This is a genomic window from Spiroplasma endosymbiont of Tiphia femorata (assembly GCF_964020225.1).
Classification (GTDB): domain Bacteria; phylum Bacillota_I; class Bacilli_A; order Mycoplasmatales; family VBWQ01; genus Spiroplasma_E.
On the sequence record NZ_OZ026544.1, the window covers coordinates 57,672 to 115,342 of the forward strand.

Annotated in this window: 76 protein-coding genes (2 of these 76 cut by a window edge); 64 read left to right on the plus strand and 12 right to left on the minus strand. The window is 23.9% G+C overall.

Features of this window, described 5'->3' with window-relative positions; all coding sequences use genetic code 4:
• The 6 genes from AACK83_RS00350 to AACK83_RS00375 form a co-directional block, all read right to left on the minus strand.
• Window positions 1-162, minus strand: partial view of a hypothetical protein gene (locus tag AACK83_RS00350; RefSeq protein ID WP_338958552.1) — the 5' portion only. The gene continues 99 nt to the left of window position 1, outside the view; the window shows 162 of its 261 coding nt (coding positions 1-162); the start codon lies at window positions 160-162; the stop codon falls past the left edge of the window.
• Window positions 107-721 carry a hypothetical protein gene (locus tag AACK83_RS00355; protein WP_338958555.1) on the minus strand — a complete coding sequence of 205 codons (615 nt, stop codon included), beginning with the start codon at window positions 719-721 and terminating at the stop codon, window positions 107-109. Before AACK83_RS00355 ends, AACK83_RS00350 begins: the two co-directional genes overlap by 56 nt.
• 3 nt (window positions 722-724) lie before the next feature.
• On the minus strand, window positions 725-865 hold the full coding sequence (locus AACK83_RS00360; RefSeq protein WP_338958557.1) for a hypothetical protein: 141 nt from the start codon (window positions 863-865) through the stop codon (window positions 725-727).
• Entirely contained in the window at window positions 823-2,079 is a 1,257-nt protein-coding gene (locus tag AACK83_RS00365) for a phage terminase large subunit (protein ID WP_338958560.1), read from the minus strand. Before AACK83_RS00365 ends, AACK83_RS00360 begins: the two co-directional genes overlap by 43 nt.
• Complete coding sequence (locus AACK83_RS00370) at window positions 2,073-2,468, minus strand: terminase small subunit (protein WP_338958563.1); 396 nt, start codon at window positions 2,466-2,468, stop codon at window positions 2,073-2,075. Before AACK83_RS00370 ends, AACK83_RS00365 begins: the two co-directional genes overlap by 7 nt.
• Window positions 2,469-2,627: 159 nt before the next feature.
• A complete protein-coding gene (locus AACK83_RS00375; RefSeq protein WP_338958565.1) occupies window positions 2,628-2,888 on the minus strand; it encodes a hypothetical protein in 261 nt (86 codons plus the stop codon).
• A gap of 219 nt (window positions 2,889-3,107) precedes the next feature.
• Here AACK83_RS00375 and AACK83_RS00380 point away from each other — a divergent pair, with 219 nt between their 5' ends.
• The 11 genes from AACK83_RS00380 to rlmB all read left to right on the plus strand — a co-directional run bounded on the left by AACK83_RS00380 (window position 3,108) and on the right by rlmB (window position 12,856).
• The gene (locus AACK83_RS00380; protein ID WP_338958567.1) at window positions 3,108-4,004 is read left to right on the plus strand and encodes a UPF0236 family transposase-like protein; all 897 of its coding nucleotides are present in this window, start codon (window positions 3,108-3,110) and stop codon (window positions 4,002-4,004) included.
• 621 nt (window positions 4,005-4,625) lie between these two features.
• Entirely contained in the window at window positions 4,626-5,438 is an 813-nt protein-coding gene (locus AACK83_RS00385; RefSeq protein WP_338958569.1) for a hypothetical protein, read from the plus strand.
• On the plus strand, window positions 5,438-5,911 hold the full coding sequence (locus AACK83_RS00390; protein ID WP_252320439.1) for a 23S rRNA (pseudouridine(1915)-N(3))-methyltransferase RlmH: 474 nt from the start codon (window positions 5,438-5,440) through the stop codon (window positions 5,909-5,911). The genes AACK83_RS00385 and AACK83_RS00390 overlap by 1 nt, the downstream gene beginning before the upstream one ends.
• 12 nt (window positions 5,912-5,923) lie before the next feature.
• Window positions 5,924-6,595, plus strand: coding sequence for a uracil-DNA glycosylase (locus tag AACK83_RS00395; RefSeq protein WP_174481457.1), 672 nt, complete (start codon window positions 5,924-5,926; stop codon window positions 6,593-6,595).
• 110 nt (window positions 6,596-6,705) lie between these two features.
• Window positions 6,706-7,653, plus strand: a complete 948-nt coding sequence (locus tag AACK83_RS00400) for a hypothetical protein (protein ID WP_338958573.1) — start codon at window positions 6,706-6,708, stop codon at window positions 7,651-7,653.
• An 18-nt stretch (window positions 7,654-7,671) separates the two neighbouring features.
• Window positions 7,672-8,796: a bifunctional folylpolyglutamate synthase/dihydrofolate synthase gene (locus AACK83_RS00405; RefSeq protein WP_338958575.1), complete on the plus strand. Its 1,125-nt coding sequence runs from the start codon at window positions 7,672-7,674 to the stop codon at window positions 8,794-8,796.
• Between the two features lie 132 nt (window positions 8,797-8,928).
• Window positions 8,929-9,507, plus strand: a complete 579-nt coding sequence (locus AACK83_RS00410; protein WP_338958577.1) for a hypothetical protein — start codon at window positions 8,929-8,931, stop codon at window positions 9,505-9,507.
• 200 nt (window positions 9,508-9,707) lie between these two features.
• A complete protein-coding gene (locus AACK83_RS00415) occupies window positions 9,708-10,061 on the plus strand; it encodes a hypothetical protein (RefSeq protein ID WP_338958580.1) in 354 nt (117 codons plus the stop codon).
• A gap of 58 nt (window positions 10,062-10,119) precedes the next feature.
• Window positions 10,120-10,587: a hypothetical protein gene (locus AACK83_RS00420; protein ID WP_338958582.1), complete on the plus strand. Its 468-nt coding sequence runs from the start codon at window positions 10,120-10,122 to the stop codon at window positions 10,585-10,587.
• Between the two features lie 184 nt (window positions 10,588-10,771).
• Complete coding sequence (gene cysS / locus AACK83_RS00425) at window positions 10,772-12,103, plus strand: cysteine--tRNA ligase (RefSeq protein WP_338958584.1); 1,332 nt, start codon at window positions 10,772-10,774, stop codon at window positions 12,101-12,103.
• Between the two features lie 12 nt (window positions 12,104-12,115).
• Window positions 12,116-12,856, plus strand: coding sequence for a 23S rRNA (guanosine(2251)-2'-O)-methyltransferase RlmB (gene rlmB, locus AACK83_RS00430; protein ID WP_338958587.1), 741 nt, complete (start codon window positions 12,116-12,118; stop codon window positions 12,854-12,856).
• A gap of 237 nt (window positions 12,857-13,093) precedes the next feature.
• Here rlmB and AACK83_RS00435 read toward each other — a convergent pair whose 3' ends face one another.
• Window positions 13,094-13,369, minus strand: coding sequence for a hypothetical protein (locus tag AACK83_RS00435; protein ID WP_338958589.1), 276 nt, complete (start codon window positions 13,367-13,369; stop codon window positions 13,094-13,096).
• Window positions 13,370-13,729: 360 nt separating this feature from the next.
• Between AACK83_RS00435 and AACK83_RS00440 the strand changes: the two genes are divergently transcribed.
• The 24 genes from AACK83_RS00440 to AACK83_RS00555 all read left to right on the plus strand — a co-directional run bounded on the left by AACK83_RS00440 (window position 13,730) and on the right by AACK83_RS00555 (window position 28,490).
• On the plus strand, window positions 13,730-14,053 hold the full coding sequence (locus tag AACK83_RS00440) for an ankyrin repeat domain-containing protein (RefSeq protein ID WP_338958592.1): 324 nt from the start codon (window positions 13,730-13,732) through the stop codon (window positions 14,051-14,053).
• A 2-nt stretch (window positions 14,054-14,055) separates the two neighbouring features.
• Complete coding sequence (locus AACK83_RS00445) at window positions 14,056-14,805, plus strand: ankyrin repeat domain-containing protein (RefSeq protein WP_338959791.1); 750 nt, start codon at window positions 14,056-14,058, stop codon at window positions 14,803-14,805.
• Complete coding sequence (locus AACK83_RS00450; RefSeq protein ID WP_338958594.1) at window positions 14,778-14,999, plus strand: hypothetical protein; 222 nt, start codon at window positions 14,778-14,780, stop codon at window positions 14,997-14,999. The genes AACK83_RS00445 and AACK83_RS00450 overlap by 28 nt, the downstream gene beginning before the upstream one ends.
• Before the next feature lie 519 nt (window positions 15,000-15,518).
• Window positions 15,519-15,650 carry a hypothetical protein gene (locus tag AACK83_RS00455; protein ID WP_338958596.1) on the plus strand — a complete coding sequence of 44 codons (132 nt, stop codon included), beginning with the start codon at window positions 15,519-15,521 and terminating at the stop codon, window positions 15,648-15,650.
• 12 nt (window positions 15,651-15,662) lie between these two features.
• On the plus strand, window positions 15,663-16,181 hold the full coding sequence (locus tag AACK83_RS00460) for a hypothetical protein (protein ID WP_338958598.1): 519 nt from the start codon (window positions 15,663-15,665) through the stop codon (window positions 16,179-16,181).
• A 134-nt stretch (window positions 16,182-16,315) separates the two neighbouring features.
• Window positions 16,316-16,480, plus strand: coding sequence for a hypothetical protein (locus tag AACK83_RS00465; RefSeq protein WP_338957566.1), 165 nt, complete (start codon window positions 16,316-16,318; stop codon window positions 16,478-16,480).
• A 2-nt stretch (window positions 16,481-16,482) separates the two neighbouring features.
• Entirely contained in the window at window positions 16,483-16,920 is a 438-nt protein-coding gene (locus AACK83_RS00470) for a hypothetical protein (RefSeq protein WP_338957565.1), read from the plus strand.
• A complete protein-coding gene (locus tag AACK83_RS00475) occupies window positions 16,910-17,203 on the plus strand; it encodes a hypothetical protein (protein ID WP_338958601.1) in 294 nt (97 codons plus the stop codon). Before AACK83_RS00470 ends, AACK83_RS00475 begins: the two co-directional genes overlap by 11 nt.
• Before the next feature lie 3 nt (window positions 17,204-17,206).
• A complete protein-coding gene (locus tag AACK83_RS00480) occupies window positions 17,207-17,368 on the plus strand; it encodes a hypothetical protein (protein WP_338957563.1) in 162 nt (53 codons plus the stop codon).
• Window positions 17,368-17,592, plus strand: a complete 225-nt coding sequence (locus AACK83_RS00485) for a hypothetical protein (RefSeq protein WP_338957562.1) — start codon at window positions 17,368-17,370, stop codon at window positions 17,590-17,592. The genes AACK83_RS00480 and AACK83_RS00485 overlap by 1 nt, the downstream gene beginning before the upstream one ends.
• The gene (locus AACK83_RS00490; RefSeq protein WP_338957561.1) at window positions 17,592-17,879 is read left to right on the plus strand and encodes a hypothetical protein; all 288 of its coding nucleotides are present in this window, start codon (window positions 17,592-17,594) and stop codon (window positions 17,877-17,879) included. The genes AACK83_RS00485 and AACK83_RS00490 overlap by 1 nt, the downstream gene beginning before the upstream one ends.
• Window positions 17,872-18,384 carry a hypothetical protein gene (locus tag AACK83_RS00495; RefSeq protein ID WP_338957560.1) on the plus strand — a complete coding sequence of 171 codons (513 nt, stop codon included), beginning with the start codon at window positions 17,872-17,874 and terminating at the stop codon, window positions 18,382-18,384. Before AACK83_RS00490 ends, AACK83_RS00495 begins: the two co-directional genes overlap by 8 nt.
• Complete coding sequence (locus AACK83_RS00500) at window positions 18,384-18,527, plus strand: hypothetical protein (protein ID WP_338957559.1); 144 nt, start codon at window positions 18,384-18,386, stop codon at window positions 18,525-18,527. The genes AACK83_RS00495 and AACK83_RS00500 overlap by 1 nt, the downstream gene beginning before the upstream one ends.
• Window positions 18,520-18,795 (plus strand): hypothetical protein, encoded by a 276-nt coding sequence (locus AACK83_RS00505; RefSeq protein ID WP_338958604.1) that lies wholly within the window; start codon window positions 18,520-18,522, stop codon window positions 18,793-18,795. The genes AACK83_RS00500 and AACK83_RS00505 overlap by 8 nt, the downstream gene beginning before the upstream one ends.
• Complete coding sequence (locus AACK83_RS00510; RefSeq protein ID WP_338958606.1) at window positions 18,764-19,534, plus strand: hypothetical protein; 771 nt, start codon at window positions 18,764-18,766, stop codon at window positions 19,532-19,534. Before AACK83_RS00505 ends, AACK83_RS00510 begins: the two co-directional genes overlap by 32 nt.
• 15 nt (window positions 19,535-19,549) lie before the next feature.
• Window positions 19,550-19,708 (plus strand): hypothetical protein, encoded by a 159-nt coding sequence (locus AACK83_RS00515; protein ID WP_338957552.1) that lies wholly within the window; start codon window positions 19,550-19,552, stop codon window positions 19,706-19,708.
• Window positions 19,709-19,742: 34 nt separating this feature from the next.
• Window positions 19,743-19,934, plus strand: coding sequence for a hypothetical protein (locus AACK83_RS00520; RefSeq protein ID WP_338957816.1), 192 nt, complete (start codon window positions 19,743-19,745; stop codon window positions 19,932-19,934).
• A gap of 16 nt (window positions 19,935-19,950) precedes the next feature.
• Entirely contained in the window at window positions 19,951-20,328 is a 378-nt protein-coding gene (locus AACK83_RS00525) for a hypothetical protein (protein ID WP_338957549.1), read from the plus strand.
• Between the two features lie 18 nt (window positions 20,329-20,346).
• Entirely contained in the window at window positions 20,347-21,531 is a 1,185-nt protein-coding gene (locus AACK83_RS00530) for a hypothetical protein (protein WP_338958609.1), read from the plus strand.
• An 11-nt stretch (window positions 21,532-21,542) separates the two neighbouring features.
• Entirely contained in the window at window positions 21,543-23,240 is a 1,698-nt protein-coding gene (locus tag AACK83_RS00535) for a hypothetical protein (protein ID WP_338958611.1), read from the plus strand.
• Window positions 23,241-23,243: 3 nt separating this feature from the next.
• Entirely contained in the window at window positions 23,244-25,136 is a 1,893-nt protein-coding gene (locus AACK83_RS00540) for a hypothetical protein (protein ID WP_338958614.1), read from the plus strand.
• Window positions 25,137-25,140: 4 nt separating this feature from the next.
• Window positions 25,141-25,263, plus strand: a complete 123-nt coding sequence (locus tag AACK83_RS00545; RefSeq protein WP_338957828.1) for a hypothetical protein — start codon at window positions 25,141-25,143, stop codon at window positions 25,261-25,263.
• A gap of 13 nt (window positions 25,264-25,276) precedes the next feature.
• Window positions 25,277-26,515 carry a hypothetical protein gene (locus tag AACK83_RS00550; protein ID WP_338958617.1) on the plus strand — a complete coding sequence of 413 codons (1,239 nt, stop codon included), beginning with the start codon at window positions 25,277-25,279 and terminating at the stop codon, window positions 26,513-26,515.
• Window positions 26,466-28,490 carry a hypothetical protein gene (locus AACK83_RS00555; protein ID WP_338958620.1) on the plus strand — a complete coding sequence of 675 codons (2,025 nt, stop codon included), beginning with the start codon at window positions 26,466-26,468 and terminating at the stop codon, window positions 28,488-28,490. Before AACK83_RS00550 ends, AACK83_RS00555 begins: the two co-directional genes overlap by 50 nt.
• On the opposite strand, the gene AACK83_RS00560 is transcribed toward AACK83_RS00555, so the two are convergent.
• The 3 genes from AACK83_RS00560 to AACK83_RS00570 form a co-directional block, all read right to left on the minus strand.
• Window positions 28,487-28,630 carry a hypothetical protein gene (locus AACK83_RS00560; protein ID WP_338957535.1) on the minus strand — a complete coding sequence of 48 codons (144 nt, stop codon included), beginning with the start codon at window positions 28,628-28,630 and terminating at the stop codon, window positions 28,487-28,489. The genes AACK83_RS00555 and AACK83_RS00560 overlap by 4 nt on opposite strands.
• Window positions 28,584-28,766, minus strand: a complete 183-nt coding sequence (locus tag AACK83_RS00565; protein WP_338957532.1) for a hypothetical protein — start codon at window positions 28,764-28,766, stop codon at window positions 28,584-28,586. Before AACK83_RS00565 ends, AACK83_RS00560 begins: the two co-directional genes overlap by 47 nt.
• A 150-nt stretch (window positions 28,767-28,916) precedes the next feature.
• A complete protein-coding gene (locus AACK83_RS00570) occupies window positions 28,917-30,623 on the minus strand; it encodes a hypothetical protein (RefSeq protein ID WP_338958622.1) in 1,707 nt (568 codons plus the stop codon).
• A gap of 73 nt (window positions 30,624-30,696) precedes the next feature.
• Between AACK83_RS00570 and AACK83_RS00575 the strand changes: the two genes are divergently transcribed.
• From AACK83_RS00575 to AACK83_RS00670, 20 genes are all read left to right on the plus strand, one after another.
• On the plus strand, window positions 30,697-31,857 hold the full coding sequence (locus AACK83_RS00575) for an Mbov_0401 family ICE element transposase-like protein (protein ID WP_338958625.1): 1,161 nt from the start codon (window positions 30,697-30,699) through the stop codon (window positions 31,855-31,857).
• A gap of 401 nt (window positions 31,858-32,258) precedes the next feature.
• On the plus strand, window positions 32,259-32,411 hold the full coding sequence (locus AACK83_RS00580) for a hypothetical protein (protein ID WP_174481447.1): 153 nt from the start codon (window positions 32,259-32,261) through the stop codon (window positions 32,409-32,411).
• Entirely contained in the window at window positions 32,393-32,806 is a 414-nt protein-coding gene (locus AACK83_RS00585; protein ID WP_338958628.1) for a hypothetical protein, read from the plus strand. Before AACK83_RS00580 ends, AACK83_RS00585 begins: the two co-directional genes overlap by 19 nt.
• Before the next feature lie 194 nt (window positions 32,807-33,000).
• Window positions 33,001-34,746, plus strand: coding sequence for a hypothetical protein (locus tag AACK83_RS00590; RefSeq protein WP_338958630.1), 1,746 nt, complete (start codon window positions 33,001-33,003; stop codon window positions 34,744-34,746).
• A 22-nt stretch (window positions 34,747-34,768) separates the two neighbouring features.
• On the plus strand, window positions 34,769-35,257 hold the full coding sequence (locus AACK83_RS00595; protein ID WP_338958633.1) for an AAA family ATPase: 489 nt from the start codon (window positions 34,769-34,771) through the stop codon (window positions 35,255-35,257).
• 44 nt (window positions 35,258-35,301) lie between these two features.
• Window positions 35,302-36,012 carry a hypothetical protein gene (locus AACK83_RS00600; RefSeq protein ID WP_338958636.1) on the plus strand — a complete coding sequence of 237 codons (711 nt, stop codon included), beginning with the start codon at window positions 35,302-35,304 and terminating at the stop codon, window positions 36,010-36,012.
• A 21-nt stretch (window positions 36,013-36,033) separates the two neighbouring features.
• On the plus strand, window positions 36,034-37,365 hold the full coding sequence (locus tag AACK83_RS00605) for a hypothetical protein (protein ID WP_338958638.1): 1,332 nt from the start codon (window positions 36,034-36,036) through the stop codon (window positions 37,363-37,365).
• Window positions 37,366-37,437: 72 nt separating this feature from the next.
• Window positions 37,438-38,535 carry a hypothetical protein gene (locus AACK83_RS00610; RefSeq protein WP_338958640.1) on the plus strand — a complete coding sequence of 366 codons (1,098 nt, stop codon included), beginning with the start codon at window positions 37,438-37,440 and terminating at the stop codon, window positions 38,533-38,535.
• A 213-nt stretch (window positions 38,536-38,748) separates the two neighbouring features.
• Window positions 38,749-38,898 (plus strand): 50S ribosomal protein L33, encoded by a 150-nt coding sequence (gene rpmG / locus AACK83_RS00615; RefSeq protein WP_174481441.1) that lies wholly within the window; start codon window positions 38,749-38,751, stop codon window positions 38,896-38,898.
• 11 nt (window positions 38,899-38,909) lie between these two features.
• Entirely contained in the window at window positions 38,910-39,341 is a 432-nt protein-coding gene (gene secE / locus AACK83_RS00620) for a preprotein translocase subunit SecE (protein ID WP_338958642.1), read from the plus strand.
• A 19-nt stretch (window positions 39,342-39,360) separates the two neighbouring features.
• Complete coding sequence (nusG, locus tag AACK83_RS00625) at window positions 39,361-39,993, plus strand: transcription termination/antitermination protein NusG (RefSeq protein ID WP_338958644.1); 633 nt, start codon at window positions 39,361-39,363, stop codon at window positions 39,991-39,993.
• A 178-nt stretch (window positions 39,994-40,171) separates the two neighbouring features.
• On the plus strand, window positions 40,172-40,618 hold the full coding sequence (gene rplK, locus AACK83_RS00630) for a 50S ribosomal protein L11 (protein WP_338958646.1): 447 nt from the start codon (window positions 40,172-40,174) through the stop codon (window positions 40,616-40,618).
• A gap of 1 nt (window position 40,619) precedes the next feature.
• Window positions 40,620-41,300, plus strand: a complete 681-nt coding sequence (gene rplA / locus AACK83_RS00635) for a 50S ribosomal protein L1 (protein ID WP_338958648.1) — start codon at window positions 40,620-40,622, stop codon at window positions 41,298-41,300.
• Between the two features lie 177 nt (window positions 41,301-41,477).
• Window positions 41,478-41,858, plus strand: a complete 381-nt coding sequence (locus tag AACK83_RS00640) for a hypothetical protein (protein ID WP_174481436.1) — start codon at window positions 41,478-41,480, stop codon at window positions 41,856-41,858.
• Window positions 41,859-41,877: 19 nt separating this feature from the next.
• Complete coding sequence (locus tag AACK83_RS00645) at window positions 41,878-42,243, plus strand: hypothetical protein (RefSeq protein WP_338958650.1); 366 nt, start codon at window positions 41,878-41,880, stop codon at window positions 42,241-42,243.
• Window positions 42,244-42,382: 139 nt separating this feature from the next.
• Window positions 42,383-43,378, plus strand: a complete 996-nt coding sequence (locus AACK83_RS00650; protein WP_338958652.1) for an alkaline phosphatase — start codon at window positions 42,383-42,385, stop codon at window positions 43,376-43,378.
• Window positions 43,378-44,517: a hypothetical protein gene (locus tag AACK83_RS00655; protein WP_338958655.1), complete on the plus strand. Its 1,140-nt coding sequence runs from the start codon at window positions 43,378-43,380 to the stop codon at window positions 44,515-44,517. Before AACK83_RS00650 ends, AACK83_RS00655 begins: the two co-directional genes overlap by 1 nt.
• A gap of 150 nt (window positions 44,518-44,667) precedes the next feature.
• Entirely contained in the window at window positions 44,668-45,687 is a 1,020-nt protein-coding gene (locus AACK83_RS00660; protein WP_338958657.1) for a hypothetical protein, read from the plus strand.
• A 219-nt stretch (window positions 45,688-45,906) separates the two neighbouring features.
• Window positions 45,907-47,106, plus strand: coding sequence for an MATE family efflux transporter (locus AACK83_RS00665; RefSeq protein WP_338958660.1), 1,200 nt, complete (start codon window positions 45,907-45,909; stop codon window positions 47,104-47,106).
• A gap of 20 nt (window positions 47,107-47,126) precedes the next feature.
• Window positions 47,127-47,525 carry a hypothetical protein gene (locus tag AACK83_RS00670; RefSeq protein WP_338958663.1) on the plus strand — a complete coding sequence of 133 codons (399 nt, stop codon included), beginning with the start codon at window positions 47,127-47,129 and terminating at the stop codon, window positions 47,523-47,525.
• Window positions 47,526-47,706: 181 nt separating this feature from the next.
• Here AACK83_RS00670 and AACK83_RS00675 read toward each other — a convergent pair whose 3' ends face one another.
• Entirely contained in the window at window positions 47,707-47,988 is a 282-nt protein-coding gene (locus AACK83_RS00675; RefSeq protein ID WP_174481356.1) for an HU family DNA-binding protein, read from the minus strand.
• A 254-nt stretch (window positions 47,989-48,242) separates the two neighbouring features.
• On the opposite strand from AACK83_RS00675, the gene AACK83_RS00680 reads away from it, so the two are divergent.
• From AACK83_RS00680 to AACK83_RS00710, 7 genes are all read left to right on the plus strand, one after another.
• The gene (locus AACK83_RS00680) at window positions 48,243-49,460 is read left to right on the plus strand and encodes a spiralin repeat-containing protein (RefSeq protein ID WP_338958666.1); all 1,218 of its coding nucleotides are present in this window, start codon (window positions 48,243-48,245) and stop codon (window positions 49,458-49,460) included.
• A 186-nt stretch (window positions 49,461-49,646) separates the two neighbouring features.
• Window positions 49,647-50,066, plus strand: a complete 420-nt coding sequence (gene rpsL, locus AACK83_RS00685) for a 30S ribosomal protein S12 (RefSeq protein ID WP_252320120.1) — start codon at window positions 49,647-49,649, stop codon at window positions 50,064-50,066.
• A gap of 14 nt (window positions 50,067-50,080) precedes the next feature.
• Entirely contained in the window at window positions 50,081-50,548 is a 468-nt protein-coding gene (rpsG, locus tag AACK83_RS00690) for a 30S ribosomal protein S7 (RefSeq protein WP_174481359.1), read from the plus strand.
• Window positions 50,549-50,563: 15 nt separating this feature from the next.
• The gene (fusA, locus tag AACK83_RS00695) at window positions 50,564-52,666 is read left to right on the plus strand and encodes an elongation factor G (protein WP_338958672.1); all 2,103 of its coding nucleotides are present in this window, start codon (window positions 50,564-50,566) and stop codon (window positions 52,664-52,666) included.
• Between the two features lie 103 nt (window positions 52,667-52,769).
• Window positions 52,770-54,026 (plus strand): elongation factor Tu, encoded by a 1,257-nt coding sequence (tuf, locus tag AACK83_RS00700; RefSeq protein WP_286641788.1) that lies wholly within the window; start codon window positions 52,770-52,772, stop codon window positions 54,024-54,026.
• Window positions 54,027-54,128: 102 nt separating this feature from the next.
• Window positions 54,129-54,776 (plus strand): nitroreductase family protein, encoded by a 648-nt coding sequence (locus AACK83_RS00705; protein WP_252320126.1) that lies wholly within the window; start codon window positions 54,129-54,131, stop codon window positions 54,774-54,776.
• Complete coding sequence (locus AACK83_RS00710; protein ID WP_338958681.1) at window positions 54,709-55,596, plus strand: hypothetical protein; 888 nt, start codon at window positions 54,709-54,711, stop codon at window positions 55,594-55,596. Before AACK83_RS00705 ends, AACK83_RS00710 begins: the two co-directional genes overlap by 68 nt.
• Before the next feature lie 55 nt (window positions 55,597-55,651).
• On the opposite strand, the gene AACK83_RS00715 is transcribed toward AACK83_RS00710, so the two are convergent.
• On the minus strand, window positions 55,652-56,293 hold the full coding sequence (locus AACK83_RS00715) for a PGDYG domain-containing protein (RefSeq protein ID WP_338958683.1): 642 nt from the start codon (window positions 56,291-56,293) through the stop codon (window positions 55,652-55,654).
• Between the two features lie 402 nt (window positions 56,294-56,695).
• Here AACK83_RS00715 and AACK83_RS00720 point away from each other — a divergent pair, with 402 nt between their 5' ends.
• Window positions 56,696-57,346 (plus strand): NAD(P)-dependent oxidoreductase, encoded by a 651-nt coding sequence (locus tag AACK83_RS00720; RefSeq protein ID WP_252320453.1) that lies wholly within the window; start codon window positions 56,696-56,698, stop codon window positions 57,344-57,346.
• A gap of 27 nt (window positions 57,347-57,373) precedes the next feature.
• Window positions 57,374-57,671, plus strand: partial view of an aldo/keto reductase gene (locus tag AACK83_RS00725; RefSeq protein ID WP_338958687.1) — the start only. Its footprint extends 578 nt past the window's final position; the window shows 298 of its 876 coding nt (coding positions 1-298); its start codon is at window positions 57,374-57,376; the stop codon falls past the right edge of the window.

Below are 57,671 nucleotides of genomic sequence, written 5' to 3' on the forward strand. Positions count from 1 at the left end.
TTTTAAATCAAAAGCAGTTTTAGATTGATTTATCTCTTGTTCAGTAATATCTAAAAATACACGAGTAACATTATATTCAAGTTCATGTTCAATTGATTCAAATGTTTTATTTAATAATTCTTGTAATTTTTTTAATTGGAGTCATATCTGGATAATAATCACCAATAACTCCACCAAAAAAATTCTTTTTAGGTAAATTTTGCATAAATTTAACTGGAATAATACCTAAATTATGATTTTCTATTAATGGTAATTGTAAATCTTTACTTATCTTTTCTTGTAAACCATCTAAAGTAACATAATCACTTGTAAAATATCTAATTATTTGATTTTGAGTATATGTTGTTTTAACATAAATACTTTGGTCATCATACTGTACTCTTGACCATGTTGATGCACTATATTCAGTTTCTAATACTCTTGCAACTCTTGATTGAGCATATGGCTGAGCAAAATTTAATGATATTCTACCAGTTTTACTTTTATCAATTTGAACAATACTATAACCATAACCAGATTTAATATGACAATCTTGATAAAACAAACTATCAAAATTATTTCATTCTTTTATTTTTTCAATTGCTCTTTTATATTCTTCATGTTCACTTGTTAAAGTATAACCATTACCCCATAATAATTTACTTGCATGATTTGCTATTATTTCTTGAAGATTAATCATACATCACTTAGGAATTAATATTTCAGTATTATAATTATTCATATGTTACTTCCTTTCAAAATAAGGATTTATATTTGCACTTAAATTTCTAATATATGGCTCAATTGCATAATCAAATGCATCACGTAAATGGTCATTACCAGCTAATGGTATTTGTTTAATACTTTTAGGGTCTCATACAGCCAATCTAAATTCATATCTAATAATGCTTGTGCATTCATACTAATATTTAAGCGTTCTGATGCCATTAAAGCCACATTTTTACCTATTCTAAACTCAAGTCTTAATTTCACACAATCTTTAAAATATAGCCATGAATTAACTTGATATTTAATTGCTGTATCATTTAACATTTCAATAAATGTATAATTACTAAAATCACAATATACAGTTAAACCATATTCATATAACAAATTATTTTCTTTTGCTAATTTAATATAAAACTCAACTACTAATCTTGCTAATTGTTTATTATCATAACGAATTAATTTATTTTCTATTTTTAAACAATCAATAACATTAACAAATTTAAAATTATAATCAAAACCTATTAATAAACATGCTAAAGCATCATCTTTAAATCCATAATCTAATCCAGCACTAAATCTATAACTTGGTTGTAATAATCTACTAATCTTATGAATTAAATGTGAATATATTCCACCAGATTCATAACCTACTAAACCATGACTTCTTACTCTTGCAGATATTGGGTCTAGAAGTTCTATTTCTAATAATTGTTGTTTATCACTATCTTTTAAATAAGTATTTAATTTTCAATTTTGATAATGATAAATAGTATTATCAATAATAGTAAATTGTTCATATTCATTAATAATTTGCTTTTCATTTTGAGGACAAGCATTTATAGTTTTTTTAATAAATTCATTTAAAATACTTCAAGGATTACAACTTTCAATTTCTAATAATTGATTTGCGCCTCTTATTGCATCTTTTAAATCTTGATAATCATTTTCAGTAATTTCATATCTTTCATCACTTCATATAATTACATAATCATATAAATAATTACTTGCTAATCCAGTTAATTTAACATTACTATTATCTTGTGAATGTAAATATTTACAAGTTATTTTACTACCATTAAATTCAATAGTTTTTTTAGTTTCACTAATAATAAAATTAATACTAGGATATGTTGCTCTAATAATTTGTTTTAATTCTTGTCAACTATCATTTAATTGTTTTGACATATTACGAATTAAATAAGCATGAATATTAATATTATCTAACATTAATAAAATACCAAGAAATTCAATATCACTAAATGTTTTACCAGATTTACGACTACCTAATTGTTTAATTTTAGTAATATTTAAAGGTTGTTTTAAATACATTCTTTTAGCAATATCTAATAAATAACCAAAATTACTTAACATTTATTCTTACCTTTATTTTCTAAACTAATTGCTATAGGGGCTGTATTATCACTACTTTTTATATCAATTTTTGTTGATAAATGATATTCTTTCACAAATGCTCTTTCTAAATATCATGCAGTATTATTTGCATTTGCTTTTAAATATCTTTGTGTATTAATATGACGTATTTGTAAATATGCTCAATTAATTTGTTGTAAAAAAGTATTTCTCTTTTTTTGTTTTCAACTATAAAGAGTATTTTCTGTAATATCCAAATAAATTAACATACCGATTTTAGTTGGTACTTCTTCAGTTTGTTTACAATGATTAAAATATTCTTCTAATTTTTCTCTTAATGCTTTTGCATCATTAAAAATTGTTCTTATTTTTATTTTTTCTTCTTGCACATAAAAATCTCCTTTCATATGCTTTAAAAACACAAAAATTTATGATATAATTAATATAATCTTTAAGTTAAACTACCAAAAATAACTTATTAACTTTATTAATTACTTCATATATTCTTTTATTTAATTTTTATAATATAATTATAACAAAAAATAGCATTATACTGCTATTTTTTTATTTCTTTTTTTAAATTTAAAAATTTTACTACATTTATTTTTTCAAAATTTAAATTCTGGATTTTGTTTTTTATATATAATCATGCAACCAATAAAAGCGCCAATTATATTTAAAGAAATTGTTAATCTTAAAATACCAAAAATATTATTTTTTTGACATTGTTTTATACCATCAAAAGCAAGTAATCCCAAAACAATAGTAATCGGTAAACAAATACCAAATATAATTACTCAAATGTCCATTTTTATTTTCCTTTTCTATTTATATTTTTCTTTATTGTACATTATTTTATTAAAAAAGAAAAGATAACTAATAAAAGTTATCTTTTAAACGTAAATAGAATTTGCAGTTTATTTTATCGTTCTTTAATATTATACTCTAAAACCAAACATTTTTCAACAATATTTTAATAAATTTGATACAATTTTGGAGTTAAAAAATAAATAGAAAGGTGTTAAAAAATGTTTAGTTTTAAAGGATTTCTAAAATCTGAAATCACTAATATTTTAGCAAAATATTTTCAAAAAATACAGGGTTTTGATGAATATTTTTTTCTAAATAGAGATAAAAATCAATATAAAGTTGCTTGAACATGTAATAGAACAGTAAATACGCCAATTGGAATGGATACTTTTAGACAAAGAGTTTATTGAGATAAAATTAATAAAAAACATTATTATCCAATTTATGAAGAATTTGGTATTAAAAAAAGAGCAAGAATTACTAATGATTTATATTTTGATATATTAGATAATTTAATTGAAAATTTAATAAGTAAAAAAGGTTATTTTAATATTCAATCAGAATTTAAATATACTTCTTTTTCTAAAAATCTTATTTCAAGAATTTTTAAAAATGCAAAAATTGAAAAATGAATACCAGAAGAAAAATTTAAAGTATTAGATAATGAAAAATTAAATATATGTGCAGATGATGCTTATATAACTTGTTGAGATGAAAATGGTTTAAAACAACAATATTGTTGTAGACTTTTAACTTATAATTTAGGAAGAAAAGAAATTTATTCATATAGAAATAAATTAGATAAGAAAATAACTTCATTTATGTTATTTAAAACTAATAATGCACCAAAACAAGAAGAATTACATAATTTTACAATGCAAACTATTAATAATCATTATGATATTAAATTAAATATATTTGCTATTAATTGAGAATATAATAATTATAATTTAGTAGTTGCTGGGGATGGTGCATTATGAATTAGAGCAATGGCTAGTTGATTGGGTTGTTATTATATTTTAGATAAATATCATGCTTATAGTTATTTATGAAAATCTTTTGTTAATGTTCGTGGTAAACATCAAAAAAAGCACTTGATTGAACAAAGTATTTAGATGTAACAACTACTTTTTCAAATGGTAATTATAATGGATTAATTACTATTTTAGAAAATAATCATAATAAAGTTACTAAAAAAACTTATAATTATTTTAAAAATAATGAACAAGGAATTATTAATCAAAATGCTGATTGAAATATTGGATGTTCTGCAGAAAGTGATGTATATCATTTTTTAAAATCTTTAACTAATGGAGCAAAAATATATAATTATCAAACATTAAATAATATGTTAATAGCAAAAGCAAATTATTTAAATGCTAGAAGTTATCTTAATAGTGGTTAAAAATTTGCAATTTCATATTTTTAAAAACTAATTTTAAGATTAGAATTTTTGTGTTATTTAAATGTAATTTTGTAATTATATTTTTTAATCTTTTTAAAATTTATGGTATAATTTAATTAACAAATCATAGAATTTGCAGTTATATTGTTAATGTTACTAATAATTCTAAGGGTTAATCTCATACGTCCAATATTAATGTTTATTTTAATATTTTAATTTTAAAAAATGTATTTTTACCTATATGAATTTCCTTTTGCTTTTTATAAAAAAATAAGTTACAATTCTTAGTGAATATTTAATTATTATTTAGTTTAAGGAGAATAACAATCAAATGCGTAAATTAATCACTTTATTTTCAACACTTAGTTTACTTTCTTCTTCTGTGAGTACTATTGTGGCTTGTGGTACTGGAGATGGTTTAAAAATTCAAGCAAATTTTGAAAACGAGCCATCAAACAAAGAAGGTGATCCGTTAGTTGATTATGTTTATAATAAATACTATCAATATGATACTAAACTTTTATACAAACCACTTACTGCATTTATGCAACTAGCAGCAGACAAAATTAGAATTGATCGTAATGCATTAGAAGTTACAGATGCTGCTAGGGATTTTTATAATAGTGACCAATATAAATCAGGTAATTATGAGAGTATTAATTATAATGTTAATAATGATCCAGATAAAGTAATGAATGAACCATTTAGTTGTAAAGATGCAAATGGAAGTCTTTTAGTTTTTGGTTTAACTGATAATGATATATCTAAACAGCAATATTATGGTTATTGATATGTTACATATGAAACAGCAACAGAAGCAGAAAACCCTTCAAAAGTTGCTAAAACTAGCATTGTTTCACCAAAAATTACTGACTTTAAAGATGATAAAAATAAAACTATTATTAAAAAAGGTTGAATTCATTTATTCTTTATAATGAAAGATTCAAAAATGAACAAGACTTTTAAAATTGATTTTAATATTCAAATTGATGTAATTTTTAGTTTATGAGTTGATAAAAATAAAAAAGAAATAGTTGTTATTAATCCAAATACTATTGATAAAGCTTTGGGTGATGTTGATTTTCGTAACCCAGATAAAGTTGTTCATGAAAGAATAAATAACATGGCTTTTTCAGAATTATAATGATAAATATTAAAATTGTTTGTATTGGCCAGTTGTCACAAACATATTGAAAATCAGCCGCCAAAGATTATTTAGAACGAATTAAAAAGCGAACTAATATTGAAACAAAAAATATTATCGAATCTAAATTAAATTCAATTCCTAATAATATTAAAATTGAAACCAATAAAATCACCGAATACATATCAAAGAATAATGATTATCAATGATTTTTATTAGATTTATCAGGACAATTAATAAGTAGTGAACAATTATCACAGATGATTAATAAAAATCAAATTTATCAACAAGGTAAAATTGGTTTTATTATTGGCGGTAGTAATGGTGTAGCACAAATATTAAAAGACAATATTAATTTAATTAAAATTTCCTTTGGTAAAATAACATTACCTCATCAATTATGTTATGTTGTTTTATTAGAACAAATATATCGTTCATTACAAATACTTAATAATCAAAGTTATCATAAGTAGTAGGTGAAAAAAATGTATAATAAAACTTTATTTGTTGATTCCTCATGATTAGAATTTTTTCAACAAGAATATAAAGAAGCATATTTTACTAAATTATTAGAAGATATTAAAAAGGAATATCAAACTTATCTTTGCTATCCTCAATGAGAAGAAATATTTCAAGCTTTTAAAATAACTCCTTTATCAAAGGTTAAAGTAATAATATTAGGTCAAGATCCTTATCATCAGCCAAATCAAGCTCATGGCTTAGCATTTAGTGTTCAAACAAATACTCCATTACCACCAAGTTTAAAAAACATTTTTCAAGAACTAAAAAATGATTTAAATATTGAAAAAGATAATGATGGTAATTTAACAACTTGAGCTAAACAGGGAGTTTTGCTTTTAAATACAACTTTAACTGTCAGACAAAGTCAACCTAATAGTCATTTACAATATCAATGAGTAACTTTTACTGATCATGTTTTATCATTTTTAAATTTAAACTGTACTAATCTTGTTTTTATTTTATGAGGTAAAAATGCAAGAAATAAAAAAATGCTAATTGATACAGAAAAACATTTTATTATTGAGAGTGCACATCCTTCACCTTTAAGTGCTTATAATGGTTTTTTTAATTCAAGACCATTTAGCAAAACTAATAATTGATTGATTTCAAAAAATAAAACTCCCATTAAGTGATAAAAATAAAAAAATACTAATTTTATTATATGTATTTAAGCAAACAATGTTATGATATATTTGTTAAAATTAATATAGTTTTAAAGAATATTTCGGGAATGGTGGTTATTTAAATGCCCAATAATTTAATATTTAATCACATATTTTCTCAACGATATGATTTAAATACCTTAAATTTATTTAGTAGATCTACAGCTATTTATTTAATTATTACTTTAAGTAGCATAATGTTAGCATATATTTTAATGAATAGTTTTTGAAAATGATTTCGTAAAGATAAATATAAAGGTGTTCGTTTTACTACTAAAAATATTGCTTATATAACAATGTTATCTTCAGTATCAGTTGTGGCAACTATTATTGTTTCTATTACGATACCCATTACAGTATTACCACCAATTAGAATTGCTTTTGAGGGTTTAATGATTAAAATAACCGGTTATATGTTTGGTCCAATTATAGGTATTATTTGTGCTGCAGTAACAGATATTTTAGTAATGTTATTTGTTCCTTCATATATTAGCGTTTATTATATGTTTTGTATTATTTTTACTGGTTTTTTGGCAGGAATTGCTGGAATATTTAAAGTAAAACTAAAAGATTATCCATGAGTTATTTTTGCTTTAATTAATTTTTTTATTATTTTCTTTGCTGGTGGCGGCATGTATATTGTTATTTCAGGTAAGCAATCATCATATTCTATGTCAGGAATTATTGTTAATAAATATGTTCTGGCTAGTATTATGGGTGGTGGTGGCATTATTGGCCTATTAAGTATTTATAGTGTTTTATTTTATTATTTATTGAAAAAAGAAATTTATAGAATTAAAGAAATTTTACCAATTATTTTATTAGCGGTAGTAGCTGAGTATGTAACAACAGTGCTTATAGCCTCCTATGCTGATATGACTTTATTTGATCCTAATGCCAAGGATTATGGAGTAACAGCAATTATGAGAATTGTGCAAGCACCTCTTAAAATTATAATTAATTCAATTATAATTTATGTGACTTGAAGAACCGTTAATCCTTTAATTAATATTGATAATAATAATTATTAAATAAAGGATTTTAAAAATATGAATGAAGAATTTTTTAAAAAAATATCTAAATATTCAAATAAAGATTGTTTAAAAAAATTAAAAATTATTAGTCCAAAATATTTAAACAATAATATTAAGTATATTCATGTAACTGGAACAAATGGTAAAGGTTCAGTATCACGTTTAATTTTTGCTATATTATCACAAACCTTAAAACAAAAAATTGGTTTGTTTACTTCTCCCCATATTGAGTTTGTTAATGAACGAATTATTGTTAATGATAGAATAATTAGTAATCAAGATTTAGTTCGCATTAGAGACTTGATTTTTGATGATATTGAATATTATCAATTAGGTTTTTTTGGTATTTTAACTTTAATTGCATTAATTTATTTTCAAGAACAAAATGTGCAATGAGCAATAATTGAAGTTGGGATTGGTGGAAAAATTGATCCTACAAATATCATTGATGCAACATATGCTATTATCACTTCAATTGGTAAAGATCATCAAGATAGACTTGGTAAAACTACATCTGAAATATTACATCAAAAATTAGGAATAGTAAAACCAACGACAAAAAATATTTTTATTTCAGGTAATTTAAATAATAAATTAAAAAAGCAAATTGATATGGAAGGTTATAAACCTATATATTCTCCAAGATTAATCAACCAACCATACTATCAAGAAAATAAAAAATTAGTTTTAACAGTAATTTCAAAAACATTTTTAGAAATTAATATTAAACAAGCTTTAAAAATCATTAATGATACTAATATTAGATTACGATTTGAGAAATATCAAATTAATGATAAAACTATTTATTTTGATGCTGCTCATAATATTGATGGTATTAAAGCATTAATTAAAACGCTAAAAATTAATAAAATTATTCCTCAACAAATTATATTTTCTTGTTTAAAAAATAAATATCCACAAAAATTAATTAGTTGTTTAAAAAAAGTCTCAGATAATATTATTATTTGTAGTAATAGTAATTTAAATAGTATTACTGGTGAATTTTTTGATTATCAAAAAATGATTGAATGTAGCCCTCATAAAATAATTTTAATTACGGGTTCTTGTTATTTTTTGGCAGATGTTTATAATTATTTAAGAACAAAGAAAATAATTATGATAAAAAAGGGTGGTAATTAAATGAATGTGTTGTTATTGAATATAATTAGTGGACTGTTAATTTTAATTACTTTTTTATTGATCACAGTTTTTGATTATAAAGATAATAAAAAAAAGATAAAGCAAATAAAATTTATTTGCTTAAGTGGAATAATGTTAGCATTAGCTGTTTCTTTAAATACAACAGGTGCTTTAATGTTAAAAAGTTTACCATTTTCTAAATATTTTGAAATTAAATTGGGTAATTTTATATTAGTTTTAATAGGTTTCTTTTGTGGTGGAATATTAGGGTTTCTTAGTGGTATTGCCAGTGATTTTTTAGGTTTATTATTTAGTACTAGTGGTGCATCACCATGTTTATTTTTTACTTTTACTAGTATTTTATGATGTATATTACCTTACTATTTAGTATTAAATTTTAGTAAAATTTTTTATAGTAAAAAGACATTTTATTGATATTTGCCAATTGCTTATGCTATTACTTCATTAATTATTACTGGTACTGATCCTATTGCATTAAAAATCTTATTTCCTGGATTACCACCTTTATGATTAATGTATTTTCCATTAAGAGTTATAAAATATCCTATTGATTTAACGGTTAATGTTTTTTTAATTATTACTTGTTATTCTGCATTAAAGAAAACTTTAAATTTAGAAAATCAATTTAAAAAATATTATTTCGCTACAGATCCGCAATCTTTACAATATAATAGAGTACTTGAAAAATAAATCAAAAAATAATTATTTAATTAAAATTTCTGATATTTTTTGTAACATTTTTAAATTTATCTCTTTATTGAGAATATATTAAATTAATAGTAATTTTTTAATATTACTATTTTAATTTTAATAGCATGTTTATTTTTATTGATATAGAAATCATGTAAAATGATTGTATTAAAATATTAAAGATTAGGTGGTAAAGATATATGAAGAAATTACTAAGTAGTCTAGCAGTAGTAACTTTAATTGGAGTAACAAGTATAAGTGTTGTCACTTGTGGCGGAGAAAGACCTTCACCAGTAGAAAAAACTGATTTAAATACAGTTATTATTAAAAAGGAATTAGGTATTATTTACATTGGTCAATTGGACAAACCAAATAAATCTGAAATTTTAAAAGCTATTAAAGATAAAAATAAAGAAGCAATTGATCTAACTGAAGATGATTTTGATATTAAAAGTTTTATTGACACTACAAAAATTATTATTAATGGTAAAGGTACTTATAAAAACGAAGTTTCTTTAACTTGTACTATTACTAATTTTAAAAAAAATTTCTAATTGAGAAGATAATAATGGTGCAGTTCATGCTCTAGTAAATATTAATGGTGTGCTTTATGTGGGAACATCAATTTTTGGTAAAGGAAATTTATATAAAAGTAATAGTGATGGCAAATTTGAATTAATGAATAATTGAAAACAAGACAATGGTGCAGTTTGGGGTTTAACAAATATTAATGGTGTGCTTTATGTGGGAACATCAATTGCTAATAAAAAGGGAAATTTATATAAAATAAATACTAATGATATTAATGCTAAGATTGAGCCAGTTTCTACTTGAAATAATACTAATGGTGAAGTTTCAAGTTTAACAAATGTTGATAGTACACTTTATGTAGGAATAACAAATAATAATGGTGAAGGAAAAATATATAAAAGTAAAGCTGATAAAAGTTTTGGATTGATGCTTGGTTGAGAGAGTACTAATGGTGCAGTTTGAAGTTTAACAAATATTAATGATACTATTTATATAGGAACAATAACTTCTGCTAATAAAGGAAATTTATATATAACTGAAAAAAAATAAAAACATAAAAATGATATCTATCAAAAATTATGAAATTTCAAATAATTAATACTTTTTTAATTATTAATTATTTTCTTTGTTAAAGAGAGTTTTAAATTTAAAAAATTATTTTGTTACAGATTGATATTCTTTACAGTATAATAGAGTATATGAAAACTAAACTTTATTAAGAAGGGTTAATTAAATGATTAAAATTTATGATAGTTTTTCACAAAGATTGCAGCTGCTTGCCCCTAATAAAAAGCAAGTTAATATGTATTTATGTGGTCCTACTGTTTATAACTATATTCATGTTGGCAATATTCGTGGTGTGCTTGTTTTTGATGTTTTACATCGTTTGTTAATTCATCAAAATTATAAAATAAATTATGTTCATAATATTACTGATATTGATGATAAAATTATTAAGAAAGCTGCGGATTTAAAAATAACAGAACAACAAGTTACTGAAAAATATACGTTAGCATATTATGAAGACTTAGAAAAATTAAATATTATTTTTCCTACAAAATTACCAAAAGTAAGTGAATATATTTCAAAGATTATTGAATTTATTAATAAATTAATTATTAAAGATTATGCATATGTTACGGCTGGTGATGTTTATTTTAAAGTTAATAAGTTAAAAGATTATGGAAGTTTGGCACATAAAAATATTGAAGATTTAATTCCAAATTTTAGAATTAAAAATTTAGTTACTAAAGAAAATAATCTAGATTTTGCTTTGTGAAAATCAACAACAATAGGTATTAGTTGAAATAGTCCGTGAGGAAAAGGAAGACCTGGTTGACATACTGAGTGTGCTTGTTTTGTTGAGGATTTATTTAATGGTCAAACTATTGATTTACATGGTGGTGGTGTTGATTTAAAATTTCCTCATCATGAAAATGAACGAGCTCAATTTGTTGCAGCTAATAATAAAAAAATGTCAAATATTTGATGACATAATGGTCATGTTAATATTGCTAATGAAAAAATGTCAAAATCTTTAAATAATTTTATTTTGGTTAAAGAATTTTGTCAGCAACATCACCCGAATGTATTGCGATATTTAATATTAAATCGTGATCATCAACAACCAATTGATTTCAATAAGGAAACAATTGAAAATGGATTAGTGTCAACAAAAAAATATGAAAATGTTTTAAAACAATGAACATATCAAATATTTATTAACAATATAATATGTAATAATAATCATCATTCAATTTATTATCAACAAATTATTAAAAATTTATCAAATAATATTGATACAACTAATACTATTACTTTAATTGAAAATATGATTAAAAAATTAAATGAAGCACTTATTAAAAAAAATTTTAATGAAGAATTTCAAGAAATTTTTTATACTTTTACCTTTGCTTTAAAAATATTAGGATTTGATTTTAAAGTTGGTAATTATTCTGAAAAGATTAAAAATAAAATTAAAATATGAGAACAACTAAAAAAGGAAAAACAATACCAAGAAGCTGATAAAATTCGTCAAGAATTAAAAGATTTGAATATTATTTAAAGGAGCAAAATTATGGCATTACAATATATTTATGGTTATCACCCTATTATTGCTGCATTATCAACATCATCATTAATAAAAATTAAAAAAGTTTTTTTAGTTCAAGATAAGTACCAAGAATTGAAAAAAGATTTAAAAAGTGTAAATATTCCTTATGAAATTATTAGTTTACAAGCAATGAATAATCTATTAGGTACTACTAAACATCAAAATATTGCTGCTAATGTTAAAGACTATCAATATTTTTCTTTTGATGAATTAATTAATATTGGTTCAACATCTAGATTTTTAAGAATTTTAATTTTAGATCGTATTTCTGATCCACATAATTTTGGTTCAATGTTAAGAATTGCAGCGGGTAATGACTTTGATGGTGTAATTGTTTTAAATCGTAATCAATCTGAAATAAACGGTGCAGTTGCAAAGGCTGCAGCCGGTGCTCTAAGTATTATTCCAATTTGTCAAGTTAATAACTTAACTTCCGCAATTAATAATTTACAAGAAAAATATAAATTTTGAATTTTGGCTGCTGCTAAAACAGCAAAAGCAATTGATTATTTTACTATTGATTGTAGTAGCAACTTAGCATTAATTATTGGTAATGAAGGTGAAGGGATAAGTCCAAAGTTATTAAAACATACAGATTATATTGTTCAAATACCAATAAGTCCAAAAATAGAATCATTTAATGCTAGCGTTGCTTGTGGTATTATTGCAAACTATATTTACGTTGAAACGTTAAAATTATCGTAAATTTTAAGAACCTATATTTTTTGATAATATTTAAATTTATGAAAAAATAAAATATTTTTTTTAAAAAGATACTTTTATATTTTAGGTGTAAATGTTTTTTCTTTATTTATTAGATTTGGTTTTGAAAATTTTCATTTTTTTCTTTTAAATTTTTGCATATATTTATTTGATCAATTAAATGGTTTTCTAATTCTTTACAATTGTTTTTAATATTTGTATAGTCAGAATTTATCTTATTTATTTTATTATTAATACATTTGTTTTTATCTTTAATTCAAAAAGTAAAAAAATTAATAAAAAATTTTTATATTTATTTATTTTACTTTTTTCTAATTGTTCTATTTTTATTGTTATTTTCTTTTCTAACATTTCTTCCAAAGTTCAAATTTTTGATCTTAGTTCTAAAATATTTGAAGAAAGTAATATTATTTTAGGAGTGTTATTATTTTCATTAGTTAATTTCTCTAATTCTTTATCTTTTTCTTCACTTATTTTTTTTAATTTTGATAACATTTTTTGTTCATTATAGAAGAAAAAAAATCGCTATTTTCAATATCTGTACTGTTATTACTTGGATAATGATTTTTTCTACGTTTAAATAAGTTTTTTAAAATATTTAAATACATCTGTCTCACGTTTTCCTCTCAAAAATAAAAAAACTCATTTACTTTTTATGAAAGTAATGAGTTAAAAACCTATTATTAAGTTTTATAAATATTATATATTATTATAAAATTTATTTGTTAAAGTAACTATTAACATAAAGTTGAAAATAACATAAGTAGTTTATTGTTCTTTAAATTAATCAAATATGTAATGTCAAAAAATTACAAAAGTAATTATTTTTATTTTTGAAAGGAAAATGTGAATAGTATGCAACTAGTAAATGAACTGTTAATTGAAACAGTTGAAGTTGGTGATTTGGAAGCACTTAAAGTTTTATTGGAAAATGGTGCTGATGTTAATTATGAAGATCAATATGGTAATACCTCCTTAATGTTGGCTGCTGAAAGTGGTTTTTTGGAAATAGTTAAAGTTTTACTGGAAAATGGTGCTGATGTTAATTATGAAAATAGATATGGTAATACGCCTTTAATGTTAGCTATTATAGGTGCTGATTTGGAGGTAGTTAAGGTTTTATTGGCAAGTGGTGCTGTGATGTTAATTATGAAAATCAAAATGGCATTAGACCTTTAATATTAGCTACTAGAAGGGGTAATTTTCAGATAGTTAAGATTTTATTGGAAAATGGTGCTGATGTTAATTATAAAGATTGAGATGGTAATACGTCTTTAATGTTAACTGTTCAATATGGTCATTTGGATATAGTTAAGATTTTATTGGAAAATGGTGCTGATGTTAATTATAAAGATTGAGATGGTAATACCTCTTTAATTTTAGCTGCTGAAAATGGAAGAATTGAAATTTTTAATATTTTATTATTATACAAAGCTCATGTTTATGATAAAAATCAAGGTGGTTTTACTGCTTTAACTTGCTCTATTAAAAATAAAGATTTAATAATAAAAACATTTAAAGAATTTCTAAAATTTAAAAATGAAATAATGATTTCTAAAGGAAATTGTTATGAAAAAATAATCTATATTATAAAGGGAGATGATGATAATTGATTAGAAAAAGAAGAATCAGTAATAGATTCATTAAAATATTTGCAAAATGAAATTAAAAAATTAAATGAAAAAAATAATTCAAATATTGAAAATTTTTGACAAAAAGAAGTTATTAATAGTTTAGTATTTGATGAACTAAATTATTCATTACTACATATAGCGGTAATAAATGATTGACAAAAATTAGTAACTTATTTAATTAACAAATGACCAATTGATATTGATTATAAAGATAACTCAGGAAATTCAGCATGAAATCACGCTTGTTTACTATTACAAAAAAAATTGCTTTGACAATTAAAAATTATGATCAGTTAACTATTGAAAATAAAATTATTTTAAAAGATTTTTTTAGTTTATCATCAAATTGAAATCGAAATCAAGAACAGGAAATTGACAAAGTGGCTAATGAAACTAGAAGAGAAATATTTAAGTATTACATACCACAAACAGAAGTAGAAATTGTTAAAGATAAGATAAATTGGGAGCGTACCGAAGATGTCGATAAATAAAAATTTTTAAAAATAACTCCTTTCTTTTTTAAACTATTAAATTAAAAAATAAATGACAAAAGACGAGAATAAAATTCTTGTCTTTTTTTGTAATTGTAAAATTTTAAAATTTTTAATAACCGTCTTTAGCACTATTATCAACACGTGTTAGGGAACTAAAAAAGTGAACTACAACACAGTTGTTAAAAATAGTAGCTAGCATGTGGACTTGCATGGATAAATAAAAAGTGGAGTGATACCTAATAAAATATACTAACCAGAAATGGTAATTCTTGGGGTGGGAGCGAATTGGAAACTAGTATATATAGACCCGGAGTGGGGACCAACTATTATTCTTTATTTAACCAACCTTGCCACTACCAAGTGAGCAAGTGTTGGTTTTATTTTTTATTTTTTTTTGAAAAATTTTTGGGCGAGAAAATAAATTTCAAACTTGTAAAAAAAATTGAGCGGGACCGGTTCAATTAAAATATTAATTTGCTAAACGCAAATTAAATAAATATTGAATCGAATGCCTCAATGTTTTTTAAAATTTCACAATTTATTTTTGAGCCCAGAATTGCTGGACTGAATAAAACAAATAGTAGTATTATTAATAATCTAAGAATAAAAATATATGTTCTTTATGCTAGAAGCAACAGAACATATTAGGAAAGGATTATTATGCAAATAGAATTTAAAAAAGAACAAATTGTTAAAGATAAACCACAATCTATTCTTATTGATTATGTTGAATATAAATTATCTCTTCCAAAATGAATGATTAAAAATAATTCTTTTATTGTTGATAACAGTTACACATATTGAGTTTTTAATTTAGAAAATATTAAAAAAGAATTAAGTGGTAATGAATTAATAAAGTTATTAGAACCATATATTAAAGACCAAAAAATAACTGTTAATAAACCAACTGCTCCAAAAGAATATTATCTTAATGATATAAAACTTGAACAATTAACATTTTATGAACAGCATAATAGTTGATTTATGGGTGAAATAACAGATAACAAAACTAAAATTACTAATCCTTGTTTTAAATATAACATTACGTGAGAAGAAAACAGAAAAGGTTTTAAAATAAATAATCCATATAAACATGATGATTTACCAATTAATTATATAGTTACTTCTTATAAGGAAATTTCAACTCATAATGAAAAAGTATTTTTGTTGAACATGTAAACAAAATAAATTAGATTATTTATTCTTTAATACTAATGATATAAAAACAAGAAAATATTTTTTAAGAGATAAAAATAGTAAAGCAATTTGTTATGACTGTATTTTAAATATTAGGTTAAGTAGGAGGTATAAATATGAATAAAGAAAAAATACTTGAATATCTTAAAGATGAATGAGAATGAAATAAAGAAATGAGAGACGATGAAAAAGTAACTAAACTTTGAAAAAGTTGTTTTAATGGAAGATTAAATCTTATATCTCAATTAAATCAAAAAATTAAAAATGGTGAATTTGATTAATAATGCAATATGACTTAATTATTGGGATTGACCCCGCTGGTATTGGTAATAATGGAATTGTTATATATTCAAATGAAACAAATAGGATTATTTATACAGAAACATTCAACACAACACATGTTTTTGAAAGTAAAAATCGTTATAAAAGAATATTATCAATAATCAAAGAACAATTTTTTGAAAACAAAATATTAGTTATTGTAGAAAATTTCTTTTTAAGTTCAAAACAATTATTAACTAATCCATTAGCAACTCCTAAAATTATTGGTTCATTAATGGTATTAGTACAAGATGTTTTCAACTGAGATTATCTAGAAAACCAACCAAAAAATAAAAATAAAATAACAAATTATAAAGGAAATATAAAATTAACAAAACATGAACAAGATGCATATAAACACATTCAATACTATTTAAGGAATTATAAAAATGAAAGATAAAGCCAATTATGTCAAATTAACAGTAAAACTAAGTAACACTATTGAAGCAAAATATTACGAAAAAAGTAATAAAGAATTATATTATAGTGTTCGTGGTCAATGAAATGGTTTAAACTATGTTACTTTAATTTTTAATAATCCAAAATTTTATAACCGATGTATTTTATTAAACAAAAACGATGAAATTATTGTAACTGGTCAAATTTTTAATACTTTAAACATTCCTAAAAATCGTGTATTTTGTTCAATTAATGTTAAATGATTTAAAAAATGAAAAGAGTAAAAAATGATATGATGAGAAATTTTATTAATAGCACCAATATTAATAACAAGTATAACACTAATAATATTTTTAATATTTATTATTAAAGAATTAAAAAATGAATATAAAGTATTAAAAATATTAAGTGAAATTGCTAATCAAATTGAAAATAAGGAGAATAAATAATGAAATGTTTTCTTTGCATGCATGGAGAAATATATTCTCCAAAAACCTTGTATAAAATAAAAAAATTGAAAAAAATAATTTACCAAGATAGAGATATTGATAGTGAAGATTTTAAGAAAAGATATGAATATCTTTTAAAAAAATTAGGTGATGGTGATAATCAAATTATTTGAATAAATTTATTAATAAAGCAAGAAAGAAATAATAGAAAGGAGAATAAATAATGAATAAAGAAGTATGTTGTGAAGATTGTTGTGTATGTGATAAAAAACATGATTTATTTACTTGTGAAAAAAACTGCTGAGAAAATGTATGTGAACATTGTTATCAAGGTGATAAAGAACATAGAAATAAAGTTGATGAAATTAATAAATCAAGACATAAAAATTGTATTAATAAAGAAAGATTTATGCAATATCTTAAAAACACATATCGCTTAAACGGATATTATGAAGAAGTTTATAAACCAATTAAAACCAGAATTAAAGACCGGTGATTTGATAATGACTAATTATTTACTTTCAATTGACCCAAGTATTAAAAATACTGGATTTACTTTATGAAAAAAAGTTTATTTACATGATAAATATGATTTTTGAAATTGAAAACCAATATTTGTTAAAAGTTATAATTTAAAAGAATATGATGGACAAAGAAAATTTTATTGAGATATAAAAGTTAATGATAATGAATTGGATTTAATTATTGAACGTGGTACTTTTAATTCAAAAAATGGTATTGGTTATGAAACTCAAGAACATTTACGTGGTTTTATTGCAGGACAATTTAATAAATTATTAACAAAAGATATGTTAATAAGTCCAAGTGAATGAAAGAAATGATATGAACGTTATGACCCACCTATTTTTTGATTAAGACCTTGAGATAAAGAACTAAGTATATATGTTGCTGAAGAAATTATTAAAGAAAATAATTGAAATATAAAAATATCAAATCATGATGAAGCAGATAGTTTATTAATTGGTTGATATTATTTAAATAAGGAGAATAAATAATGAATAAAGAAAAATTACTTAAATATATGAAAGATATAATTAAATGAACTAAAAAAATTAATTATACAAACTCTGATTTGGACAAAAATATTTTAAATTTATTAATTGAAAAAATAGAAAAAGGTGAATTTGATAATGACTAAATTAACAGATTTATTTGGTCAAGATAAAATAGAAATATTTTCACCAAATCCCAAAGATTTAACAGATAGTAATGATATAAAAGCAATTATTTTATGAAAATATCCTAATGTTATTGCTGAATATTTAGTTGTTTCTCAACTACATGCAAATACTGCTATTTTAGTTGGTGATAACGTTCACTATACAGGTTGAGTTGAAGTGTTTATTAAACCAAAAAATGAAGGAGTAAATGAAAATGCCAAATGACACGAATGTACAATCAAATAACTATACTTTATTAAAAATAATAAGAATTGGAATAAGTCCATTATCAGCAATGATTGGTACAAGTGCTTATTATGGTCAAATTATTGGTAATCCAGTATTAGGAAGTATTAATGCTTTATTATTTAGTAAAAAGTTAGGAATTGATATATGAAACTTAAATCAAATGCCAAGTACTAAAAAGAAAATATTAAATTCAAGTAAAAAAATATTATTAGGTTTAGGAACTATTGGTTTAATTAATTATGCAAAATTTACAAAAATCAATCCTAATCCTGAACCACCACCTTGATTAACAACTACTACCACAGAAACACCACCATGACCATTATTATTAACTAATGATAATAAACAACAAATGGATTGAGATACATATATTAGTTTAAGTACTTATGGTATATCAAATCTAATTGGTGGGTTAAGTGAATTAATACCTAATAGATTTGAAGTAATAAGAAAAATATGTAATATGGCAACTAGTGGATGTCTAATTTCAAGTGGTGTAGCTATGGGTATAAATAATGATTTTAATAATGCTTATGCAGTACCAACAATAGTTGCTGGTGCAAGTGAAATTATACATAATTTATTACCTATGGAAACTACAAATCATAATCAAGAAATGCAAGAAACATCATTTACAAATGAAACAAGAAGATTAATTAATAGTGATGCTATTAGTAATAATAGTGGAAGTAGTGATGTTTTATATGAAAGATCAACTACATATGATAGTTTATAAAGGAGATGATAACTAATGAATAAAGAAAAATTGATTGAATATTATAACAATGAAATTCAGACATATAAAGAAAGAATGGAACAATTAAATAAAGAAATATCTTTATTGGTAACTATTATAAGTAATTCAAAATCAATGATTGAAAGAATTAATAATGGTCAATTTGACGAATAATTAAAAATAAATAATTGAAAGGAAATAATTGAAAATGAAAGAATTTTTACATGAATTAATTATTATTGGAACAAGTGTAGGAACATTAATTTGTAGAGAATTAATTGTTTGATTTAAAAGATTTATTACAACTCCAAAACATATTAGAAGAAATAATAAAGTGATGAAACATCAAAAAAAATTAGCAAAACTTAATGAAAAAATTAATGGAAAAGAAAATAAATAATAAAGGTGTGATTTAAATGTTAGAAAATGAAACTAATGTTGAACAAAATACTGAACCTTTAACTGAAAATAATAATTTACAACAAGAGCAAGAAATTAAGATTGTTGAATTAGAAAATAAGTTAAATAAACTTAATCAAGAAATTAAAGAAAAAGAAATAATTAATATATTTAAAAAATATCAAGTTAAAAAAGAATTTTATGAATTTTTAAAATTTAAAACAAGTAATATAGAAAATTCAAAAATTGAAGAAACTATTAAAAAAATGATTAAAGAACAACCACTATTTAAAGAACCAATTAATACAGGTGGTAAACAAGAAACAATATTAACAAATCAAGAAACTTCAATAAAAAGTAGTTTATTAGATTATAAAAAGAAAAATAATTTATAAAAGAAAGGAAAATTTAAAATGCCAAATCCAGTGCCATTTAAACAAAATTTAGATAATACTACAAAATTAGTAGAAACACCTGAATTTATAGAATTTTATAAACAATCAAATAGTCCATGAGCAAGTTTTTTTCCAATTGAAATGGTTAATTCTACAAAAATTGAATTTATAGTTAAAAAACCAAAAGACCCAACATTCAAAATACTTCATTGAAATGATAAAAGTAAAGGATTAGAAGTTGGTTATGTTGATACTGATAAAATTATTAAAGAAATTACAAAAGAAGCTAGTACAGGAGAAATGATTGGTGAAGTTGATTTATTTGCAGATAATGGGCAAAATTTACTAGAAAGTATGCAATATGAAGTTGCTAATGATTTAGCAGATTATTTAGCAAATAATGATACAAATACAATTGCTAAATCTGCCAAAAAAGTAATCATTACTGATACAACACCAGTAGGATATTTAAAATCAATGTTATCAGCATGAAATACTTTATTTCAATTAAGAAATAGTAATAATTGTAAATTTTTTATAACAAATAGTCTTTATGATACTTTAGTTTATTTAGCAGATAATAAAGGTTTAATTACTGATAATCAACTAGCACAACAATTAAGATTAAATGGAACAAATTTATATATTAAAGGTGTATTATGTCAAATTGTTATGGATGATTATATGACATTTAAAAATACTGAAAATAAAAATCAAATTATGAATTTTGTTTTAGCAACACCAAAAGCAATGAAAAGATATATGTTACAACAAACTAGTATATATGTTGAAGATATTAAAGATGGTAAAGTTCCAAAAAGATATTTAGTTGGTGGACAAGTAACAGGAGAATCTATTCCTTATATGTCAAACTCAGAAACAGAATCAAGATGAATGTTATGTGGTATTGTTAATAAAAAATATTTAAGTGAAGAAATTACAACATTAACAACTAATATTACTGCTGATACTACTAAAAAGAATAAATTATTAGATACAACAATTAAAAATACAACTGAACTAAATAATTTAAATCCAAATTTAACAACTCCAATTATTAATTATTTTAGTGATGCCCAAGGTCAAGTTGATGTAAGTAATCAAAACCAAAAAGCAGGAGATTTATATGTAGTAATCACTACTAATGACACTGATAAAAATTATCAAGGTTCAACAAATCCTATAAAAATAACTCTTAAATAAGGATAATTATTATGCCAATTGGTACAACTAGTACAGCAATACTTTTAAACATAAATAAACCAAAACATACTAGAACAAGTCAACAACAAGAACATAAAAGTTGATGATGAGAAATTTTAGAAATGATTGGTGTACAAGTAATAGCAGTAGCACTTGCTCCTTTTACTGGTGGATTAAGTGAAAGTTTAGCACTTGGTTTAGGTGCAAGTGATTTACTTGCTAGTATTAGTGCTGTTGGTGTAGAGTTTTTAACTGATTTTACTATTAATCAAGTTTATGATTATTTAAAAGGAAATGTTACACCATTAAATACTTTTTTTAATATATTACCTGCATTTGCTGGACTTAATAGAATTAGTCGTGGTTATCGTACAACTAAATTTATTAGTTTAGCAGAAAAAACTAAAACATTAGAACAAATTGGTATTAAAAAAGCAAAAAATTTACAAGAAATCATTAGTCAAGTAAGTGAAAAACAATTTTTAACAGATAAAATTATTGGAAATAAACGTTATTTATTTAATTATAACCATGCTCCAAATCGCGAAACAATAATACAAAATTTAGGTTTTGTTGCTGAAAGACAATATAAAAATAATTTTGCAAAATTAGAAGTACAAGAATTAAAAAATTATTTATTATTACAAAATGAATTAATAAAGTTAAGTCCACAGTTAACTCCTAAATTTAAAATTAAAGATATTGATAAAGCAAACAATTTTTTACAAAAATATAATACTGATTTAAAAGAAGTATTAAAAATGAACCAACATGACTGATTAAATTTAGTTCATACAATACATGCAGAAAATAGATATGGAAAATCTTTAATTTTAGATTTACAAAAAATTCGTGCTAATGCAATTAAATTTAATTTTAAAAATAGTTCAATTCATAAATTAGTATTAAAAGCAAATCAAACTTTTAAATATTTTGATATTAAATTTTATTTTAAAAAAGGTTTAAATAAATTTTGAAAAGATACTTCATATTTTGAAAAAATAAGAATAAATATTTATAAATTACAAGAGAAATTCGAAAAATTAGAAAAACAAGCATTTGAAAAAATTAATAAATTAAAAGAAAAAACAATTGATGTATTTACAAGTGCTGAAAAGAAAGCAATTAAACATGCACAATTAATTCCATTAAATTCACCAGTATTTATGGCTTGTAAAATTCAACCTTTATCATTAGATAAATGTGGAATTACTATTTATCATCGTAATCCTAAATATAAACCAATTGTAGTTATTGATAGTATTATCAAAGCAGAAACTTTTGTTATTCAAATACATCCATTTCATTGATATAGATGATATAGCGGTTGATATATTGGATATGGAGTTAGTCAAAATAAATGATTAAAAAGTATTGCTTTTGCTCCACCAGTTGTACAACAAATGATTAAAGATAGTTTTAAAATTTATAGGCAAATATTAAGGACAATTAGAACTTATCATAAAGTAGTTAATGTTATTAATAATCCTATTGATAATGTCAATAAATCATTTAAAAGGGTTGGTTTAAAATTCTCAGTTAATACTGTATTTGGTACTGGATTGTTAAGACATTTAGAAAAATTTGCATATAATCAAGTTGTAAAAAAAGGAAAGAAAAAATTACAAAAAGAAATTATACATATATCACATAGAAAAACTAAATCAAAAACCAAACGTTATAAAAAAGCATTTTTTAAGGAATGATAAAATATGATTAATAAACTTTGAACTGGTGTCAGTTTAGAAAATTATAATAACTGATATCCATTAACTGGAACAATTACAGAAACACCACGACAATATATAAATACATGACCAAATGTTGATGATTGATTTAAAACATTTGCTATTCGTGCTCAAAATGATATTAATGCTTATCTTGATTTTATTTTATCTAAATTTCCTTTTGATAGTTTTAAAGATGAATTAATTAAAGAAACTTTAAGAGATATGGTTTATGTTATGGTTGAACATTGAGTATTTAATCGTACACCAATTGAATTTAATGTTGATGCTACTATTCAATTTAATAATGGTAATCAATTTAGTGCAAGTAGTACTCCTACGATTAATATTTGAGATTTAGCACCTAGTAGAATGAAAATATGAGCAAGATTAACAGAATTAAAACAAATATTTTCAAATTATAATAATGATGAAATAGATGTTGAAAAAATTGACTTAAAAGCATTTTATACTAGAAACCAAGTTAATGAATTAATTCAAGAACAAAAAGAATTTACATTATCAAAGCAAATAAAATTATATGATGATACCATTAATGGTAATAAAAATGAAACATATAGGGGACCAGTTACAAATTTAATAAATAAAGGTTATGTTGCAACAGAATATGACTCAAAAACTGAAACTATGATTTTAGATTGACCTAATGAAATTGGAACATTACCACCTGATGTTTTACAAAACAATCCACAAATTGGTGATTATACACATGCACCAACTTGTGATTTTTCTGCTAAACAACAAAAACGAATTACTACAAATGAAAATGAAATTACCAAATTAAATAGTGAATTAATTAAAACAAACGAAAATATTAATGATGTTAAAAATAATTGATTTAATATTGAAACTAGTCCCTTATGAAAAAAAGTTGAAAATAATAATATAGAAATATTTAAATGATATTTTATTAAAATCAGTTATCAATATTCAACAGAAAATAACTTTATGAAATTTTATAAAGTAATTAAAATTTATTTAAATAATGTTTTTAATGAATTTGAATTGCTAAATGTTGATTCCATGACGTATAGTGAACAAATCCAAAATAAAAGAATTTTAAATACCGGAACGATTTACTATAACAATAAAAAGAAAGAATTTAGTGGTGGCGGTAATTCTTATCCTGAACGTGGAAAAATTAATTTAATTGGTGATATAGAAGAAATATATCAATATCAAGGAATAGATACACCAACTGAATTTATAGCAGAAGAAAATACTGAACATGATTATTATACAAAACTAGAAACAAATCAATTATTAGATAAAAAACAAGATAAGTTAATTGCTGGTGAAAATATTAAAATTGATGAAAATAATAAAATTAGTGCTACTTGCGGGAAAACTGATTTAACTGATTATTATAAAAAAGAAGAAGTAGATAAAAAATTAGACAATAAAATGGATAAAGACCAATTCAAATATGCTTTTTCTATAAATACTATTGGTACTGAAATTCCTAATTTAGAAACTACTGATAAAACTGTTGCTGGTGCTATTAATGAAATTATCAAAAAACAACCACAACCAATTCCAATTCCTCCAAGTAGTTCAATTTGAAAAGAAGTAGGAATAAGAGAAAAAAATAAATGAGATAATTGACAAATTACTTATGATTTTATAGTTAATAAAAGATATAAAGTTTATTATTCTTGAAATATATATAATAATGTTTTTGCAATTAAAGAATTTATTATAACTAATACAAAAATAGCAGGTGTACCAATAGAAGTTTTTAACAATAATACTAATGTCTTAGTTTTATCAGTACAACACTCAAAATTTATTACTATTTATTCTTTAAAAGGTAGCGATAAAGGTAATACATGAAAATTAGAAGAATTACAGGAATAAAATTATGATTTGAAAAATTATAAAAATTATTTTAAGTTTAATTGGAGTTTTATTATCTTCTGCTGTTGCTGGTTTAATTATATTTATTATAGTAAAAATTGTCTTAAAAATTAATCAAATATTTTAGAAAGGAGAAAAAAATGAAACCTTTTTGACCAAGAAAAGATAAAACAAATATTAATAATAATGAAGAAAAATCTAAATTAATTTTTTTAGAAAATAAAAGTACACACACTTCTATTTTAAGTTATTTTGGTTTTAATGATTTTAATCATGAGACTTATTTTACTGATTTTGTTGCTGAAAATAATGCTAATTTATATAATGCTCCATTGGATATTAATAATGAAACTATTAAACAATATTTAATTAAACAAGAATTTTATAGAAAGAATTGAAATTCTATTTTTAAATTAAGCAAATTAGGAATTAGTGGTTATTTAATTTATATTGCTAATGATGATTTATATTTTCAAGTAGTAGATATACAGCAAAGAATTTATGATATTACTGGTAAATTAATTCAATGTACTATTTTTTATGATAGTTATCAACAAAATGCACAAACAGTAAGATTATTTGAAGTTTATAAATTAAATAATGAACAAGTAACTATTAATCGTGCAATTTATAGTATTAGTGATAATAAAAAACAATTTCCTTTACCTTTTAAAGAATATAGTAATAATCCTAATTTAGAACAAGAACAAACATTAAATATTAATTATATTCCAATAGCAATTATGAGAAATAAAGCAAATGAGTTAGCAGATTGTAATAAAGTAATGGATAAAATTAAAGCATTAGATGTTATTTATGAACAAATTGTTTTAGATACTATTTTAAATTCACCAAAGTTTATTTTTGACCAAACTTATGGTAATGCTAAATCTACAATGGATGAAGCCGTAAGAACATTAGTTACTAACAACTATATTTGAAAAACTACTGGTGATAATAATGAAAAAAGTGAAAATATTAATATGACAAGTAGTAATTTTAAAGGTAAAAATTTAACTGATATATATGATTGAAATATTAATGAAATATTTAAACGTTGTGGTATTCATATACCAAGTCAAAAGAAATCAGCACAACAATCGGTTCCCGAAAGTACAGCGGTAAATATTTCAACTATTAATTATATTGAACAAAAATTATGACAATTTAATATTGATATTCTTAAATTTATTCAAATATTAGTACGTTTAGATAAAGATTTATTAAATAGTAAAACATTTAATATTAATGATGAACAAGAAATTAATAACTTAACAGTTAAATTAAAATTATTTAATCCAGAAAATAACCAATTAATAGGAGAAAACAATGGAAAACAACAACAAACCACAAACGAAGTTTCCACAGAAACAAACTAAACTTAATCAAGCAGAAATAGAAAATGATTATTTAATTGATAATATTCCTTATGATTTTACTAATATGATGAGTGCTACTAGTGACCCTGATATTAATAGAGCATACGATGAATTTAAAAAAAGAAAAATTTATATTTATGAAATTGAACGTTTATTTAAAAATAATGAAAATAATAGTTTAAGATTTTCAGCAAATACTATTAAAATAGGTTTTATTGATATTGATAAAGTATTAAAAACTACTGCTGTTGAAACATCTGATTTTACTATGCAATTAAATCAAAGAGCAAGTACTAATATTAATGACAATACAATTGAATATAGTATGACTGATATTAAAAATTTAATATTTCAAGAAATAAATTTATTAAATCAATTTAAGTTATATGCAGTTAGTATAAATGAACCATTAACTGAAAATAATATTGATAATTTATATATTATTAATAATTATTCAGAACCTTATCAAAATCCAAAAACTAGAAGTACTAAAAGTATTACTATTATTAAAATTAAAGACTTTAAAACAAGAGATGGTTATCCAATTATTATTAAATTACAAAAACCACTAGATAAAGACACCAAAGTTATTGGTTTAAAAATTAAAGCACCTAGAAGCATGATTTTTGGCAATATAAAGGTACTTGGTGAAGTCGACAATATGGAGGTATACACAAAGTTATTTGTCAAAGATAAGATAGCATTTCCGCTATTATCAATGCCTATTGAAACTCAACCAAAAGTTAGAATATTACAACAATGATTTAGTGAACAAATATTACCTTGAAATTTAGCAAAACAATTTATAGGACAAGAAAAATCAGTTTTAGATTTAATTGCTATTGGTGGTGGTAGAGAAACAAGAAAAGAAATTATTAATAATGCAAGAGTAACTAATGCTAAAATTGGTTATGATGTTTCTAAAAATTCAAAAGTATGACCATTATCTGATGAACTAGAATTAAAAGATAAAAAATTAGAGTCATGATTTTTAGTAAGTGACTATAATTTATTTATTTCTACAACAAATAAATTTCATGATGTTGAACTAGAAATAAAAGATAGACCACCAATTGATAGTTTACAAAAAGTATTATTAGATATGTTAACTTATACATATACTTATAATAGAAACTTTGATGGTGCATCATTAAGTAATGTTTTAAAAGAAATGAATGATTTAGATAAAATTCGTGCTAAGTTTGAAGGACAAAAACCAAATGAAGTTATTACTAATTTATTTAAACAATGAGAATTAGATTATCCTAACTATACAAATTTACCACAAGTTAAAATATTAAAACAAATAGTTATAATGCTATCAAAAAATATTTATTCAACCATGTCTATTAATAACGGTTTAAATGATGACTATAAATTATTATTACCTTATTATTTTGAATTAAAATCAAATCCTATACATTCTACACCTGATAAGATTTGAGAATTTAAAGATATAAAAGTAGTATTAAAATCTGCATATTTTGATTTTACAGATATCAATAACATTAAACTAAAAAACAATGACATTAGTCAAAATGAATTATTGAAATTAGATGATAATCAATTTAACTGACTATCCATAACTAATGAATTAGAAAGCAATAATATACCATCATTAATTCCGGCAGATTGAACATTAGGTAATGGTGAATATGGAAAATATTTTACAAGATTAATTATTAATAAAAATAAAACCGAAAATGCTTTAAATTTATATGGTTCAAATAAATCACAATTATTTTCTAAATTAGAATTTTATAAAGAAGTTTTACAAATTGACAATAATAGTGAATTTGAATTACAAATTGAAAATCCAATTAATAACTTAAATCGAATTGAAGTTAGCGGACTATTTGGTGCTGGTAATTATGATTTAATTTTAGTAACAAATAAACAAGAAATAAATTTAAATAATATTAATTTATTTGATAAATATAATGAAAATATTTCTTATATAAATTTAGAAATTTAATTATCAAAATATCCATCTGGATAAATACCATCTCATTTTACTGCATCATCAGTTAATTTATTTGATGCTCAGTAAAGAGTAATTTTATGTTTATTACTTACTGGTCTTGCTCAAATAGTTGCCCCCCCAGTGTGCTTCATGGTCGTAATCATAAAAATATGTTAATTGATTATTTTTATTATATGAAACTATTCCTAAGATTAAACCGGTAACACCAGTTATTACAGCAAATGATAATGATATTTTTTGAAAATTTGTTTTTATTCATGTTTTCATAATAAATATCTCCTTTTTTCCTTGATTTTACTTTTAAATTGTACTATTTTTGATTATTTTTACAAGTATGCTTTTAAAAGCAAAATAACGCCTAAATTAAAGGTGTTTATTTTTTGATACGTATACTATTAATTGTATTGCACTTATTTATTATATTGCAAATGTGAAGATACTTTTTTTTACAGTAGCATTATTTTTACCCCTAATTACATTTTTATATGGATATAATGCATAAAATAATGCATCATAAGGGTCTTGATACATATTTTTGTCAGGAATGTTAGTTTTGGTTTGGTCATAACGTAATTCTTCTAAACATTGAGTTGTTTTTGGTAAATCATCTTTATTTGCATAAAAGTTTCCATAACTCATAATATTTCTCATTCAAACTACTCTATTAGTTAATCCGGCTTCTTGATTTAAATTTGAAGCATGTTTAATAGCGGTTTGTGTTATTAAAATAGTATTGTGTTCATCAATTAATTTTTGATTTAATCAATCCATTGCTGTTCTTGCTTTATCATCATAAAAATAAATTGCTTGTTCAAAATTTTCAAAATTATCCATTAATCCTAAAATTTCATTAACATAAGCATTAATTTTTTCATTTTCATTTATAAAATCATTTGGAGTAACTACTAATTCACAAATAATATAAGCATCATAATAACCAGTATTATTATATTCTTTAAAACCAACTACCATAAATACAGTATGGTCTTTTGGTCCCGTAGCTCAATCAATACCAACACTATAAAAATCAAATTTATACATTTCTTTTTCTTGATTATAAAATTGTTTTAAATCATATGATTGTCAATATTTTACTGTTTTTTGAAATGGGAAAATTGTTGCATCGCTATCTAAAAATTCAAAACCATAATAAACAGTATTATATTCATCTGGATTACTTTTTTCCATTTCTAATAATGTTCTTTGTTGAATGTCAGGTAATTTATTTCAAAATGGTTGAATAGTAAATCTTAAAACAAATAAACCTAAACCACTAAACATATCTTTATTTTCATAATAAACTTTACCAACTTTTTTAAGATTTTTCATGACTTCATCATTTAATGGTAAAAATGGTGTACAGTATTTTAAATAAAATGGATGATATTTATCATAAGGATTACATGTAAAAGTAATGAAAAAACTTTTATAAAAATAACGAGTAATCTTTTGTCCAAAGGTAGAACTATATATATTTTTATCAATAAATGTTCAACTTCACTCTTTAATAGGTTTATTTGATACTTTAATACGATTACTTCTAAACATAGAGTTTTGTAAACGTTCATATCGATATGTTAATTGTTTTTCAGTTAATGTTTCTTTTTCTTCTGCCATAATAATTTCATCTGTTCTTGAACCTAAAAAACTTGACCCACCTGCTTCTTTTCCAAAAATCTTATTACCATTAGCATAACCAATAAAGTCAATTTGTTGATTACTTGGAAAGATAATACATCCCCCATCCTTAGTAATTTTTCATTTAATGCCATGTGGATTATTAGGTAATAAATTAATATTATATGTATCTAATAAAACTTGACAAACATTCATTAAAGCACCAATTGTAGTTTCACTATGAGTATTTTCATATCTTCTTACTTCTTGAACACTACTATCTCTAAAATTACAACATATAAATAAATCAAATGCTAAACAGTTTCAAGTTTTTCTTGTTCCACGTGCTGTTGGAACAAAACGATAAAAACAATTAGTAGTAAAATATTCTGCTCATTCATCACCAACAAATTCTTTAAAAATATCTCAACTAAAACCATAATTATTATCACTAAAATTAAGATTATATTTTTTATTTAATTGTCCATAACTACTAATAAAAGCCATATTTACTCCTTATTTTTTAAAAAAAATTAAACTTAAATTATTAACAAACAAAAATTAGAAAGGAACATTAAAAATGTTTATATTACCATTCGCAAATCATTTTGATTGAGACAAACATGATTTTAATCAAGATGAATTAAGTTTAAAACAAACAGAAGAATTATTTGCAAAAATAGATGATTATTTATGAAGTATATGTGATAAATCTGAATATAAATCATATAGATTTAGACAACGAAAATTAAAAGCAAAAAAAGGTTTATTAACTTATAAACGACGTATTTGTACACATTATAACACAAAAACACAAAAAATGGAGTACGTATCATTATTAGATAATTATCTTGGTGTTAAAAAATATAGTAAACTTGCACCTAACGTTATTAAACAAATTTTAAAATATTTTGCTGATGGTAAAAAGTATCGTGATGTTTGTGATACTTTTATTGAAGATTTAATAAGTAATAGTACAGTTTGTAGAACATATCAAAAATTTGAATTACCAAAAGCAAATATTCCCAAAATACCATTACAACCAAATCAAAATTTATATGTAAATATTGATGATGGTCATCGAAAATTTAAGTTTAATGAAAAACACAATACTAAAAATTGTAAAAAATGTTCGATGAGATTAATAGTAATGTGTACTGGTAAAAAGAAAAATGGAAAATTAATTAATAAAAGAGCTGTATGTAAAATAAGAGTTTCAAAAACAGAAATTGGTGCTGAAAAAACCGCAAAATTAATAGAAAAATATGGTAATTTATTTTTTGAAAACTTTGACCAAGCAAATTTAATAGTTTGTGGAGATAGTGCAAAATGAATTAGAAAAACTGCTACAATTTTAAATGCTAAATTTATTTTAGATAAATTTCATGCTTTTCATGTTTTATTTCTTGGTATAATGGCAGGAAGAAGAAAAAATCAAATTGCTAAATTACACTATCAAAATGCAATAAATTTATTTGCCAAAGGTCAATATTATGAATTAATTGATTTTTTACAATTATTAACTTTACAATATAAAAAATTAAAAGTTGGTTATTTTATTAATGCAAAAGATGGTGTATTAAACCAAGCATTAGTTGAAAATATTGGTTGCTTTACTGAAACTAATATTAAACAAATTTTAAAGCATATGATTGGTGATAGAACTTATAACATTGATATGTATACAAAAATGGTTAATTTTAAATGTTATCAAATAAATACAATTATCCAGTTATTATAAATTAAAACTTAAATTTAAAAAATAAATAAAAATAAAATAAAACTTATTAAAGAAAACTTTAATAAGAATTTTTGAGTTATAAAAGTAAGTATTATTGTTGACTAATATTTTTGAAGTGTTAAGATTAACTTACAATTGCATATTGAAGTCTAAATTATTCTCGTCTAAACTTATAATTTAAAGACAAATTTGAATATTATTGACAACATCGGTATGCTCCCGATAAATTTGTTAGATTCATCATCAATAGTGACTAAAACAACTATTAAACGTGATTATGGATTAAATATGTAATATTAAGAATTTCAAAATTAAATACTAATACATCATAACTTTAAATAATTAGTTGATTAGTAATTCATAATTAGTTTGTTATTTGAAATATTTAGGAGGACTTAATTATGAATGATAATGAATTAATTTATTTGTATTGTATTGAAAACAATGAATTTGCTTTTAATTTTTTATATAAAAAATATGAATTGAAAAATGATTTTTTTTACGAAATATTATTAAAAAGTTTTTTGCTATTCCTTTGGAAACAAATGATTTAAAATCAACTTTTTATTTTATTTTATTAAAGGCAATTTTTAAATTTCAAGAAAGAAAAAACAAGTCATTTCAAAATTTTTTATATTATGAAGTAAAATGAGGAGTATTTACTTATGTTAAAAGTTTTTTAAATAATAATCATAAAATTATTAATTGTGCCTTAAAATATAATGATTATTTATATCAAAAAAATGATTGTGAATATACTTCATTTTTGGAAGAAGTTATTAGTATTACAAATTTTACTACTAATGAAAATGAAGTTTTAAGATTAAAGCGAAGAGGATATAATGTTCATCAAATTATGAAAAAATTAAATTTAAGCTATAAGCAAGTTGATAATGCTTGAACACGAGTAAAGTTAAAATTAAAAAATAGTTACAAAAAATATATTTAATAAAAAATTACTATGATAGAATTAAGACAACAATAAAATTTATATTTTAATTTTATTTTTTTAATTTTAAAAATTAATTTATAAGTTTTATTGTTATATTATTATTTATATAATTTAGCTGTTGCTTTGTAGTGATTTTTTAATCATTATAAAGTTTTTTTATGTTTTATTATCGATTTTTGGTGGAGGAAATAATGTATAAAATTGGTATTAATCAAAATGAAAAATCAAATTATAAGCAAAAACCTAATGTTAAGCAAGAAAAAAAACATTGGTTTAAAATTTTTTCTTTGTTATTTGTTGTTGTTGTTTTAATTATTACTACTATGATTTTAATAATTGCAAATAATCAATGAAATAGTGCCATAAATACTAATAATTCCAACAACTGAAATCCTAATCAAGATAAAAATTGAGAAGATTATTATAAGAATAATTGTCCAACAAATAAAAAATATAATTTGATAGATTACAAGGATAAATTAAATAATATTAGTTTAATATCTACTGATAAAAAACTAAAAATTTTTTATCTTAGTGATTTATTAAAAAAGATTGATAATGTGTTACAAACAAATAAAATAGATATTCCTAATAATTTTTTTCTACATTTACCAGTAAATCCAGCTATTAATATTAAAATTAATGATGAAAATGCACTTAAAAATAATTTTTCAATAAAAATACCATCTTATAAAGAAAAAATAAAACAATTTAAAATTGAAATGAGTGTTAATCAATTTGGTAGTAATTATGGTTTGCTTCCTTGTGACTTAAATTTCAATTTTAGTGTTGAAAATGATGTTATTCCAGAAAAATTTAATATTTTTGATTTAGACAATAGAATTACAATTCCATCACAAACAATAGTAATGTCAGATGCTACAAAAGGAACTAAAAATGAAATAGAATCTCAAGTCAATAAAATTATTGAAGAGAAATTTTTAGAAGAAATTAATAAAGAAAAATCATTATCAGATAAAGTAACAAAAAGTGATTTTGTTATTAATTATGATTCAATAAAAAAATTTGATAATTATATGATAAAAAAGAAAATAACAGTTGTTATTTGTGCTATAAATAGTAGTGAAATTATTAAAGGTCAATTAAATATTAATTTTAATGTTCAAGGTAGTTGAACAAAAAAATCATTATCTGTTATTAAAACAGTATTGGAAAATGATGAAAGTGTAATTAATCAATTAATAACTATTGAAGATAATACTAATGTTAGCAAAGTGGATATTGATAATCATATTGCTTTCCTTGTTAGTAAAAAAATAAATGAGTTTGGTAAGCAAAAATGACATCAAGATTTTAATGATCAAGATTATATTATTACTAGTAATGCGATTACTGGAAATTATCAAAAACCAAAATCTATAATAGTAACAATTGTTGGTAAAAATCAATTGCAAGATACTATCAAGTTTTCAATAAATATTCAATTTCAAAATAAAGAACCAAATGAAAAAACCTTTAAAAATAACAATTTTAATGTTAAAGATTTAAATTCTATTGATTTATATCCAAATGTTCTTCCTAGTGGTGTAATATATCCAATTACTTTTAAAGATAATTCTATTTCACTTATTTCACTATTATTTCAAGAAGCTATTAATGATATGAATAATTTTTCTCCTACTAATGACATTAATTTAGAAATGAATATAGGAATTAATATTGATGGCGATAACTATCAAATTCATTTTCAAGAGACAATTAATTTTGATATCATAAAAAAGATAAATAATATTGAACTTGTTAGTGTTTCTGAACAAAATGATAAATATCAGCACTTAAAAAACATTGGTATCATTATTAAATATGATGATGATAAAGAATATAAAATGCTTCATTCCTTGGATGTTAATATTAAAAATAATAATTTAACCTTTATTAATTTTAGTTCTATTGTTAAAATAACTTCACGACGTTAAATTAAAAACAAAGGTGATGAGTATGGATAAGCCACTAGCAACAATATTAAGACCAACTACTATTAATGATATAATTGGTCAAAGTCATTTGATAAATGATAAAAATGGAATTATTAATCGAATATTAAATCAGAAGTTTTTAACATCATTAATATTTTATGGTAATCCAGGAACAGGCAAAACCACTATTGCTCAAGCACTAGCTAATGATTTAAAATGTGAATTTGGATTATTTAATGCTGCCATTGATAAAAAAGAAAATTTAGAAAAATTAATTAAAATAGCACAAAATACTAAACCTTATATAATTATAATTGAAGAAATACAACGCATGAATCGTGATCGTCAAGATTTATTATTACAATATTTAGAACATGGCAATTTTATTTTAATGGCTTGTACTACTGAAAATCCTTATTTTGTAATTAATCCAGCTTTACGAAGTAGATGTCTATTATTAGAATTAAAGCCAATTAGTAATGAAGAAATGTTATTAGGCTTAAAAAAATAATTACTAATAATTCATTTTTTAATTTTAATATTAGTGATGAAATTTTGGAAAAAATCTGTAATTTAGCAACCGGTGATTTACGAATAGCAATTAATATTTTAGAAATATTAATAAAATTATATCCTAATGAAATCATAACTATTGATATTATTAATGCTATTATGCCTAAAGCAAGTAATTGAAATGCTAAAGAGGGAAATGAACATCATGATTTAAAGTCAGCATTACAAAAATCAATTAGAGGCAGTGATGTTAATGCTGCTTTGCATTATTTAGCAAGGTTATTAGCAACTGGTGATTATGAAGCTTTATTAAGAAGAATGTTGATTATTGTTTACGAAGATATTGGACTTGCTAATCCTGCTTTAGCAATTAGAGTAAAAACTGCTATTGATACTTTTCGTCAAATTGGTATGCCCGAAGGTATAATTCCACTTGGTTTAGTAGTTATTGAAATGGCACTTAGTGAGAAATCAAATAGTGCTAATTTGGCAGTACAAAAAGCATATAGTGATGTTTTACAAGGAAAAGTATATCCAATTCCTGATTATTTGAAGCATAATTGATCTAAAACATTAAAAAAATCAGTAGGTAAAGGTAAATTATATAAATTTCCACATGATTATGCTAATGATTATGTACAACAACAGTATTTACCAACAAAGTTAAAAGATATGAAATATTATCAACCAAAACTTCATAACATTTATGAAAAAAAATTAAATGAAATTTATAATAGATTTACTAAAAAATAAAATTCTGAGGTGCAAAATAGAATGTTAAAAAATAAACATTTATGGTTGGGACTTAGTTTAACATTAGCAACAACTAATATTGTTGCTAACACTAGTATTACTAATAATTTAACAAGTATTAATAAATTAAAACAAGAAAATAAAAATAAAACTGAAATTACTGAAGTGGTTACTAATACTACGTATGGTAATTTAAGTAATAGTACTATTTTAAATAGTCAAGATAAAGATGGAATATATCATCTTTTTGATATTAAAAGTATTATTGATAATCCAAATTTAGAACCTTATGTAAAAGAAATTTATATTGATAATTTTAAATTAACTTATAACCCTGAAAAGATAAATAAAGATGTTATTAATGAGTTTGATAAAGAAATTGCTGCTATTAATTATAAAGAGGAACAATTAACAAGTACTAATGATTTGCAAATTTTTCAAAAACAAAACTTGAGCAAAATATCAACAACAGCTTATATTTCAAATAAAAAGTCTAAAAGTAATTTTACTTTTATTCAATTTGGTGGTGCTAATACTCATATATCATTAACCGGAACAAAAGGTATTGTTGATGTAATTAAGAACTATGATAATTTAAGTGAAACATTGGGATTATATTATATTGCTCAGTCTCATTTAAAAAATAGTAGGGGAATTTGTCTTGACTTTGTTAAACAATTTATTACTAAAAGTAGTTTAAAAAATAATGAAAGCATTGCAGAAAAAATTGCTGAAAATATTTTCAATAATATGATTGATAGTCCAAATTTAGAATCTGTTATTAATAATTTTTCAATTGAAAATAATAGTAAAAAAATAAGTATTAGATATTTAGTTGACAGTACTGGTAACATTATTAGCGTTGGATATTTACAATATGATAGCAAAAATTTGGATACTAATAATAATTTAACATTAAGTCATAGTTTTCCAAAAGATGGAGGAAAACTAATAGATTATAATTCAGAAATAACTACGCTTTTAAAATGAAGTGATTATGCTGATTCATGAAATAATTTTATATTTTTATATCCAACAATTTTTGCTAATTCGACAGACAGCATAACTTATAGTGTTATGAATAATACAACAACAATTAAAAGTAATGAACTAAACTTTAATACCAAAAAAATTCAAGACAAAGATAATCAATTACCAGTTTGACGAGTAGTAAATCAGCTACCTGCAGGTCATAAATCACAAGGATTAGTTATTTATATATTTATGTGACATGATGAAAACACTATATATCAACAACTTAGAAGTAGTTCTATATCTCGTGCTTTTGATATTGGGCCATCTTTCTCAATAAATATTAGTAGATGAACAATTAGTAACATTATTAATGAATAATTATGTATCATTTTATCAATAAAATTAAAAATTTAATTTAAAACTACTTTAACTATGAAAGGAATAAATAAAATGAAAATAAATAAAGAAGAAACATGAACAGAAGTACAATGAGCGTTGAATAATCTTCATGGTCCAATTAGAGCAGGAGCATTAAGTGCACAAAATTGAAGTAATACGACAACAGGAGTTCTACTAACAATAGCAGGACTTAAGTCTGTTACTAGGGATAGTAATATTGAAAAACGTTACCAATTAATTAAAAGTGGAGTAGCTGATATGTTATATGCTGCATTTGGTGGTTGAGTTATTTGACAAGCATATAATTTAAATGAAACTGGTGGTAGTACAACTACCGAACCAAATTTACCTACTTTTCCTACTTTACCACCAAATGATGAAAGACTTTATTCTGAAATTGCTGAACAATTAACAGAAGATGCTGTAAGTAATGAATTAACTCCAGAAATGATTTCTATTGCATTAAATAAATTATTTACTGGTACAAATGGATTAGTTAAAGTGCTTAGTGGAATATCAGGTTTTGATTTATATAAAATTCAAAAAGTAACAAAAACTATTGAATACTTAAAATCACTTACTACTTTTGCAACTGCAGGCATTAACTTTACAAATGGTAATATTGTGGGAGGAAATTTAATGTCAATTTCAGCAATGATGGATGTTAGTCACACATATTTTTTTACAATGAGTAAATCTAATACTTCAAATAGTAAAGAGGAAATTATTATTAAAATTATTAATGAAAGAAAAGAACACATTACGAAAAGTTTTTCTTTATATAAAGGTATTTTAAGTAATAAAGATTTAAAGGAAATATATGAGTATTTAGAAAAAAATAATTGAGATAAGTTTGAAATGAGACATTCAGATAAAACAATTCCTAGTTTTGTTAAACCCGGAAAAATAAAAGATTGAAGACCAACATTGACAAAGTTTAAAGAATGAATAGATAATTATACTCCCGAAAATAAAAAGGTGGAATTAGTAACGGAGATTGAAGATAGTAGTCAACGAGAAAGAATAAAGTTAAAAATTTCTGATTATGAGTTTGAACCGGAATTTGTTACAAATGCAAATAATGATATGCCAGAAGTTATCATAGAACCCAATGAAAGACAACCACTTTTAGGAAGTATTAATGGTTAATTAAAATTAGTTTTTATATTATAATGTTTTTTTAAAAAAACATTATTTTTTATTTATTATTTTATTTTTTCTTGTACAATTATTTTAGAAATGATGAATTTTAAAGAAAGATTAAAAATTTAACTTTGTTTTTAAAATAAAAATATTTTAAAATTGACACTTATTTTAAATAATAATATAATTAAAAATGGTTAAATTTTCTAGGTGAATTTAATGAACGAAAAAATAATTTTAATTTGTACTGTATGTTTAAATCGTAATTATCATACATACAAAAATAAGATTAAATATAAAGAGCGTATGGAACTAAAAAAATATTGTGAACATTGTCAAAAACATACTTTACATAAGGAATCACGTTAGGAGAAATTTTCATGAGTGCAGAAGACAAATCAAAAGAAAAACCAAAAGTTAATCCTGAAAAATTGGCTCTTTTAAAAAGTAAATTTAATATTTTACGTAAAATTAAACCTTTAAGAACAAAAAGAACTTCTGAAGGAAAACCAAGTTTTGATCCACGAACAGCCGATAAAAATAAAAAGGTTAATATTAGCGAAATTTGAGAAAAAGAACGTAAAAATCGTACGCCTGAAGAACGTTTTTATTATAAAAAAGAAGCGAGAACTTATCATAAATATTTTTTCTTATACTTATCAAGAGAAATTAGAAGAACTCGTTGAACACCAAGAAAACAATTAAATAATAAATTTATTACAACAGTATTATTTATTGCTGTCTTAGCACTATTCTTTTATGGAATTGAGCAGTTATTACTATTTGTATTACCTTTATTAAAAATAATGTAAAAAATGGAGATGCCAAAAAATGAGCGAAAGAATAAAAAAAGAAACCCCTTTAGTGAAAACTACATCATTAGAAGAAACACATAAACATCGAATTGAGCAAGCACAATGATATATTGTTAATTGTAACAAAGGTCATGAAGATAAAGTTGCTGCTGATTTGAAAAATAAAATTGAAAAAAAATTAAATTTAAAAGATAATATTTTTCAAGTTAGAGTTGTTAAAGAAGCAATACCAGATAAAGATAAAAAAATAACTGAAAAAAATATTTTTCCGGGTTATATTTTTGTTCATATGATTTTAACCGAAGATACTTGATATGATATTCGTAATACAACAGGAATTAATGGTTTTATTGGTTCTAGTGGTAAAGGTGTACCACCAACTCCACTTTCTACTAAAGAAGTTAATGAAATGTTATATCGTAATTCTAAAAATTCATCACAACCTAAAGTTAAAGAGACAAAAAAAATTATTCGTGATTTTGAGTTAAATGATTTTGTTCATATTACTTCTGGTGCTTTACAAAGCCGAGAAGGACAAGTTATTAAATTAAATGAAGATAAGGGTGTTGCAACAGTTTCTGTTGATATGTTTGGTCGTCAAACCGAAATTAAAGTAGAATATGATAGTTGTAAAAAAATTAAAGTTTAGTTTAAACTATTTAATTTTTATGTAAAATAAAATTAAAATATATTTGACTACTAATTATAATGATGTTATTATTTGTAAAGTACTATTTATATATATAAATAGACTTTAATTATGTTTAAACTTGTGGAAGATTTATTCGTTTGGACCACAGTGAGAATCCATTTAGGAGGAGTTGCTCATGGCAGATAAAAAAAATATTAATCGTGAAGGTATTATTCAATTACCAGCTGGTAGTGCCAAACCAGGTGCTAGTTTAGCATCATTCGGTATTGATATGCCACGTTTTTGTAGAGAATTTAACGATAAAACCAAAGATCAAAAAGATGATGTTAATCCGGTTCCAATTCCAGTTTTTATTACATCATATAAAGATAAAACTTTCGACTTTAAAATAAAAACTGCACCAACAACATTTCTTTTAAAAAGAGCATTGAAACTTGCAAAAGGTTCATCAAATGCTAAATTAACAAAAGTAGGAACACTTACTATTGCTCAAATTACAGAAATTGCTCAAATTAAATTACCTGATTTAAATGCTTATTCTTTAGAAGATGCAATTAAAATTGTTGCAGGAACAGCCAAGAATATGGGCATTACTGTTGAAGATGGAAAGCAAGGTGTTTAATATGAATAGAAGTAAAAGATATCTTGCAGTTGCAAAATTAGTTGATAACACTAAAGTTTATCCAATTGATCGTGCTTTAGAATTAGCTAAACAAACTTCATCATTAAAATTTGATGCAACAGTTGAAGCAGCATTTCGTTTAAATGTTGATCCAAGACATGCTGATCAAATGTTACGTGGTTCTATTGTTTTACCAGCAGGGACTGGAAAAACACAACGTGTTTTAGTGATAACTACTACTAAACAAAAAGAGGCAATGGAAAGTCAAGCTGATTTTGTTGGTGGTAAGGAAATGATTGAAAAAATTCAAAAAGGTTGATTTGATTTTGATGTTATTATTGCAACACCCGAAATGATGGGTGAATTAGGAAAAATTGGTAGAGTATTAGGACCAAAAGGATTAATGCCTACAGCAAAACTAGGAACAGTAACAATGGATGTTCAAAAAGCAATAGCTGATATTCGTAAAGGTAAAGTTGAATATCGTGTTGATAAACAAGGTAATATTCATGTTATTCTTGGTAAAGTGTCATTTGCACAAGAAGGGTTAAAAGATAATTATTTAGCAATTCTTAACACTTTAAGAAAAGTTAAGCCTGCAGCAGTTAAGGGCGCTTATATTAAAAATATAAGTATTACTACGGCAATGGGCCCTGGTATTAAAGTATTAATTGAAGAATAATATAATAATATAGAAAAATCATTAGTAAAAGTACTAATGATTTTTTTATGTTTTTATTCATATTTTTTTTATTATTTAAAAAAATTTTACGCTATAATTTATTTATTGTGATAATACCAATTAATACATTATTTTGGTAAAACAATAAAATAATTAGGTAGTAAAGGAGAAACCTTAATGAAAAATCTTATAAATCTTTTTAAGAAACAAAATTGAGGAATAAAAATTGGCTTTGCCTCACTGGTAATTAGTTTGCTTTGTTTAGCATTAGGACTAATTTTAATTGCAACAGCCAATTTTAAAGCCCCAAGTGGAGGAAGTTCACAATATGCTGGAAATGGCTTTCATGCTATTTCTATATGAGGACTTGATAGTTTTTTAAGCAAAGCTGGCTATGATCAAATGTGAACAGATGCTACTAGTGATAAGCTTTTAACTTATCCTCTTGCGCAAGTAGTTGTCGGAATTGTATTTACAGTAATTTTAACTGCTATCTTTCTTGGTGTTAGTGTTTTATCTTTAATATTTGGTTATTTTAAACGTTGATTATATTCTTAGTGTTTAGTAAGTGTTAAATATGGATAAAAATGTAGAATATAAAAAAGTTACATCTTGGGATTGAAAGCAAAAACTAGGATTATTCTTATGCATTTTAACTTTGTTTTTTCTAATAATTAGTTTAATATTATTTGGAACAGCTATTTTTAATGATCATTATAATAATTTTCTTGGTAACGGTTTTTGAAGTTTAAAACACTATGGTATTATTAATTTGTTTTATAATTGAGATCAACTAGATATAGAAGCGGCTAAAAATACTTATGTTTCTCATCCTTTTGAACAAGTTTATTTTGCAATTATTTTTTTAATTATTATTGTACCAATATGTTTTGTTCTTGGAGTTAGTTTATTAGTTAGAGGATGATGAAAGTCAAGAATTTAATATATAGTTACTTCATAAATTTATTTATAGTAAAATTTAATAATCATTATTTCATTAAAAAGGGTGTATTATGATGTTTAATTCTAAAAAAATAATTGTTTTTTTACTAATAAATATTGTGTGAGTAGTAGTTTGGATTATGATAACTATTAGTTACGATAGTTATCATGATCCAATTTTAAATTATGTACCACATAGTAACGATTATTTAACAAATGAACCAACTAATCAATTGGTTCCCAAAGCAAAAAAACCTAAACATGTAGTTATGGTGGGTGTTGATGGTATGGCCAGTTATGCATTAAAAAGTGGTTATAGTCCAAATATGAACTATTTAATGCATCATGGTGCGTATACACTGGAAGCACGTGATGTTTTACCAACTTCTTCTGCTGCAAATTGAGCAAGTGTTATGTTTGCTACAGATCCTATTAAGCATGGTGTTGTTGATCAAGATTTGTGGAATGTTCATCATACTGTTCATGCTGAAGTAAAAGCTGATCAAGTAAGTATTTTTAGTTCTATTATTGATAAGTATGGTCCTTCAAAAAAATTATTTGGTTATGCTAGTGAAGGTGAAATGATTGCTAATTTTCAACCCAAAGGCCAAGAAAATATAAAAACTTTAATTAGTAGTAATGGTAATTATTGTGCAACAGAAAATGATAAACAAACTTTTGAAAATACCAAAAACGTATTAAGTAATAAACCTTTATTTTCATTTTTTTATTATGTTAATCCTGATTTAGCAGGTCATTCACGTGAATGAAATAGTGAAGAATATTATCAAGCAATTAGTCAGACTGATAAATATATTGGAGGTATTATTGAAAATTTAAAAGATTTAGAAATGTGAGAAGATACCTTATTAATTATTAGTTCTGATCATGGAGGTGTTTCACAATATCATGGTCATTCTTCTGATGCTGAACAAAAAATTCCTTTGCTTTTTGCAGGAAATTGTATTCCAAAACACGGAATTATTCCAGATAAAATTAAAATTTATGATATTCCAGCTACTATTGTTTGATTATTAGATATTAATTCACCATCAATAATTTGAGATGGTCAGCCAATTTTAACACCTTTTTTTGATATGACAAATATGTATGATCATAGTGAGGAGTTTAAGTAATGGATATTATCAATTTTAAACAAATTAATTTTCGAAATAATGGCATTAGATTACTTATTGTGCTTGCTACTATTTTTATTGTTTGAAATAATGTACAAAATGTTACTTTAAATATTGGTGGTAGTTTACATGCTTTTAATGCTTATTTTTGTTCACCAATGTTATTTGTTATATTGATATCATTTGGTTTTTTAAGTGCCAATAATAATTTTAGTTGAAAAGAGTATAGTAAATTAATACTAGCTATTATGATTTTATCTTTAGTTACAAGTTTTATGTATTTAGATTTTTTTGCTTTTAAAGAAGGATATGTAACAACAGGTTATATGATAGGATTATGATTTAAATTATTATTTTTTGATTATGGTAAATGAATGATATGAATTATTATTGGTGGTAGTGCATTAGTAAAAGTTGTTACTAACCATTTTTCCTTAAGTAATAAAAGTTGAAATATTGTTAAAATAATAACTTTAGTTATTACTAGTATTTTATTAATAATAGTTTTAATAGTTAGTATTAACTTGCAACTTACTAGTAAGTTATATTGATATGATAACTTTAATTGAGATTTATTTTATGTATCATTTCGTGAGGGTGGATTTTTACAACTGATACCTGGGTTATTAGCTTTTTTAGTTGGTCTTAATTTTCAGTGATGAGTAAATTGAGAAAAGATAAAAGATAATGTGGTTTATTCATTACTTAGTTTTTCTTTATTTATTGTTATTATTAGTTGTCGAATGATATTTTATTTTCCTTTAATTTATTGAGATATTATGGAAATTTTGCAAGCTTTATTTTTATTTATTCCTTTTATTATGTTAAATATTAATTATAATAAAACTTTAGCCTTTTTATTTCATGGTACTACTTTTATTTTATTTTTCCATATTGCTTTTAATAAAATAATTAGTGTTGAATTTATGACGGGTTTATTATTGCGTTTAATATTTGGATTAAATGTTGCCAGAAGAGCAGTAGAATTTGTAAATAATAATTTTTTTGTTACTATAATTTACTCATTTGTTAAGATGTCAATTTTAATTTTCTTTTGTGCTTTTTTATCAAGACAATATGTAAAACTATTTAAATTTAAAGTATTTGCTATAGAAAAAAAGAAAGCAATTATTCATTAAATTATTATAATTAATCTTTTGCTCTTATAATAAAAATAATTATCATCTTTTAATTATTAACCATTTCCCTCATTTTATAATCAACCATCTTTATTTGAAAAATGATAAAATTTTACTAAAATTAGTGTTAAAAAGAGGGAGGATTAATTTATGAAAGCATTATTAACAACATTAGTAAGTTTAACAACTATTATTACACCAATTATCACAACAACTAATTTATCAGTTACTAGTGAATTAGATAATAAGATTAATTATCATCATAAAAATTTACAAATAATATCAAAATCATTATTTAGAACAACTAAAGAAAGCAATATCAAACTTACGCTTACACTAGAAGCAACTTATGGTGAAATTAATAAAGATATTTATAATACAGCAGATGTATTTAAACAACATCAACTAGCTGCTGGTTATCAAGTTAATTATTATAAAAATGATGGTGATAAAGATACTATTAATAACGATGGACAAGAACCAGGGGATGTTTATGTTATAATTACTGCCGATCACCATGATCCTTATTGAAAAGGTCAAACTAAATATTTGAGAATAACAATTCAAAAGGCCAATTTAGATAAGATTACTAATCTTACTGATTTATCTAATATTAAAGTTGATACTACTAAAAAATATCAAGAAATTGATTCAACTGTTTTTAATAGTGCTAAGCAATTTGAAAATAATAAGTTAGCGGCTGGTTTTACTGTTAATTATTTTAGTGATGAAGAAGGAAAAGTGGCAGCAGATGATGAAGAACAGGTTGCTGGTGATATTTGAGTTAAAATTACAGCAGATGTTAATGATCCTTATTGAACAGGAACAACAGCCATTTTGAAAGTAACTTTAACAGATAAGCGTTCTGATTTAAATACAATTAAGGATTTATCAGGAATGGATCCAATTATTGTTAATCCTAATTTAACATATCAACAAATTAATAAGAATGTTATTAATACTTCTAATCAATTAAAGAGTGATCCTTTAACTGGTAATTTCACAATTCAATATTTTAGTGATAAATTTGCTAAACATGTAATTAATAACTATTATCAACAAGTTGGTATGGTTTATGTTATTATTACTCCTGATTTTCATACAGGAACTAAGTGAAAAACTAATAAAATACCAATTGTTTTTTCAATTGAAAGTAATGATAGTTTTTAAATAAAAATAAATTAAAGAGATTATTTTTAAATATTTATTTATTATTAGGTTATAATGTAATTATATTTTTTATAAAAATTTATATTTTAATTTTTTTCTTCTAACATTTTTTAAAATACTAAACATGTTTTTTATTTGTGACAGCAATAGATATTTTAGTTATGAGCTTTTATAAAATATAATATTAATTAGATTAATTTTGTTAGAAAGGATAATATTATGGAAAAAGAAAATCTTGCTAAAGTTACTTTCAATAAAAGAACAGAAAGAAATTCAATAAACAAGTTGAAAAGACAAGCTATTTTTAACACGGCAAATCCATGAAAAGCAATCTTTATTATGGTCACACCACCTTTAATTGCTGTAATTATTTTTTCTACTTATCAAATTTTTGATAAATGAATTGCTACACAATGAGGTGGACAAAGTATTATTGATCGTTATAATAATTATCAAAATTCAGGAATAATGATAACTGCTGAACAAGCATTAAAAATTATTAATATTGCTACTACTTATGCTGCTGTTCCTTCTTCAATGATGGTTTCCTTTGCTTTAATGGTTGCTACTGGAACAGGTATTAAGTTTTCAATTGCATATGGTCAAAATAAACGAGAACAAATGTCAGAATATTTAGGAAATGGGTTTCTATTATCTTTTTTAGTTTCTATTGTTCTTATGATCATTATGTATTTTAGTTGTCAGAGTATTATTGAATTTCAAGCTGGAAGTGATGCTGGAAGTAATCCAGTAATTAGGGAAATAATAATTAAAGAAGCAGTTAGATTTTCACAAATTTTAATTCTTGCTACACCATTACTTTTTTTTGCTTATTTTTTAGTTTCATTGTTACGTAGTGAAGGAATGATGTTATGAACAATTTTAATTAATGTTGCAGCTTGTTTAGTAAATATATCTTTAGATTTTATTTTTGTTATTCCTGGTAAATTAGGAATGGAAGGTACTGCATATGCAACTATTATTGCTTGAGCAAGCATTAATTTATTTTCAATAGGTATTATTTGATATAGTGCCGATAATTTAAGATTTAAAGTAGCACACTTAAAACTTAAATGAGTAATAGTAACGGGCATTTTATTAATTGGTGCAACTTCTTTATTACAAAATATTGCCCAAAGTATTTTGGCAATGGTTACTACTAAAATTTTAAATACATTGCCACCTCCAGACTATCATGGTGGAGGAAGTACTGGTATTCCGGTTTTTGTTCAATTATATGGTGGTATTATGCCTTGGTTAATTTTAATTAATGCACCTATTATTGGAATTACGCAGGGAGCAAGAGCATTAATTGGTTATGTTTATGGTTCAAAGGACTTTAGTCGTGTTTGACAATTGATGTGACGTTTAACTTTATTACTTTTATTGTTGCTAATTGGTTCAGTATTATATTATTAGTAGTAATAGTAGGACAATATATGATGCATTTCTTTGGCGTAGATTTAGAAATGGCAAGATTCTTTAAAGTTTATATCATTATGCAGTTTGCTTTTTATCCATTAGCTACACTACATTATGTTGCTGTTATTTTCTATCAATCAATTAATCGTGGTAAATTGTCATTATTTGCTAGTTTACAACGAACAATTATAATGCCAATTGTTTGTTTAAGTTTAGGATATTATGTTGCACATGTTTCTCATAATGGTTTTTATTTTTATTTATTTCTTGGCTTTATTGATTTATTTGCTGCTTTTATATTATTACCATTATTAATTTATACATTTTTAAAATCTAAACCATTTATTCATACAATTAAAGATAAAAAAATGCAAATATCTAATTTATCAGAAAAAAAGTACTTAATAAAAATATAATAGATTAAGTAATTTATAAAAATATATCTTAATATTAATATATGAAGAAAATAAAAAATACTCATTTAAAACAGAGTATTTTTTTAATTATTTAAGATTAAAAAAGGTTGCTAATTTTACAAATTAAAAGGAATGAATATACAATCTATATTTGATTGAAGTCATTCCTAAAATAAAATATTTATTTACCTTCATTAACTCTCTTTTTTAATGCTTTACAAGAATTAAATTTAACTACTCGCTTTCTAGGAATAGCCATCGGTTCTGAATTTTGTGGATTTACTCCCGGTCGAGCTTTGCGGTATTTAATAGTAAAAGTTCCAAAGTTACGTAGTGTTACTTTTTCTCCTTTAATTAAAGCAGTAGCAATTTTATCTAAGATAAATTCTAACACTTCTTTGTATTCTTTTTCTGATAATTCTAATTTTTTTTGTACAGCTCGTGCTATCTGACTTTTTTGCATAAAATTTTCAACCCTTTCTTCACCAATTACCATAAGTATGCTATAAAAACATGCCTTAAATGATACTTATTATTATATAACATTTTTTAAAAAAACCTTATTTAATGAAAATCAAAGACTAGTAAAAAAATAAGATTTGAATATATAAATTTATATGTTAATTAACATGTGCAAAGCAAAAAATCTTTACATTAATTTTCTTGTATGTTAAAATTCAAAAAATAAGTAAATAACTATTTCGGAGGTACTAAGATATGCAAATGAAAAATTTATTAAGATTTATGGGTGCATTAGCCCTAACAACAGTAGCTACTACTTCAGTTGTAGCTTGTGGTGATCAAACTGCTAAGCAAGATATTAAAGATGTTAAAGTTGATGATCTTAAAACAGCAGTAGATAGTGAAAAAACTTTTGGTGATTTAAATACTAATAAAGAAATTACTGATGCAGTTGCAGCAGCGATTAAAAAAACAACTAAATTAGATGTTAGTGTAGGTACTGATTTTACTTTAACTAATGATAAGAAAAAAGAAGATAAACAAGTTGCTGGTGAAGTTAAATTTACAGTTACAGCACAAGGTGATAAAATTTCAGGAACATTTACATTTACAGATACTTTAACTGTTGCTAAGCAAGATATTAAAGATGTTAAAGTTGATGATCTTAAAACAGCAGTAGATAGTGAAAAAACTTTTGGTGATTTAAATACTAATAAAGAAATTACTGATGCAGTTGCAGCAGCGATTAAAAAAACAACTAAATTAGATGTTAGTGTAGGTACTGATTTTACTTTAACTAATGATAAGAAAAAAGAAGATAAACAAGTTGCTGGTGAAGTTAAATTTACAGTTACAGCACAAGGTGATAAAATTTCAGGAACATTTACATTTACAGATACTTTAACTGTTGCTAAGCAAGATATTAAAGATGTTAAAGTTGATGATCTTAAAACAGCAGTAGATAGTGAAAAAACTTTTGGTGATTTAAATACTAATAAAGAAATTACTGATGCAGTTGCAGCAGCGATTAAAAAAACAACTAAATTAGATGTTAGTGTAGGTACTGATTTTACTTTAACTAATGATAAGAAAAAAGAAGATAAACAAGTTGCTGGTGAAGTTAAATTTACAGTTACAGCACAAGGTGATAAAATTTCAGGAACATTTACATTTACAGATACTTTAACTGTTGCTAAGCAAGATATTAAAGATGTTAAAGTTGATGATCTTAAAACAGCAGTAGATAGTGAAAAAACTTTTGGTGATTTAAATACTAATAAAGAAATTACTGATGCAGTTGCAGCAGCGATTAAAAAAACAACTAAATTAGATGTTAGTGTAGGTACTGATTTTACTTTAACTAATGATAAGAAAAAAGAAGATAAACAAGTTGCTGGTGAAGTTAAATTTACAGTTACAGCACAAGGTGATAAAATTTCAGGAACATTTACATTTACAGATACTATTGAATAAATAATTAATATATATTAATTTAAAATGACATAATTTAAATTGTGTCATTTTTTTCTAATTATTTTTCAAAATTTATTTGACTATTACTATTAAAAACTGGTATTATACTTATTGGACTAAATTTTGATACACTAGGAATTGTGTATATAATTAATTATTTAAAATCATAAAGGAGGCTAACGATTAATGCCAACAATGAACCAACTATTACGTAAAGGACGTACAGATAAAAAATACAAATCTAAATCACCAGCGTTAAATGTTTCATATAATTCATTAACAAAAACAACTTCTTCAATTAGCAGTCCGCAAAAAAAAGGTGTAGCGCTTGTAGTTACTACAAGAACACCAAAAAAACCTAACTCAGCTTTAAGAAAAATTGTTCGTGCTCGTTTAACTAACGGTATGGAAGTTACTGCTTATATTTCTGGAGAAGGTCATAATTTGCAAGAACATGCTATTGTTGGAATCCGTGGTGGGAGAGTTAAAGACTTACCTGGAGTTAGATACCATGTTATTCGTGGGTATTCTGATACTGCCGGAGTAGTAAATCGTAATCAAGGTCGTTCTAAATACGGAACTAAAAAACCAAAAGATAAGAAATAAGGAGGTAAAACTAAATGCGTAAAAATCAAGCTATTAAAAGAGAATTAGTTGCTGATCCAATTTATGATTCAAAAATTGTTACTCAATTAATTAACGCCATTATGATTGATGGTAAAAAAAGTGTAGCTCAAAAAATTGTTTATAATTCTTTTAAAATTGTTGGAGAAAAAACCCAACAAGTACCATTAGAAGTATTTGAAAAGGCAATTGCTAATATTACACCACAATTAGAAATTAAAACTCGAAGAATTGGTGGCGCAAACTATCAAGTTCCTATTGAAGTTAGTGCTACTCGTAAGATAACTTTAGCAATTCGTTGATTAGTTTCTTATTCACAAGCAAGATATGGTAATAGTATGCAAGATAAACTTGCAGCTGAGATTATGGATGCTGCTACTGGTAATGGTTCATCAATTAAAAAACGTGATGAAATTCATCGTATGGCTGAAGCTAATAAAGCCTTTGCTCACTATAAATGATAATAAAGGAGAGAGAAAATGGCAGAAAAATCAGGTCGAGAATATTCACTAGCAAATACTAGAAATATTGGAATTATGGCTCATATTGATGCTGGTAAAACTACAACAACAGAAAGAGTTTTATACCATACTGGTAAAATTCATAAAATTGGTGAGGTACATGAAGGTGCCGCAACTATGGACTGAATGGAACAAGAACAAGAACGTGGTATTACTATTACTTCAGCTGCAACAACTGCTGTTTGAAGAAATAATCGAATAAATATTATTGATACTCCGGGTCACGTTGATTTTACTGTTGAAGTTGAACGCTCATTAAGAGTTTTAGACGGAGCAGTTGCTGTATTAGACGCGCAAACTGGAGTTGAACCACAAACTGAAACTGTTTGAAATCAAGCAACTAGGTATAATGTACCAAGAATTGTTTTTGCAAATAAAATGGATAAAATTGGGGCTGACTTTGCTCATTCAATTCAAACATTAAAAGATCGTCTTGGTGCTAATGCTCATGCAATTCAATGACCAATTGGTGCAGAAGATGCTTTTGATGGAATTATTGATATAATTGAGATGAAAGCATACCATTTTGATGGTAAACCAAATGAGGATTATAAAGAAATTGCAATTCCTGAAGAACTTAAAGATGTTATTGCAAGTAGACGTGAGGAATTATTAGAAGCACTTTCTCACTTTGATGATGATTTCTTTATGAAATATGCTGAAAGAGAAGTAACGGTTGCTGAAATTAAGACAGTAATTCGTAAAGCAACAATTGCTGCTGAGTTTTTCCCAGTATTATGTGGTAGTGCCTTTAAAAATAAAGGTGTTAAATTAATGTTAGATGCAGTTATTGATTACTTGCCTTCACCATTAGATGTACCTGCAATTAAAGGAATATTACCTGTTTCATCAAAAGAAGTAGAACGTCATTCTAGTGATGAAGAACCTTTCTCAGCGTTGGCATTTAAAATCATGACTGACCCTTTTGTTGGAAGATTAACTTTTTTTAGAGTATATTCGGGAACATTAGAATCTGGTAGTTATGTATTAAACTCAACTAAAGAAAAAAAAGAGCGTGTTGGTCGAATTTTACAAATGCATGCCAATAGTCGTGCCGAAATTAAAAAGGTTTATGCTGGTGACATTGCTGCTATTGTTGGTTTAAAAGATACAACTACTGGTGATACATTATGTGATGAAAAACATGAAGTTATTTTAGAAAAAATGGTATTTCCAGAACCAGTTATTTCATTAGCGCTTGAACCAAAAACAAAAGCTGATCAAGAAAAAATGAGTTTAGGTTTACAAAAACTTGCAGAAGAAGATCCAACATTCCGTGTTTCATCAGACAAAGAAACAGGACAGACAATTATTTCAGGAATGGGAGAACTGCATTTAGACATCTTAACTGATCGTTTAAAACGTGAATTTAAAGTAGCAACTAACATTGGAAATCCACAAGTTGCTTATCGTGAAACAATTAAAGCAGTTTGTGAGCGCGCTGAGGGTAAATATATTCATCAATCAGGTGGTCGCGGCCAATATGGACATGTTATTATTAAATTTGAACCAAATCCAGATAAAGGATTTGAGTTTGTTGATAAAATTGTTGGTGGTAAAGTGCCACGTGAATACATTAAACCAGTACAAGAAGGATTAATTGAATCATTAGCTAATGGTTTAATTGCTGGATATCCAGTTATTGACGTTAAAGCAACATTATATGATGGTTCATTCCACCCTGTTGACTCTTCAGAACGTGCCTTTAATATTGCAGCTTCTAAATCTTTACAAGATAATAAAGATTTATTAAAACCAGTATTATTAGAACCAATTATGAATGTTGAAGTTATTATTCCAGATGAATATTATGGTTCTATTGTTGGTAAAATTTCTGGTAAAAGAGGTACTATTGAAGCAGATGAAATGCGTGGTAACAGTAAAGTTGTTAAAGCTAAAGTGCCTTTATCTGAAATGTTTGGTTATGCTACTGAATTACGTTCAATGACCCAAGGACGTGGAACATATACAATGTCTTTTTCACACTATGAAGAAGCACCAAAATCAGTTGCTGAAGCAGTTGCTGGTAAATATCAAAAAGGAAGAATTACTAAAAAATAAAATAATTTAATTGAAAGTATAATAACTTTACTTTAAAATTATCTTAGTGTTTAATTTAATTAAATAAAAATAAGTATTAATTATTTCCAAGGAGGAAACAAAAATGGCAGAAAAAGAAGTAAAAAAATCAAAGCCTGTATCAACAGGCCCAAAACAAAAATTTGAACGTACAAAACCGCACGTTAATGTTGGAACAATTGGTCACGTTGACCATGGAAAAACAACATTAACTGCTGCAATTACTAGTTATTGTTCAAAACATGAAGCAGATGGATATAAAGGTATGTTTAAGGACTATGCTTCTATTGATGCTGCTCCAGAAGAAAAAGCACGTGGTATTACTATTAATACAGCTCACGTTGAATATGAAACACCAACTCGTCACTATGCACACGTTGACTGTCCAGGTCACGCTGACTACATTAAAAATATGATTACAGGTGCAGCTCAAATGGATGGTTCAGTGTTAGTTGTTTCTGCAACTGATGGTCCAATGCCACAAACACGTGAACACATTCTATTGGCACGTCAAGTTGGAGTTAAAAAAATTGTTGTATTCTTAAATAAGTGTGATATGGAAAGTGTAGACGATGACGTATTAGAACTTGTTGAAATGGAAATTCGTGAATTATTAACTAAGTATGAATTTGAAGGTGATGATACACCAATTATTCGTGGTTCTGCAAGAGGAGCATTAGATGGTAAAAAAGAATGAGAAGAAAAAATTAAAGAATTATTAACAGCAATGGATGAATGAATTCCAACACCAAAAAGAGAAGTTGATAAACCAGTATTATTAGCTGTTGAAGATGTTTTCACTATTACTGGACGTGGAACAGTAGCTACTGGAAGAATTGAACGTGGAACTTTAAAAGTTAATGATGAAATTGATATTATTGGTATTAACAAAGGTCTTAAAAAAGTTGTTGTTACTGGTATTGAAATGTTCAGAAAATTATTAGATGAAGCACAAGCTGGTGATAACGTTGGAGTATTATTACGTGGAGTTAAACGTGAAGATATTCAACGTGGACAAGTTATTGCTAAACCAGGATCAGTTACTCCACATACTAAATTTAAAGGTGAAGTTTATATTCTAACTAAAGAAGAAGGTGGACGTCATACTTCATTTAATCCAGGATATCGACCACAATTTTATTTCCGTACAACTGATGTTACAGGAAGTATGGGAGACTTTATTAATAAAGGTGAAAAATCGGAATTAATTATGCCAGGTGATAACGTTACTATTACTGTTGAATTAATTCACCCAGTTGCCCTTGAGAAAGGTACTCAATTCTCAATCCGTGAAGGTGGAAGAACTGTTGGTGCTGGACAAGTTACTGAAGTTATTAAATAATCACATTAAATCAAAAATCTTTATTCTCAAAAGAGAATAAAGATTTTTAATTAAAAATATTTTAGTAGTAAAATTAATTTATAGAAAAGAGATGACAAATCAATGCCTTATGTTAAAGAGCTGGAAAGTCTAATTTTAAATCGTAAATCAATTCGTAATTATGATCCTAGTAAAATTATTAGTGATAGTAAAATTAATGATATTCTTAACTATGTGCGTCATACCCCATCTTCATATGGTTTAGAACCATGAAAAATTTTAGTTATTAGTAATTCTAAAATTAAAGCACAATTGCAACCAATCATAAATAATCAACAACAAGTTAGTACTTGTTCACATTTATTTATTTTATTAAGTTATAGTGGTGAAAATTTCAATACTAGTAATCAATGATTTGTTGATACTGTTATGAAAAGACGTAATTTAACAAAACCACAATACGAAATTTATAAATCAACATTTAATAATTTCTTTGATCATGACAAAAAAACACAAATAAATCATTGGGCACAATGTCAAACTTTTATTTTATTACAAAATCTTTTATTATTATTAACTGCTCATGAAATTGATAATGTTGTATTAGGTGGTTTTAATGAACAACAATTATTAACTTACTTAGAATCAAATAAGATTATTGAACCTAATAAGTATCATGTTACAATTTTAGTGTCTGCTGGTTATGGTTATCCATCAAAAACTAAAATTATTAAAAACGAAGTTAGTGAAATCAGTACGCTTATCAAATAAATGTATTAGAAAAGGTATTGCAATGGAAAAATTAAAAATAAATAACTTAGATATTGAATTAAATATTAATGTTATTGGTAAATTTTTAGATAAGATTGAATATCCAATTCTTATTTTTGATTTTGAGACTTTTCGTAATTTATTACATAAAAAAAAGAACAATTCGTATGCTCATGATTTTGAAAAAATTTTTTCAATTGCATTATTAATTATTAATAAAAAAGAAGATTTAAGTGTTAGTAATTTACAAAATAAAAAGTTACATTTGTTCGTTAAAACTGTTATTCCACAACCAAATATTTTAAATGAAGATTTAAAGTTTGTTAAACATCAGCAACAGTTTTTTAAATTTTTAACTAATAAGTTATTGAAACATAACATTAAATCTTTGATTTTACTTGGTGCTAGAACTGAGATATTAATGCTAAAAAACTATTTGAGTTATCATAATGATGAAAGTAAATTCAAAAATAAAGTTAGTTATTTTTTTCAAAAACATAAAATTTTTGATTTATATGACATTTGAAATAATGATCAAGTTTTAAATTTACCTTTATATAAAAAAGGTTTACATCTTGATGTTGGTGCTACTAAAAAAACTTCAATACTAATTAAAAATAATAATGATTATTGTAAAATATTAAAAGAACAATTTTCATTAACAAATAATAATATTGGAAGAATTATTGATCAATATTTTTTTAATAATATTTGTTTATTACCTAGTTTTACTACGCAAGTAGCAAATCATAATCAAAATGATGTTCTAATTGGCGCTGCAATCTTATCATTACTTTATACTTTTTGTGATAAATATTAAGAAAATAAAAAATATTAATTATTTAAATTAATATTTTTTATTACATTTTATTTTTTTAGTTCAAATTTTTTGGTGTTTGTGAATTATATATTGTTGTATTTGTTGATAAAGGCATTAAATTATTAATTTCATTAACATTCAATCTTGTTTCACTATTTGAACTTACATCTTGAGTTTCTAAATTATCATCATTATTTGTTAATTTAAGTAAATTTTGAAATTGTTCTTCAAGTTCTGTTTTAGATTGACTAATTAAATAAGTATTTTCAAACACTGATTTTTTGCAAGGATATCAATATCCATCTTCATCTCAAATTAAAACATCTTCTTTAGTATATTGTACTTCTTTTTTAGTACCATTTGGACCCCAAGGTAATGATAATTTTCCACTTTTATTATCTTTATTAAGATTAACTATTTTTATTTTAGAATCGGGATTTGCTCAAGCTTCCCCCTTACTTATATTATTAATAACTGGAATATAAGTAGTTTTAAATTTTTTTTGGTTAACAACTCAATGTTCACCAATAACTCCTGTAATAATATAATCACCGCGATGACAAGTTACTGTTACTTTTTCTAGTGTTTCAATTTCTAATGGATTATTATCTTGATGTAATTGAAATTCATATTTTACAGTAGGGTTTTTAATACAAAATGTAACATTTGAATTTTCTGTATTTTCTTTAAATAACATATTTTCTCCTTCATCTTTTTGTTTTTTTGAATAAAGACTTTATTTTAAAAATAAACATATAGTAAATTTTAAATTTCAATATTTATCTTTATTTTTTTAAAATAATTTGATAAAATTAAAAAAACTAATATAGATAAAAATATCTATATTAGTAATGAACATTTAATAAATTATTATTAATAATATCATTTTTTTATCTTTTTTAAAAATATTTTTGTAATTAAATTATTATATATAATTGTAAATTTATGAGTAAAAGTAGCAATATTATAAATTAAAATCATAATTTTATGATTTACTAACACCCAAACTAATACCTAATATAAGGTGTACTTATGCTATAATTACTATAGTATATTGTTGACTCTTCGTTAAAATTAAGTTTGAAAAGGAGTATTAACTATGAAAATTGGAATTATTGGAGCATCAGGAAAATCAGGACTTGCTTTAACTAAAGAAGCTTTAAAACAGGGATATCAAGTTGTTGCCATTACTAGAAATCCTATTAAAATGCCAATTCTTAATAATGATAATCGATTGACCATTAAAAAAGCTGATCTTACTAATAAAAGTAGTATTAAAGCGGTTGTTAATGATGTTGATATTTTAATTAGTGCTTACGGCCCTACTATTGATAATCCCCAAAATATTCATCAGCAAGTTGCTAAAAACTTAATTACTATCATGCATGAATGTCAAAATATTAAAAGGTTATTAATTGTTGGTGGTGCTGGTAGTTTGTTAGATGATAAGAATGAAATATTAGTAGAAACAAGTGCATTTCCTGAAGCATGAAAAGAACATGCACAACAACAAGTTCAAGCATTAGCTACTTATCGTAGCAGTGACATTAATTGAACATATTTTAGCCCTTCTTTATACTATGACCCAGAATTACCAACTTTAGGTAAATTTAAAATTGGTAACAATCATTTAATTGTTAATAAAGAAGGAAAAAGTGAGATTAGTTATGGTGATGCTGCAATTGCTATTATTAATGAGATTAAAGAACAAAAATTTATTAAAAAACGTTTTACAGCGGGTTATAATTAATATTTTGTTTGAAAGGATATTAGACAAATGGTAAAACTTACAAAAGAACAAATTTTACAAAAAACGATAACTCTAAATAATGGTGTCAAAATTCCTCAATTTGGATTAGGTACATATTTAATGGTTGATAGTAAATCTATTTATAATTCAGTAATTTGTGCTTTGCAAAATGGTTATCGTCATATTGATACTGCAGAATATTATAAAAACGAGGAGATAATTGGTAATGCAATTAAAGATTTTTTAGCAGAAAATCCAGAAGTTAAAAGGGAAGATTTATTTATTACTTCTAAAATTTGAAATGACAATCATGAATATGAACTTA